Raw genomic sequence first — 49,566 nt, forward strand, 5'->3', positions numbered from 1 at the left:
CATTAGAGGAGGGGAGCCTTAAGAGCTTAGCGGAATTCAAGGATAGCAGTGATAGGAGATTGTGCCCCAGCGCATTGTCAGGAGACCTTGGCAGTTCATTCATCGGTACCGTTGAGACACTTTTGCGGGAAAAACTTCATCCTCTCCATGATAAGATCCCCCATGGACAGGAAGACGAGATTGGCAGAGTGAAGTTTATGAATTTCGAGAAATTCGCAAAGGTCTATCCTGAATATCGGTACGTTTTTGTCGGCGATTCCGGACAGGCAGATGCACTGACAGCACAAATGATGGTTACAAAGGAGCCAACAGGCGATGCATCGAGGATTGTCACCACCTTTATTCATGATCTCAGACTGTCTGATGTCGATGCAAAGTCAGCGAGTCCTTCATTTAGAAGCCTCAGACCTGACATTGTGATCACGAAGGCATCTTCTCATGGTCGGGGAGTGATCGTATTCAGAAACTACATCGGTGCGGCTGTGTCTGCATATATTCATTCGGCTACTCTTGAGGATTTGATTACAGCGGAGGAACTTGCAAGAATTACCAAATCTGCCCTCAGTCAGTTTCTGGTGATTGATTTCCAGGGTAAAGAAGCTTCCGGAAAGAAACTTCGGGAACAGTACCGGCAAGACGCCGAAGAGTCCTATAAACTTTTGACAACAAGGTCTTCTCTGCATCCAGAAACTCTAAAGGGAATCCGCAGCATACTGGATGAAAAGTTCCCTCACTGAAGTATTTTACTGATAGGGGTTTTCTCTTTTTTAATTTCTTCACTTCTTGTCTGAAAACTGCTGCCATGTGCGCATGTAATTGGTCTTCAACACGAATATAAGCCCTGTGGGCTTTTATTTAAAAATGAATATGTCTTTTGAGAAATTAAAACCGAAGGTATCCGTATTCTTCGATAATTTGGTACATATGCCATTTACCATTCGTGTAATTTTTATGATAGGACGGTAGGGCAGGGCATTGCCCGGCATGATCAATCCTGATTACTTGGTTAGCTCTCTATTAATACGGTTGATTTCTTTGGATGGCGCTAGTACAAATATGATATCCTGCTTTTTGAGGACTGTATTGCCTTTGGGAGGAATAATATGATCTTCCCGAATTATTGAGATGATCGATGTATCGGGTGATAAGGTTAATTCTTTTATTTTCATCCCATCAGTACGTGACGTATCCGGGATTTGGATTTCAAAGACATCGAAATCACTTTTTCGCATTGTAATTAACTCGATAGAAAGTGGCGCTCTTGGACGAGCAGGCATGGATAATCTCAATTTCTTTGCCACCCACCTCATGGTAGTCCCTTGTAATAAGCAGGATAAAAATACTGCAAAAAAGACGATGTTAAAGATATGATGATTCTTATCAATGCCGTAGGCGGCTGGATATGTGGCCAATACGATGGGAACAGCCCCTTTTATTCCTCCCCACACAATAAACAGTTTTTCCTTGAATCTAAATTTAAAAGGCAATGTACAGACGAATACTACGATTGGGCGTGCGACAAGGATCATGAGTAGCGTAATCAGAAATCCTTCTTTCCAAACAGAAATAAGGCTTTTGGGGAACACCAATACTCCTAATAACAAAAATAGCGCCATATTACTAAAGGTAGAAATACCTTCAATAAAAGAGCCAACGCCACGCCGATAGACAAAATCTGAGTTCCCAAGCCAGTATCCTGCGAAAAATACGGCGATAATTCCACTTGCGTGGATACTATCTGCAAAGCCGAACGCAAGCAGGCCCACGGCTATACTCATTACATGGTAGTAACCTCTGTTCTCTACCTTTAATTTATCAAATAATTGACTTCCGATCTTCCCAATAATCCATCCAATTCCGATTCCGCCCCCAAGCTGCCATGTGAGGTGCATCAGGAACAATGGCACATCTTTGGTTTGACCGGAAATTATTTGGACCATGACTACAGTCAGAAGGATTGCCATGGGATCATTGGCTGCCGATTCGACCTCCAAAGTGGTGGAGACATGTCTTTTGACTGATTGTTGTTTGAACATCGTGAAAACTGCAGCGGCATCGGTTGAGGAAATGATGGAACCGATTAGGAAGGAATAAAGTAAGTTGAACTGGGTAACATAATAAATTAATAATCCAAGAGTCGCTGCAGTGAGCACTATGCCGAATGTCGCAAGAGTTAATGCCGGGCCAAAAACAAATCGAAGAATCTCCCTTCGGGTACGAAATCCTCCTTCAAATATAATAAATATCAAGGCAATATTGGTAATTTTTTGAGCCAGGATGGCATCATCAAAATAAATGAGATTGAGTGCGTCACTCCCGATAATCATCCCACATCCTAAAAAAAGCAGTAGGACAGGAATGCCCAATTTTGATGTGAGTTTGGTGGCGTATATTGCGGCGATTAGTAATAAAGCAGCGAGAAAAAGCACGAACGCCTCCCCAAAAGGTAGTATAATGCCACAATCAGGAATTTACCCATTCCCTTGTGAACGGCAATCAAATCGAAAATACAATATGGGCGTATAATCGTACAGCCATGAATCATGAATTAGCCGTACTGATAGCCGTCCTATTTTACGGCTATTACATATAATACCCTTACTGGTAGCGTATTATATGCCTATTTGAACTATAATAAAGTTAATAAAAAACTTGTCAAGTATATAACATATTTATTTATTCAAAAAGAAAATTAATATATGCCCAAACCTAAATTACTGGATCGGTCATGTAGGGTAGGCACCGCCTACCAAAAACTGGGCAATGGGGGGTTCTGCACGAAGGACATGTCCTCGTGAAACGGGGATTGGATCGGAATGGTCTTGCTGAAGCAGGGGAGAATGGACGGATTCAAAGAATGGGAAGCAGGAGAACTCAACAAAAGTCTCGGAGTCTGGTATGAATACTTTAAACAGAGCCACAAAATGCAGAATAGACAGTTGGATACGAATAAGACTGAGAAGCATCTTGAGAAAGCGTCACGGAGTAAAGGAAGAGGCCGCGGCGCAGACCAACAGTGATGGCCAAATGCGTACTTTGCTAATCTTGAGTTGTTCACATTAACCGCAGCCCATGCATTATTCTGTCAATCCCGAAAGGGTAACCACTGACTGGAGACCCGCCTGTACGGTTCGGAGAGAGGGGAGGCGAAAACCTTCCCTACCCCTATCTTGGCTGAAACGTTTTGATCCCTAATCTGCACGCTCGTACCAGAGAAGAGGTATTTTTTAGAACAGAAACATTATTTATTTTTAACCTTTATGGCCACTGTTGTCTTCAAACCAGCAGACTTGAATTCAACCTTTGCCTTACCAGTCTTCTGCGTAGCTGTAATAGTAAATATGGCTTTACCGTTTGTGTCTGTATCTTGACTTGGAGGTGTCACAGATACACGTTTCTTACCCGACTTAACCTTTGCCGTTACCGTTTCACCAACAACCGGGGTACTATCAGAGCAAGTTACTGTTACAGTTACGTCATCGCTTTTTTCTTTCTTAAGCCGTAGTACATGTGGAGATGCAGTTATCTCTTCGGCTTTGCATCCAGGAGTTGGTGTCACTGTTGGTGTTAATGGTATCAAACCAAAATATTTTTCATCTCCATATGATGTTCCTGCGCTATCCTGTGCAGCAATCCTGTAATAATAAATAGTTTCTTCCAACAACTTTCCTATGTTGATGCTTACCTTGGTATCAGTCGTTCCAGTTACAATTTGTGTGCTTGATTTATTATTATAAGAACCACTGCTCGTACCATAATCAAACCATGCAGTTGTCAACAACCCATGGGCATTGACAATACCTTCCAGAATTACTGAATTGCCTTCTGATAATGATGATTCCCCAGTTGTTACCTTCGGTGGTTGTGGTGTCGGTGCCAATGTTGGAGTTGCTGGTACCATAAATACAGATGTCTCATGTGCAAATGTACCCCTTACAATACCTACAAGTAACAAAATCAAACTTATACAAAAAAATCTTCTTCCCATTTACTGTTACCTCTTTTGAGTATTTTTACAAAAAGAACCATTCTTTCAAACAGATTTCCTAAGAATCCTTTCAAGTTGTCATTTAATTCTATCAATATCTTATTCTATTAAATGTACAAGATGTTGTTATTCATTCTTTCGTATCAGTGAACGCGCTGTAACAAGAAAAAGGTTTATTAAGAGCCTTGGGTGTACACTCTTGAAAAAAATATCTTTATAGGGGGCATTTCCAGTTACCGAATTCCATAATACCTCATTCATCCGTTTGGTTTCCCAGGTATCCGGGTGTTCGGACATGTATTTTATATGGTTTGATACGAGGTGTTTTTCTCCGGCTATGATATCATTTGCAGTGAGAATTGCACTTCCATAGACATTGTCTCTGCCCAGGAGTATTTTTGCAGGATTGAAGTATCCTTTTTCAAAATCCTTCTCTGACACACCCTTTTCAAATGCGGTCTTTGCAGCTAGTTGTGCTGTGGTAAATGCTGAATCTATACCGTTTTTATAGGTACGGGATATTCCGGCATCCCCGATAATAACGAACCTGTTTGTATATGGATGCCAGGCATGATTAATGGGGATTTTAGGAAAACAGATACATCGTTTCTTTACATCGTCCCAGCCTTTCGGGAGCATTTCCTGTATTTTCGGCTGATGTAAAAACTCATTGAGCAGTGTTTTATTCATCTCTTTGGTTCCCACAAGGCAAATAGTCAAAAAATCACCTTTGGGGATAAACGAGGCAAATCGTATGTATTTTAGGCCCAGAGAGAACACATAGATGTTATTTCCATACAGTGCATCATTTACCGGTCTTGTCGGGTAAATATCCATAATACAGGTTTGAACGGTTTTTGGGGGGATATAGCCAAAGCCTAATTTTTGTAATTCATAAAGGGTGTCTGCGTTGACCCCAAAGGCACCTACGGCGAGGTCGGCTGTATATTCAGTTTTTGAAAATTCTTTTCCGCAGGTAAGTTTTATCGGGTCTTGTGGATTTTCGGGTATTTGAATATTTGTCACAGGATCAAGAATAATCTGGGCTCCCATTTCTTTAGCGTGTTCTAAGAGAAAGTAATCAAAACTTTCACTCACGTCGCGATCGGCAAACTTGGGCCCGCTGCCGCGAAAAACCGTAACAATCCTGGTTTTATGGGGAGTCTGTGGATAGTGTAAAGGTATGCCGTATTCCGGTACCTGGAGGAAATACCCTTCTATTTCCTGCTGGATACATGAGGAAGGAAGGTGGATGTTATGCTCTGGAAGTTTACTCAGGAGTGCCTCGGAAAGCACACCCGCACTCATGTTACAGCCTGGGGCGCCTTTCCTGGCAAAATCTTTTTTCTCGAAGATTGTTACTGAAACAGTAATGCCTAACTGTTTAGCATATGTTAAGGCGAAATGTGCAAAGAAACTCCCGGCAGGCCCACCACCGATGATTGCTATTTTTGCCCCATTTTTTAGCTGCATGTGCCTGTGAAATCCTCATCCCAAATATCCAGGTAAAGAGCGTAGCTGCATCTAAAAAGGGTTACTTGGGAGTGATCAACAAATACTGCCGGTTGTATTTTGGCAAATTCGAGAAAAGAAGTGTTTACACTGTAATACTTTAGTGAGGCATTTTGCCCACGGTCATGTATGCCCTTCCAGATATTTTCTAATGGCTAGTTGTGCAATGGCAAACTCCTCAATCTTTCTCACCCGTTGTAAAACATGATGCCATTCTTCCGGAGTACCATAGGGACCTTCTTCTTTGAATTTCTTTTCCAATTTTTTTAAATCCAATTCCAGTAATTCGAGTCTGTTTTTAAGATCTTTCACGGTGTTCTCCAAACGGTTACTCCAAATTTAAATACTGTAGACATTTTTGGACACAGATAAACGCGGATTGTCAGAATTTAAAAAAACTGAAAGATAAGAATTTTGTCTGTATATATTTGTGGAAATCTGTGTCCTGATTTATTTGGTTACGGGATTTTCTTTGTTGATTTATCATCCGTATGATAGAGCGAAAACTCATCTTTGGCTTTATCTGTCCAACCCTTTGCTGTATAGGCAATACCGAGCTTTTGGTGGATTTCCCTGTCTTTGGGCTTGTAGGCCAGTGCCTTGTTGAATTCGCTGATCGCATCATCAACCAACCCATTCGAGAAATATGAAAATCCCAGGTTGTAATGAACAGAGGCCTTTTGCTTGGTTTTATTTTCAGAGAGAAGCCCCAGAGACTTTCGATATTCAGGAATGGCCTCACTATGTAATCCCTTGCATCGATAGGCATAGCCAAGATTATAGTGGGCCTCTGCTGATTTTGGACTCTGAGTAATAGCTGTCTGAAATGCACAGATAGCTTCATCCAGCAAACCCATGTCCCGGTATAATAAACCTTGGTAATAATAGAGATCGGGATAATTTTTATCTTTTCCTAATAGTGTATCAAAGGCTGCAAGGGCCTCAGAATAATTTCCTTGATTTTCGCACGTCAGCGCGAATTGGAACAGGTCATCGTTGCTCATGGACTCTAATTTGTCGTTGAACTGCTGGAGGGAGAGGGTGGCGGAAACGTTTTGTCCGGGCATCTCCCCTTTGGGTATTTCACTACCGGTACCCGAGGAATTATAGAGAATTCCCACCTTGGGATACGTCGTATCATCTTTGCTGCAACTCAGCATAAAAATTACAGGGAAAAAAATCAGGAAAATTACTACACGGCTTTTCATGATCAACCTTTCTAAAAGGACAAATATGCTTTAACTTCTCATTTATCAGGTTAAAGGAATACAGCAGAATTTGCAAGAAAAATAAGAGATGTGTAGATGGAAACTGATAAAATGTTGCATTTTTCGGGATTCACTACTTGAGAAACACAATTGTATGTTTTTTGTTTAACCAGTTAAAAGTGCCTACTACGATAAAATTACGCTTTCCGGGAACAAAAATTTCTGAGATGGCATTATGCACGGCTTCCAGGGTAATATCGTGAATTTTTTGGGCCTGTTTTTCTGGGGTGTCTGGTGTTGCCGGGGTGATTAAAAGTTCTTCGATACCAAACCAATTAGCCATGGCGAGTGGACTATCCATGATGAGTTGTGTTTGACTGAATACCCGTTCTTCTGTTCTGTTCAGTTCTTGTTTTGTGATTCCTTCCTGAAACAGTTTATGTACCTCATCCATAACGGCCTTTGTTGTTTTTTCAAAATTTTCCCTTTTCGTCGATGTATAGATATCGATAGAACCCACATCTGAAAACATTGTAGGGTAGCACGTAATATCATAGACCAATCCCAATTTCTCACGTACATTCAATGATAATCTGGAACTGATTCCTCCTCCCAGGACATCTGCGAGGAGGAGCATAATAATGGCTTTTTCGTGTTTATACGGATATGCCTTATGGCAGAGTTTAAAACTGGTGGTTTGAGATGGGGATTTTTTAAATAAATATCTCGGCCCTGTCTGTGTGGTTTTAAGAGGGGGTTTCTGTCCGGAAAACTTTCCTTGTAAAGTTCCGAATATTTCGTTTACGTAACGAGTGACCATATCTTCCCTGAAATTTCCGCTGATGCACAGAACGATATTCTCCGGGACGAAGAATTTCTTATAATGGATATTCAGGTCTTCAGCACATAAGGCTGCGATGGTTTTTTCATCTCCGAATAAAGGCACCTCTGCTGAGCCGTCCTTCCACATCAAGGAAAAGGACATATCGTCAATGCCCACATAATCCCCTTTTACATCAACGAATTGTTTCATCTCTTCCTGGATGATACGTCTTTCTATTTTAAAGTCGCTTGATCTGAAATTCCCTCCCAAGAGGATGTCTCCGAGGATACGCATACCCTTTTCGATGTGTTTGTTGTGTACCTGGATAGTGACGGCGGAATATTCTGGCGATGTATAGGCGTCAAGATCTCCACCGATATTATCTATGGCCCGGAATAATTCGAAGGAATTTTTAAAACGCTTCGTTCCGCGAAAAAGCATATGCTCAAGGAAGTGCGATATGCCAAGTTTCTTCTCTTCTTCATATCTGGAACCCACGCCGATATAAGCAGACATAACCACAGAGTGGATATGAGGCATTTCGATATAAATTACGCGCAATCCGTTTGGCAATATTTCCTTACTGTAAGTGTACATGGATTGGTTTTAAAAAAGATTACAAAAAATAGTCTTACTGGAGAGTTTATAATTTGTGAATTTTATGAGACGGGTTTTTAGATAGCAATAAGTTTCCATTTTAGGGCATTCTTACAGGTAAAATCAATAATTGAATATAAATTTAAGTGCTGACAATAGAGCAAAATGTAAAGCAAATTTCAAATATGAAATTTTAGACAAGCAATATTAATACCCAAACAAACGGTAATTGATTCATATTCTGGCTAAATATCTGGAATCAAACTAATAAGGCTATATTGTAAGATAACAAGTATTCTTTGGAATGGAATTTGTTGGCTATCACGGATAAAGGAGAATTCAATCCTTATATGCCCTTATTCCATATAGACGCAGATACTAATAATAAGTAATTGCAGGAAAATTTAAAGTACGTATTTTAAATTAAAGGAAAAAAATGGACCTAGACCTTATTATAAATAATTTAGTACATCCTCCCGTTCTCTTTTTTTTTCTTGGAATGATTGCTGCATTCTGCAAATCAGACCTGAAAATCCCTGACCCTTTACCCAAGCTCTTTTCGCTTTACTTATTACTTGCCATAGGATTCCATGGTGGGGTTGAATTACGGAAAACCGGACTTACTCAGGAAGTTGTATTTGCGCTATCTGCTGCCATATTCATGGCTGTCATTGTACCAATGTATGCCTTTTTTATCTTAAGGTTCAAATTGGATGTTTATAACGCTGCTGCAATTGCCGCAACTTATGGTTCCATAAGTGCGGTGACATATATCACGGCTGTAACTTTTCTTCAAACTTTAGGCCTCGAACCTGGAGGATATATGGTAGCGTCGTTGGCGCTTATGGAGTCGCCGGCAATTGTTATTGGTATTATCCTTGCAAGGATATTCGCTCCAAAGAAAAAGAACGGCGAAAATGAATTTTCCTGGCGTGCAGTCTTTAAAGAAGCATTTTTGAATGGTTCTGTATTACTTATAACTGGCAGTCTTTTGATAGGATTAGCTTCCGGAGAAGAAGGATGGGATACCTTAAAGCCCTTTACCAAAGATATATTTAAAGGCATGCTCAGCTTTTTTCTCCTTGATATGGGACTTCTGGCTGCGAAGAGAATTGGTGATTTGAAAAGTGCTGGATTTTTTTTGCCACCTTTTGCTATATTAATGCCAGTTCTAAATGGATGTGTTGGTGTTGTCTTAGCAAAACTTATTGGTTTGCAGCCGGAAAATGCCCTTATGCTTTCAGTGCTTTGTGCAAGTGCCTCATACATCGCGGTCCCTGCGGCCATGAGATTGTCGCTACCCGAAGCAAATCCGAGCTTGTTCGTTCCCATGGCGTTAGCGATTACGTTTCCGTTTAATATTATTGCAGGAATACCGTTATATTACTATTTAATTACGAGGGTCAATGAGTTAATTCCCGCACTTTGGGGATAAAAATTATGAAACCTGTATCAAAAGTAGAAATAATAATCGATTCTTTTGAAGTTGAACATGTCGTTAAGTTTCTCAATGAGATAGGAGTTTCTGGTTATAGCATTATTAATAACGTGATCGGAAAAGGCCATAGGGGTGTGCGGTCTGGTGATGAATTTACTGACCTATTTAAAAACAGTTATATAATGGTCGTATGCGAAGAAAAGGAAATGCACAAGATCGTAGAAGCAATAAGGCCGATTATTAAGAAGTTTGGCGGCGTTTGCATTGTGTCCGACGTTATCATGAGAATACATTGAGAATAGGTTTTAACAGTTCCACAAAAACTGCTGAAGAGTTAGCACATTTTTCATTCCTTAGCTCCTGCAGGCTGTTTTTCAAATTTTTTCGATAATTAGCACCAACACCGCGTGAGTGATTTAAGAACTGGGCGTCTCCAATGATTTGAGTATTTTTACCTTCCTGCCCTCGATTTTTAGTCTGCCTTCTGCAAAGAGGCGTACTGCCTCCGGATATGCCTCGCATTCCTCTTTAAAAACTCGTGCAGCAAGGGTATCTGGCGTGTCGTCATCAAGGACGGGGACCGTTCTCTGTATGATAATGGGCCCGTTGTCATAAATATTATCAGCAAAATGTACGGTGCATCCGGAAACCTTTACACCGTAGTTGATGACAGCCTCATGTACCTTTTTACCGTAATAATTGTGACCGCAAAAGGCAGGGATCAGTCCCGGATGAATATTCATGACCTTGCCTTTGTACTGTTCAGGAATTTTGTAAAAATGTACGAAACCTGCAAGGACGACAAGGTCGATAGGATGCTTATCCAATTCGTTCGTAATGGCATGACTAAAAGCTTCGATATCATTATAATCTGAATAGGGGATGGTTGCCGTGCAAAGGTTGTGTTTTCTTGCTCGATCAAGGCCAATGACGTTCGGTTTGCTGCTTATTACGATTTGAATTGTAGCAGGGAATTTCCCCGCCTCTATTTGGTCGATAAAATTTTGAAGGGTATTACCACTGCCAGAGATCAACACCCCTAAATTTATTTTTTTTATCATAAAAAATAAGCAAAAATATTGACAACGAATTTCTGATTTGCTATCATGTTCGTCTTCTTGGTTTCTGAAGAAGACTTTCTGTAGCAGAGTGCATAAAATATAATAATAAATGATAGATTTTATATGTCAAAGATAATTATCGAGAAATCAAAAAAAGCGTTTGCTGAGGCACAGAATTTCATACCGGGTGGGGTTAATAGTCCTGTCAGGGCTTTTGGTGCCGTAGGTGGTACCCCAATTTTTATAAAGTCAGGGTCGGGTTGCTATCTGACCGATGTTGATGGCAACAAGTATGTAGATTATGTGGGTTCGTGGGGGCCGCTTATTTTAGGGCATGCAGATCCAAGGATAGTAAAAAAGATTAACGAAGCGGTTGCCAATGGTACGAGTTACGGTGCGCCAACCGAGTTAGAGATAAAACTAGCCCAACTTGTTAAAGAGGCCATGCCATCTATGGAAAAGGTGAGAATGGTCAACTCCGGTACAGAGGCAACGATGAGTGCTATCCGTTTGGCCAGGGGATTTACCAAACGAGACGCAGTAATTAAATTTGATGGCTGTTACCATGGGCATGTGGATAGTCTATTGATTCAGGCAGGCTCTGGTGCTACAACGTTGGGGACACCCACCAGTCCTGGTATTCCACAAGATTTTGTTAAGCATACAATTTCCCTTCCCTATAATGATATAGATGCGGTAGATGAAGTTTGTTCAGACAGGGGAAAGGACATCGCTTGTATTATTGTTGAGGCAGTTGCAGGGAATATGGGAGTTGTGCCTCCGAAAAAAGGTTATTTGGAAGGGTTGAGAGAAATAACCCAAAAACATGGTATTGTACTGATATTGGATGAGGTTATGACTGGTTTCCGGGTCGCGCATGGTGGTGTGCAGTCGCTTTATCATATCGCACCTGACTTAACCACGCTGGGAAAGATTATTGGTGGAGGTCTTCCGGTTGGGGCATATGGCGGTAAGAAGGAAATTATGGACAGTATCTCTCCGGTGGGTTCGATATACCAGGCGGGTACTTTGTCGGGAAATCCTGTGGCTATGACAGCTGGTATTGCCACGCTGGAAATACTTAAAGATAATCAAATTTATAAAACTTTGGAAGAAAAATCACAACGGTTGGCTGCCGGTATGGAAAAGGCATGCAAGGATGCGGGGGTGTCTGCCTATCATACCCGTGTAGGCTCGATGTTATGTACATTTTTTACCGATCAACCGGTTACGGATTATGCTACTGCCAAAAAAAGTGATACAAAACGATATGCAAAGTTTTTTCACGGCATGCTGGAAAGAGGGTTCTACTTTGCGCCGTCACAGTTTGAGGCTGTTTTTGTGTCAGCGGTTCATGGTGAAAAAGAGATTGATGCGACCATAGATGCCTTCAGGGAAGTAATAAAAAGTTTTTAAAAATTAATTGTTCTTTGAATTAATATACATAGATACTCATTGGCCATTGTCTAAAATAAAAGGGCAGAAAAAACCATTCTAATTCTCCTTGGTACAAGGAACGGGAAAAGGGGGGGAAGGTTGTGTATACGATAAATTTAAATAGCGACATAAAAGGTTTATTGGAGCGTATGGGTGGTATGTGCTCCAAGGTAGAGTCAATGATGAGCCTTTGCATGGATGGTTTTATGAAGCATAAAGTCGCATTAATCGATGATGCGAAGAAGGTGAGCCAGGCCATTCATGAGGAAGAGAACGAATTGATAAGTCTGCTCAGCAATAAGGCCGCAAAGTCTGACATGGATAAGGATTCGATAAAATATATGATGGCGGTCATAGGCCATATTGAAATGGCAACGAATGGGTTGGATAGTATTCTTCAAAATGTAAAGATAAAGGTGGATGAAGGGGTATTATTCAGCGATAAGGGTGTGAATGAGATATCTCATCTTTTTAAGGAAACCCTCGATATAGTAAAGACGGCGGGAGACGCCATTTTGACCAAAAACGAGGTCCTCAGAAAATATATTGCTGATAAATATGTAAGTCTCAGTCAAACTGTTGATGCTTATTCGGAAGAGCATGAGGATCGATTAATTAAAGGGGTATGTCAGCCCAAAAGTTCCTCATTATATTTGAATATCGTTGACTCTCTGATGAAGGTGGTTTGGCATCTGAAACAAGCTGTAGATAGGCTTTTTGGGAGCAGGTGATAGTTTGCCTCTGATCAGGAAAGACAAAAGTAAAGATAATGAAACGTATCGCATCGTAGGGATGATTGGAAGTTTTGGTTTCACGATGGCAGGTGCCATAGCGGGGGGATATTTTCTAGGTAGTTATCTTGATAAAAAACTCAATACATACCCTTGGTTCATGTTGGTCTTCATTATGCTGGGAATTATTGGGAGTTTTATAGAATTTTTTAAGTTAATAAAGAAGTTACTGGGTGAAAATAATAAAGTAAGCAATGATAACGGGCGATAAAGCAAAAAATTTTTTGTTGCTTGATGACGGTTTTCCCGATAGGGTGCTGAAGACATCATTTTATTTGACGATCTTGGTAATAGTCTGCTTCCTGTCATGCATGTCTCTCATGTGGACGGTGAGCATTGCCGTAGGTTGTTGTATTAGCCTCATTTTATGCAAGACGTTATGGTGGACGATTCAATATGCAGTCCGGCACAAGAGGTCTGAAATTAAGGGGTTTTTTCTCAAGGTCAGTCTGGTAAAATACGGTGTCGTGGGGGTAATGCTGCTTTCCGTCTGCTTGTTCCTGGAGGTTAATGTAGTTGCCTTGTCGCTAGGCTTGAGCATTGTGTTATTCGTAATTGTCATGAAAATTGGAAGTAAATTGTTGGTAAATTATTTGAATAAATCTATTAAGGTGTCTTCTCAAAAAATTGGCGGTATTTCTATCAATACCAGTAAGAAAGGGGTGTGAGTTACGTGTCTGGTGGTGGAGGCGAACTAACAACTGAATTACCATCGTTTGTTGACTTTGCGCCTATAGAGGCCCATAGTCAGTTTTTTGGTCTTACAAAGCACGAGTGGGTACCAATAATTATGTCTGCCGCAATAATCATATTTTTGGGCCTATTCTCAATGCTTGCTACAAGAAGGTTGAAAAAAGTACCCGGAAGGCTTCAATCCCTATTGGAGATTATTGTGGAAGGGCTTGAAAACTTTACTAAATCACAGATGGGACGTGCTGCCGGACCATTTATCCCGTTTGTTGGTACTTTATTCATATACATTTTTACTATGAATATGCTGGGGCAGATACCACTTTTCCATTCACCCACGAGTAATTTCAATACGACTATTGCCTTAACACTCATCGTTTTTTTCGTTACCCATTATCAGGGAGTCAAAAATAATGGTGTTATGGGTTATCTGAAGCATATGGCCGGTAAACCAATTTGGCTTGCTCCGCTGGTTTTTCCCTTGCACCTGATGCAGGAACTCCTCTCCCGTCCTCTCTCGCTTTCCATGCGTCTCTTTGGAAATATCATGGGTGAGGATACGATTATTGCGATATTCATTGGTCTTTCGCCGTTTCTCCTGGGTCTTATACCGATTCCGATGCATTTACCGATGGTTTTCCTTGCTTTGTTAGGAAGTACCATACAGGCGATGATATTTTCTCTTTTAGCGAGTTTTTATATTGCGGGTGCAATTGGCATCCATGAGGAAGAAAATCATTAAATCTTATTAAACTTTTTTTGAGAAGGAGGTTATGTCGTGATTTATTTTGCGTTATTGGCGATAGCAGTAGCTTTGATTGCAATTGCGGCATTTGGTTGTGGTATTGGGCAGGGTATTGCAGTTTATGGTGCAGCGAATAGCATGGCCAGACAACCAGAAATTGCTGGAAAGGTACAGCTTGTTATGTTTGTGGGTCTGGCGTTCATCGAGTCTTTAACAATTTATTCCTTGATGATGTCATTTATTCTTATGGGTAAATTACCAAAAACAGAAGCAGTCCTTGAGTTAATTCAGCACGCTGTTAAATAGGCATAGGAGGAAATCGGATTGGATATTTTAAATACCCTTGGTATTAATTTTAAATCCATAATCATCCAGGGTGTAGGCTTCTTAATACTGCTTTTTATCCTCAAGAAGTTTCTTTTCGGTAAGATTTCGGCTATGATAAAGGCCAGAGCTGACGAAGTGAAAAACACGTATGATAAAACCGAAAAGGACAGGGCAGAGGCCGAGCGGCTGATGCTGGAATATCAAAAAAAACTTACTGAGACTGAAGCGGAGGTTGCAAGAAGGGTTCAGGAGGCCATAAACGAAGGAAATCGGATTAGTGAAGAGATTGTTAAACGTGCCAAGGAAGAGGTTGAACTGATCAGGGCAAAGGCACAGGAAGGTATAGAGCAGGAACGGAAGAAGGCCCTGACTGAAATCAGGAATCAGGTGGTAACTCTTTCTGTTTTAGCATCTTCAAGGATCATCAAGCAATCCATAAGTCAAAAGACTGCAGAAAAACTTGTCGATGACTTTATTGAAGAAATAGGGGAATTGAGTGTTAGATAAAAGCGTTGCAATTACATTTATTAATGCCCTTTTAGAGATTGCTTCAAAGAAGGGGCTGTTTGATCAGATTGAAAAAGATTTGGATCTGGTTTGTGACGTAATTTTAAAACATGCCAACTTTAAGAAAGTATTATTCCAACCGTCCGTTTCACGAAACAACAAGAAGGAATTAATAAGAAACATATTTGGTAATTCGGTTTCAGACCTTATGATAAACTTCTTGTGTCTATTGATTGACCGTAGAAAAGAAAGGATTTTGGATTTTGTTCCGAATGTGTATAAAGAGGTTACTTTAGAGAAGAAGGGGATCGTAAAAGCTACTGTTCAGGTAGTTGCGCCCCTGACAGAAGATCGGTTGGAAGATTTTAAGAAAAAGCTGAAAAAAATTACGGGTAAAACAGTAGAGCTAGAGGTTGTCCAAAATCCGGACATTCTCGGTGGAATGGTAATCCAAATCGGCAACAAGATGATAGATGGAAGTGTTGCAAATCGATTAAAAAATCTAAAAACAAAACTGTTGTCTTTGCGAACAGCTTAGGTTTTGTGTCTTCTTAATGAGAGAATTACTCATGAGACTTGATTGCGCATCTCTTGTTCTGAATTAATTTTCAAGTTTGATGAAATGGATGAAATAGTGGCAGGAGGTTTTCTCCTGCCATACATTTAGGTGATTAGGGACTTTAAATACATAAAGTTCTTTTCGATAGAGTATTATTTCAGAATGGTAATGGAATAGCATGATGTCATTCTGAGCAAAATGAAGGATTTTATTTACAATAGGAGTAGAGGATATGGCATTAGCATCCACTGATATTACTTCAATTATCAAAAAAGAGATTGAAGGATATGAAGAAAAATTAAAGTTAGAAAATGTGGGACACGTCATGCAAGTTGGTGACGGGGTTGCTCGTATTTATGGACTGGATGATTGCTTATCCAGCGAACTGTTAGAATTTCCTGATAGTGTATATGGCATTGCCATGAACCTCGAAGAGGACAATGTCGGTGCTATTCTTCTAGGCTCTGATGAAAAAATTAAAGAGGGTGATATCGTAAAGACTACCGGGAAAATTGTCCAGGTACCTGTAGGCAAGGCTTTGTTAGGCCGTGTAGTAAATGCTCTGGGGCAGCCTATTGATGGAAAAGGACCTATTGCCGTTGATGAATATAGGCCAATCGAAGGTACTTCTCCCAATGTAGTAGAGAGACAGCCTGTAAAAGAGCCATTACAAACCGGCATCAAGGCGATTGATGCCATGATTCCAATCGGCAGGGGCCAGCGCGAGCTTATTATTGGTGACAGACAAACGGGTAAAACAGCGATTCTTATTGATACAATAATTAACCAGCGTGAATCCGGAGTCTATTGTATCTATGTGGCGATTGGCCAAAAGATGTCTACTGTTGCAGATGTTGTTAAGACGCTGGAAGATAATAAGGTGATGGATATAAGCATTGTTGTAGTGGCTTCTGCTTCTGATCCTGCCCCGCTCCAATATATTGCACCGTATGCGGGTTGTGCAATGGGTGAATACTTCAGGGATAATGGTATGCATGCAGTGGTTATGTATGATGATCTGTATAAACACGCTATTGCATATCGACAGATTTCTCTTTTGTTAAGACGTCCACCGGGTCGTGAGGCATTTCCCGGCGATATTTTCAACCTTCATTCAAGATTGCTGGAAAGAGCAGCGAAGCTGAATAATGAACTTGGCGGTGGTTCTTTAACGGCGCTTCCTGTAGTAGAAACACAGGGTGGTGATTATTCGGCATATATTCCTACAAACGTTATTTCTATTACCGATGGTCAGATTTATCTGGAAGGCGATTTGTTTAATGCCGGTATACGTCCCGCTATTTCAGTAGGTCTTTCGGTGTCCAGGGTCGGTGGAAATGCCCAGATCCCTGCAATGAAAAAGGTTGCCGGCACATTGCGGCTGACTTTAGCCCAGTATAGAGAGTTAGCTTCGTTTGCTCAGTTTGGTTCTGAATTGGATAAGTTTACTCAGGCACAGTTGGCCAAAGGTAGCAGACTTGTAGAGTTGCTGAAACAGCCACAGTATGCACCAGTCCCAGTAGAAGAGCAGATTATGGCAATCTTTGCCGGAATTAATGGATATCTGGATGATGTTGCCGTAGATAAGGTCAGGGTTTTTGAAAAGGAATTCCTGAAGTTCATGAAGGAGAAATACGCTTCTATAGGGATGGAGATTCAAGAAAAGAAGAAACTTGATCAGGAGATAGCAAATAAATTAGAGAATGCTATCAAGGAATTCAAACAAATCTTTGCAAAAAAGGGCTAGGGAATGCTGAGCACGAGAGAAATTAAACAACGAATCAGAAGTATTACGAGCATCAAGCAGATTACCCGTGCCATGGAAATGGTGGCGGCGAGTAGGCTCAAAAAGGTTGAGTCTAAGGTTATCGCCTCGCGTACCTATACGGAAAAGATGCATTCCGTTTTAAGCCATTTGGTTTCTTCACTTGAAGGTATACATCCCTGGTTCGCAGAGAAAGAACAGGCGGTTCCTGTTATAAAAGTCATCTTGATCACAGCGGACAAAGGGCTTTGTGGTGCCTATAACAATAATATAATTCAGAAAGTTGTAAAATTTATCAGGGAAAAAGAAGGCAGGGAGATCAAGCTTACCCTTATTGGAAAGAAGGGATACCTGCATTTTACCAAGGGAAGGTATGCTTCTCTCATAGAAAAGTACATTCCAGAGGGTGTAGAGAAACTCGGATACGATCATGTGCAGGCATTAGCGGCGCAGTTAATAAAAGGGTACGAGGCAAATGAGTTTGGAGAATTGCACATATTCTTCACGAAGTTTCATACGGTGATGCAATCTTTTTCTACAAGTATGCGATTGTTACCCATAGAAAAGGGAACCTTCGAATCAAAGGGAAAACAAACCAGTGGTGAATATATTTTTGAGCCGTCTGCAGAGCAGATCATTCGTCACCTTTTCCCGAAATTCGTTGAAACCCGGCTGTATCAGTGTATCCTGGAATCGCTGACATCTGAGTATGCTGCCAGACGTGTTGCCATGATTGCGGCAACAGACAATGCTGGTGAAATGATTGATGAATTGACGAGTTCATATAATAAAGCCCGACAGGCCGCAATCACTAAGGAATTGCTGGAAGTTGTATCTGGTGCCGAGGCCCTTGTGCGGTAAAAAAATACTACACATCGCAGAGAACACGGGAAGAGAGGGTTTGCTGCGGAAAATAATTGTCTGCAATGAAGACAAAAATATTTAAAATATTTCTTCCTGAACCCTGTGATTAAGTTTTGACTAAATAATAAAGAAGGAAGGAGCAAGAAACTTGGCTAAAAAAGTTAAAGAAAGTAAAGAGAATAAAGGAACTATTGTGCAGGTGATAGGGCCTGTTGTGGATGTGCGGTTTTCTCCCGGTGCGCTTCCTGCTATTAAGAATGCGGTTAATATAAAAGATTCCCAAAAGAACATTTCAGTAGTTGCTGAAGTTGCTCAACACTTAGGAAATGATACAGCCCGTTGTATTGCAATGTCATCGACTGATGGACTTATGAGGGGAATGGATGCTATCGATGCTGGTGCACCTATTAGCGTGCCAGTAGGAAAAGAGGTATTAGGAAGGGTTTTCAATCTGCTGGGTGATCCTATTGATAAGATGGGAGAAGTAAAGGCCACGAATCGCCTTTCCATTCACCGTCCGTCACCTTCTTTTGAGGAGAGGGAAACGGTTACAACGGTATTGGAGACGGGCTTAAAGGTTATTGATCTCCTTGCGCCTTTTGCACGGGGTGGAAAGATCGGAATGTTTGGAGGTGCCGGAGTAGGAAAGACTGTCTTGATCATGGAACTCATCAGAAGTATTGCTACAGAGCACGGTGGCTATTCAGCATTTGCTGGAGTTGGTGAAAGGACCCGTGAGGGAAATGATCTCTGGCTTGAAATGAAGGAATCTGGGGTTATTGATAAAACTGTGCTGGTTTTTGGTCAGATGAACGAACCGCCGGGGGCAAGACTAAGAGTTGCCTTAACTGGTTTAACGATGGCAGAGTATTTCAGGGATACGGAAGGGCAAGACGTTCTTCTGTTCATTGATAATATCTTCAGATTTGTGCAGGCAGGTTCTGAAGTATCAGCGCTTTTGGGTCGTATGCCTTCTGCTGTGGGTTATCAACCTACATTAGCTACAGAAATGGGTGACTTGCAGGAAAGAATTACTACGACCAAGAAGGGTTCGATTACATCATTACAGGCTGTTTATGTTCCTGCTGATGACTTTACTGACCCAGCACCGGTAACAACCTTCCCACACCTGGATGCAACCATATCTCTGTCACGTCAAATAGCAGAGTTAGGTATCTATCCTGCAGTAGACCCGCTGCGATCAACATCCAGAATCCTTGATCCAAGAATTGTAGGACAGGAACATTATGCGGTTGCCCGAGAGGTGCAGAGGATATTGCAGCGTTATAAGGAACTTCAGGACTTTATTGCAATTCTTGGTATGGAAGAACTTTCAGAAGAGGATAAGATATTGGTAGGGAGGGCTAGAAGGCTGCAGCGATTCCTGTCACAGCCATTCTTTGTTGCAGAACAGTTTACCGGCACAAAGGGAAAGTATGTACCTTTAAAGGAGACGATTCGAGCATTTAAAGAGGTAGTTGAAGGGAAACATGATAGCTTGCCCGAACAGGCCTTTTACATGGTTGGCGGGATTGAAGAGGTAGTAGAAAAAGCAAAGCAGATGGGTGGATAACATGGCAAAAACATTTAAATTTGAAGTTATCACACCTGAAAAGGTGGTTTATAGCGATTCTGCGATCAGTGTTTCTGCCGATGGGACAGAGGGTGGTTTGGGTGTACTTGCAGACCATGCACCACTGATTACAGAACTTAAGACGAGTATCCTAACGGTGAATGATGCACATAATAAGACTGTACGGCTTGCCCTCGATGGTGGTTTTATGGAGGTTATGACAAACAATGTCGTTGTGCTGGCTGATAAGTGCGTTATGGAAGGCGAAGTTGACATAGAAAAAATGAGATTAGAAAAGGATACAGCAGAAAAAGCCTTACAAAAGGCAGGGAGCGTTGGTGAGAAAGAAAAGGCTCAGGTTACGCTCAAACGAGCGAATACATGGTTAAAACTGGCCAATAAATAATAATTGTTCCATGGGATACCAAATCCCCTTGTTTCCCGCCGTCTGGCATGGGAATGCAAGGGGATTTTTATTTTGTCTCAAAAAAAGATAGTATGAAGGTCTTTCATTTTGGTATAATGTTCACACGGTGGGGCATTACTGCAGCCAAAAGAGTTACATGGGAGTGAATAATAAACGCTCTCGTCTGTTTTTTTGAAAATTCGACCTGAATCATGTACAGGTTAAATATTGAAATCCGATTTTTAAAGGTAAACAGAAGGGATGGGCTATTACGCATAGATAAATTACTCCAGTTAAGTTTATAAGCCGCAAGGTGGCTATATGCAAACAAGTATAAGATACAATTATCAGGACTATGTGCAACTTCCAGAGGACAAGCGATATGAGATTATCGATGGAGACTTGTTTATGGTACCTTCACCAAACGAAAGCCATCAGCGTATTTCTGCGAATATTTTATATATATTTTTAAATCATGTTAAAAGAAATAAAGTGGGGGCTGTTTATTGCGCACCCTCTGATGTACTCTTTTCTGAGGAAGATATAGTTCAGCCTGATATCTTGTTTGTTGCCAATGAAAATAAGAAAATTATTACAAAGGATAATATTAGAGGTGTACCCGATTTGGTTGTTGAGATATTTTTGCCTTCCACATTTAAGCGAGATATAGGAATTAAAAAGAAATTATACGCAAGGCATGGCGTGCAAGAATACTGGGTTGTTGACCCTGAGCATGAAACTGTCGAGGTGTTTCTAATACGAGGTAAGGAATTTGAAGGTAAAAGATATGGTGTAAAAGATTACCTAAGTTCGACTGTGATTAAGGGTCTGAATATTGATGTAAAGGAAATTTTTGTATAAAATAAGTACGCTACGGACCGGCTCGCGAAAAAACGCAAAAACACAAAAAGAAGATTAAAAGAGGAGTATTTTAGTGAGCTTTCGCGTATTTTCGTGGGCTATAATATTTAACTGATTGAGTAGATGGTTTATGTCTATACTTATTACAGGTGGTGCAGGATTTATCGGAAGTCACTTTGTCCGTAGAATGATTAATCAGGGCAAGCGGGCGGTGGTACTTGATAAGCTGACCTACGCAGGAAATCTCGAAAATCTTAAGGATATTAGTGAAAACTCAAAAACGTCTAAGCAGTTTAAGTTTTATAAGGGCGACATCTGCAATCAGGAATTAGTGGAACATATCCTGTCAGAGGAAGGTATTGACACGGTCGTCAACTTTGCTGCCGAATCACATGTTGACCGAAGTATTAGCAGCGCAAGTAACTTCATTGATACCGACATGAAGGGCGTTTTTGTCTTGCTTGAAGCATCAAGACGTTTCAGTATAAAAAAGTTTATTCAGATATCTACTGACGAGGTTTACGGGACAGCCCATCAAGGTTCGTTTAAGGAAACGGATGCCCTAAATCCCAGTAATCCCTATTCTGCAAGTAAAGCTGGAGGAGATAGGATGGCTTACGCTTATTGGGTGACGTATAAACTACCCATCATCATTACCCGGGCATCCAACAACTACGGTCCGAATCAACATCCTGAGAAATTTATCCCACTCTTCATTACAAATGCCTTAGAGGATAAAAAACTTCCCCTTTATGGTGATGGAAGGCAGGTACGGGATTGGATTCATGTTGAAGACCATTGTGCTGGTATTGATTTCATATTGAATCATGGGAAGGACGGCGAGGTGTATAATATCGGAGGTGGGAATGAACGGTATAATGTTGATACGGCACATCTTATCCTGGAAGAGCTCAAGAAACCTAAGTCATTGATAGAGCACGTCAAAGATAGGGAAGGACACGACAGACGTTATGCCCTGGATTGTACCAAATTAATGTTTCTGGGATGGAAACCTCAGATAAAATTTGAAAATGGCCTGAGGGATACAATCCATTGGTATAAGAATAATCAGGCATGGTGGAAACGAATAAAGAACGGCGAGTTCATGGATTATTACAATAAGCAATATGGTCACCGGTTTGCTGACAGAGATGTGCAGCAAACTCATTAGATGCATATTTGGTAAGAAAGGGATGTGTTATGTCATATACAATAATTCTTAAAAGTTCAAAAAGGGTTACTCGTTTACCGGAAAAATTGATGCAACTTTTTGCATCTCTTCATACTTTTAAGGAAACACATAAATCTTTTTTCATGAAGTGTGCCGTTCTATTTATGTCAGTGAAGGTAGCGCTCATTCTCCTCGCCACATTTACAACAATGGCCGTTTTACTCAGTTCTGCAACACAATACCTTGCTATAGAGTTGTCAAAAACGAAGGCGATACTTTTTGCATCATCTCTGACGATGATAATCATGGCAAAGTTGTACTTTATAGTCAAGATATTGATGACTTATGACAGGTCCAAATCGATGATTAAAGCAATGGTCAGTGTTATATTACTAAAAGGTAGGCAAGGCATACGTCGGATAGAGGAAACGATTCCGGCGTATTTATCGCCGTTTTCTCTGGAAAAGGTTAGAAATCGATAAAGCGAGCAGTATTTTATCGTTGATTCAATCTTATTTTGTAACTCGCGCACGTTGCCAGGTCAATTAGAAAGTGTCATCCTTTGAATGGCGGCAGGGGTAAATCCGATAATATCTTTCTTGAGTACCGTCTTGTAATACCCTCAAAAGCTTTGTCTGCAAGGAAGGTGAGATCGTGCCGATCCCATCAAAAAAACGGCACCTCCGTTTGCATAGTAATAGTATAATACGGATATTTTTACTTTCCGCTAAAAAGTGTATTGCATCCACACTCTTTTGTCTAATATCCTGAATATTCGAACTCTGTTTTCAATTGGTCCCTCTTTCAGTTTACCAAACATCTGATTAAAGGCGGTCCCCAGAGTACCGATTTCATCACTTGATCTAACATCAATCCGATAATCCAAATCTCCCTGTGCAATACGGTCTGTGGCATCTTTCAGAGTCTTTATAGGAGCACATATGCTGCGGGTAAAAAAATACGCACAAATCGCTCCAAAGAGAATGGCAAAAAGAATTATGACAAGGGATATTTTGGCTGATTTGTATCCAATGCTTTGAAAAAGTTCAATTTTTTTGTGCAGTTCCTTTATCCGGTTTACTAATATCCCCTTTCCTGGGATTTAATAACGTGGCTTGAATATTATGGAGGATTAAAATATGGTATAAAAATATTACCTCATCTATGGATTCATGACAAGTAAAAAACACGAGGTAAAATTTACATATTGCGATAATATTAAGGCTTATGCTATAGTAATTTTCACATAAATGGCACCTGTTTACTACCATTTAAGATATAATGATTCTTGTCCTTTAAGGAGATACAATGGATGTATCGGCGAGATTCCTCCAAACAGCCCTAGATGGCATTGACGATTGTATTAATATCGTTGATAAGAATTTTCAAATCATATTTATAAATAAAGCTACAAGTAGGAGAGCCGGGAAAAATTGGCGAACATTGTTAGGAAACAAATGTTACGCACAATTGTGGGGAAAAAGTGCGCCGTGCGAAAATTGTGTGACAGGAAAAGCCTTTGAGACTGGAAAAACACAGCAAACAATCAAATGGGAAATAGGACCTGATGGTGAAAAGCACTTCATGGAACATTTTGCATTTCCCATTACAGATAAAGATGGTACTGTAGAATATACGGTAGAAATTTTCAGAGATATTACCGAAAGAAAATTGCTTGAAGAGGAGAGGGAGCAACAACGACTGGAATTAGGCAAGCGGATACGTGAATTACGGCATGCCTATGAGGAACTCAAATCGTTACAGAATCAACTCCTGCAGGCTGAAAAAATGGCTTCTATCGGGCTTCTTGCATCCAGCCTTGCTCATGAATTGGATACCCCACTTGCTACGATTTCTGGCTATTGTGAATTATTGGCAGAAGCTATCCAGGACGAAAATTTTCTGGGACGTATTAAAACCATTTCTGAACAGGTAATAAAGTGTCAAAAGACGATTAGAAACCTATTGGATTTTTCAAGGAAATCCAATTATGAAAGAAAATTATGCAATATCCATCATTTAATCAATAGTATCCTTTCACTTGTTGAGCATCGGTTAATAATTCATAAAATAAGACTACATAGGATGTTTGATGACCAGATACCACCTTTATTGGTCGATGGGAATCAAATTCAGCAGGTAATTCTCAATCTCGTCAATAATGCTGTGGATGCTTTACCTCAAGGTGGAGATGTCTTTGTTGAAACCAGGGTAAATAAAGAGGAGAAGTCCGTTGAGATTATTTTTGAAGACAACGGAATCGGAATCTCTGACGAGGACAGGAAATATATTTTTTCACCTTTCTTTACAACTAAGGAGCCTGGCAAAGGAACGGGATTAGGATTATCAATTTGCAAAAATATTATTTTAGCCCATAATGGCAAAATAGCATTAGAAAGCCGCGTGGGTAATGGGACGAAATTCATTATATCGTTACCCCTATGAGAAACATTTCGGTTGAAGGATAAAGGTCTTGAAGAAGATATTGGTTGTTGATGATGATATGGCAATGGGAGAGATGTGTAAAGAACTTCTGAAAAGTAAAGGCTATGCATCAGATGTTGTCGCAAGTGGTAAAGAAGCCATAGAAAAAGTATCCAGGGATGGTATATATGCCATTATTCTTACGGATTTGGTTATGCCAGAAATTGACGGTATCGAGGTTTTAAAAAGGGTTAAACAGCAAAATCCAAATATAGATGTTGTCGTAATGACAAGTTACGGTACTGTAACAAATGCCGTAGAAGCTATGAAATTAGGTGCCTCAGACTATATTACAAAACCTTTTAAACGTGATGAGCTTATCATAGTTATTGAAAAAATATTGCAACTGCAACGCCTCGAAGGTGAGGTTGACCGGCTGCGTTCGGAACTCGGTGAAAAATACAAATTTGGTAATATCATTGGTGAAAGCCCGAAGATTAAAAAGATATATGAGATTATATCCAATGTGTCAAACACAGAGGCAAATATCTTGATTCAGGGAGAAACAGGTACCGGCAAGGAATTGGTAGCCAAGGCTATTCATTATAACAGTGCCCGTAAAGATTATCCGTTTGTAAAGGTAGATTGTGCGGCGCTGGCTGAAACGTTATTGGAAAGTGAACTTTTTGGTCATGAAAAAGGGGCATTTACGGGTGCCACAAAAGATAGAATCGGTCGTTTCAGAACGGCTGATCATGGCACGATATTTTTGGATGAGATTGGCAATATTCCTCTGGCGGTACAAGCTAAATTACTTCGTGTCCTGCAAGACAATGAATTTGAGGCTGTGGGAAGTGACGAACTGATAAAAGTGGACGTACGAATCATTGCAGCAACAAATGCAAATCTGGAAGAGCACGTTGAAAAAGGCTTATTCCGCAGAGACCTTTTCTACAGACTTAATGTTATTCGCATTTTCCTGCCACCCTTAAGAGAACGTGCAGACGACGTTCCGCTACTTGCTTCACATTTTCTTTCCATTCACAGCAAAAAGAACCGGAAAACTGTTGAAGGAATTTCCCGTGAGGCGTTAAACAAACTCGTGTCGTATACCTGGCCCGGAAACATACGAGAGCTGGAAAATGTCATTGAACGTGCAGTTATCCTTTGCAAGGGAACGATGATTGAACCCGTTGATATTCCGCTCTATCATGAAAAAATGGTCTTGTCACAGGACCTTTCCGGGAAGCCTCTCGAGGTATTAATGGATCAAGTTGAACGTCAAATAATTATGAATACCCTAGAATCGGCAGGGGCAGACAAGGAAAAAGCTGCGAAAATACTTCAGATTTCCCGTGCCAGTTTTTATAACAAATTAAAAAAACACAATATTACTGAAATAACATAATTTTATGAAAGAATTACAAATTCTGCACATCGAGCATTGGCATAATTTTCTGCTCGCCTTTATTCCGCTCTTTATAGCAATCGACGTGGCAGGAATATTGCCTATTTTTATGTCATTGGTGGAAGGGGTCGAAAAGCCGCAGAAAATAAAAACGATAAACCAGTCTGTGATCACTGCCCTTTCAGTCAGCGTGGGCTTTCTTGCCCTCGGAAAGTTTATTTTTTCTGTTATGGGAATTGAAATATACGATTTCAAAATGGCCGGTGGTCTTTTATTGTTGGTATTTGCTATCAATGATTTGCTGTTTGCGGAGAAAGGAAAAAGGGCAATAACTTCAACCATGGGGGTCGTTCCCTTAGGCATCCCACTGGTTGTGGGGCCGGCTGTTTTAACCACGATCATTGTTACGGTGGATATCTACGGTTATCTTCCAACGGTAACTTCCCTGGTAATAAATCTTGTCATTGTATGGGTCGTATTTCTGAAGTCAAATTTCATTTACCGGATTATGGGTGACGGAGGGTCCAGGGCCTTTGCCAAGGTTGCATCTCTGCTGCTTGCAGCCATAGCCGTAATGATGATCAGGCGGGGTTGTATGGATATGATAATATTTCTGAAAAAATCCTCCTGACAATAATACGCCCCATTTCCCGGAGATTTTTAGCAAACCAAACGACGCATGGACGGTCACGGTGGTTTATAATTACAAAGGTCATAGGGATGAAACATCTGACGGAGATAGCAGGCATCAGGAAAAATACTCAACATTGAAGAAAAAAAGAAGTAGTTTGACATTATGAGTCAGGATATATTACAATAATTTTTTATTATTTTCATTCTTTCTTTAATAGGAGAAGTCAATGTTAAGAGGATTTATTAAGCCGATAGGAATACTATTGGGTGGAATAGTGTGCATTCATTTGAGTGTATCTGCTGCAGAAACGGATACAAAAAAACCTCCTGCACCACCAAAAAAGGCAAAAGCTGCACCGAAGGCAAAGGCCAGTGAACCAAAAGAAAAAGAGGCAGCAGCACCACAGAAACAAAAGGGCGATTCAAGTAAAGTTTTGGCGACAGTGAATGGTGAAAATATCACACAAGGGGACGTTGACCATATACTCGGCAGATTTGGGAGTCAGATAAGCGAAGATCAGATTCCATCAGTTACGCAACAAATAATTGACGGACTGATTACCCAAAAGCTCATTCTGCAATTTATTCGTGATAATAAGATCGAACCGAGCAAAGCGGATATAGAAACAGAAGTGAACAAGGTGCGCGAAGATATCAAAGCCAACCCCGGTCTGGCAGGTCAAACACTGGAGCAGGTGTTGGAGTCTCACGGGAGCAGCATTGACGACCTGAAAAAGGATATTACTATATCCTTATCCTTGGAAAAGTATCTTGGTAAAGACCTTGACGACCAGAAAATAAAGACATATTTTGAACAAAATAAGTCTGCCTACGATGAGACGGAAGTAAAGGCCAGCCATGTTCTGGTAGATACACGACAAATGAAGACGGATGCTGAATTGTCGCAAGCTAAAGAAAAAATCAATAAAGTAAAAGCAGAGGTAGATGCAGGAAAAGATTTTGCAGAAGTTGCAAAGCAGTATTCTGATTGTCCCTCCAAAGAAAAAGGCGGAGACTTAGGTTTCTTTAAGAGAAAAGGACAAATGGTTGAGCCATTCGCCGCCGCGGCATTTGCGTTAAAGGTAGGCCAGATAAGTGATCCAGTGCAGACACAATTCGGGTATCATATCATAAAAGTTACAGATATAAAAAAGGGGAAAGATGTTAACTTTGATACTATAAAGCCCAATGTTAAACAAGATATCATGAGTGAAAAAGCCAAAGTACTTATAGCACAGCTCAGACAGAATGCCAAGATAGATATGAAAACACCTCTTTAAACGATTCTTGGATTCTCCATCTTATTGACAGGCATGTATCTGGAGTAATGCAATAAGCTTCCCACCTGCTTTCATTGGGTGGGAAGCTTTATTTTTTTATATCGTTAATCTATATGGATATTTAAGTTGATTTTTTACTTCCAATATATTATCTTAATCACACACAGGCTATTTTTAAGGTCTTCCCTTGCAAGTAGATGGAACAAAATTTATGAAAATAATAATTTTGACTATCGAAATCGTATGTGATATATTTCCTCTCGTTGATTCAGATAATGTAAATAATCTATTCAATTGAACATATTTTGTTATAAGGTTGAAAAAGGAGGTATATGAAATCAATGGCACTGAAGAAGAATATCACAAACAAACTTGTATTAAGTTCCTTTTTCAAGATAATTACTATTGATGGGAAGGCAGAACAGGTAACAGTAAAGGTAAGAAGGACGCTTTTTTTTGACGATGAGGATAGTTTCCCATTTTCTAAAATAAAAAGTGTGGAAGTTGTAAAGGATGTCAGGGAATCGGTACCGAATAATTACATAACATATGCGGTATTATTGAGGTTAGCAAATGGGAAAAGGATCTTAGTAGATGAAGTGGGTGAATCATCCAATCGTGGAGGGCTTAAGGAAATGAAAAACCTTGGGAAGAAAATCAGTATGATAACAGGTAAAGAAATAAAATTATTTGAAGATTAAAGAGGGACGCGCTATCATGAATTCGAAGGACAGAATACAGAAAAATTACTATCCGGAGGTGTTCTATGAGACTTGTCAAATGGTGTCTGGGTCTGGTTTGTATAATGATAATGGGAGTACCGGCACTGTCCGGTGCATTCGACATTCAACTAACGCAAGAACAGATGAAAGAGGCAAATGAATATGGTGGAAAATACAAAGGAAAAGATATTTTTGACAGCCCTGTTGTAAAACTGGCCTGCTTTGGTGAATATTCCAAAGGAGGAGGCGGGCTGATCATGAGTAAATATATTAGAATTGCGGTAAGTTCCGCCATGAAGGCTATGAAAGATCAATCTCTTACTTCTGAGGATTTAAAAGAAATGGCAGAATCTGTTACTTTCAATGTTGTTGTTAGCGTTCCCGAAGAAGACATTCAATCCCCGGAAGATGTTCAAATTATCCTGAAACAAGGAATAAATGTTATATTACCAGAAAAAAATGCGTTTGGTATGAAATATAAGGATAAAAGACAGGGTATCATTGGCATTTTCCGATATGACAAAGTTAACCCCGGGGCAAGTACCACCGTCATCGTTAAAACGAAAAAAAGTGAGGAAAAGTATAAAATTGATTTTTCTGATGTAAAATGATTAATACTTTAGAAAATAAGCAAATAGGTCCAAAACGGACATTAAGAGATAAGTTTTTCGATTATTCCTGTCAGAGAATTGGTAAAGAAAGGGCCAAATTTTTTTTTAAATTATATGACTTGGCCAGATTTGACCTCTTTGGCAAACCAAAAGGCGCAATCGGATCAATTGATATTACCAACCGTTGTAATCTGCGTTGTAAACACTGCTACTTTTATGCACATGACTACGAAGAGAGGCCTGAACTCAGCGATGACGAATGGATTGATAAACTCGAGAGTTTAAAAGAGACAGATTTTCCATTTTATCAATGTTCCTGGATTGGTGGTGAACCCCTCCTGCGAAAAGAATTAATAGAACGCGGGATGAAATATTTCAAATCAAATCTGGTCGCTACCAATGGAACGATTGAGTTGCCCAACTGGCCGGATGTAAACTTCTATATATCGGTTGACGGCAGAAAGGATATGCATGATACCATTCGTGGGAAAGGTTGTCATGAAAGGATAAAAAAGCATGCTAACAGGCCAGAATTAAAAATTCATGTATCAATGGTAATTAATAAGATGAATTATCAGGATATTGAGTATTTTATCGAAGAATGGAAAGATATCGGTGTTAAAGGATGTTTGTTTCAAATACATACTCCGATAAAAGGCTTGAAAAACGATGACCTGTGGCCAGGCTGGCAATTACGTGATGAGATATTAGATAAACTGCTTCGGTTAAAAGAAGAAAAATACGGAGATTTTATCGGCGTGCCAGGTCTTGTTCTGAAGCTCATGAAATCAGATAAATGTAAAGAAGTCACGAGAAATTGCGTATTCAAAGAGGTATCCTTTTGTCTTGACCCGCAGGGTCAGATTAAAAAACCGTGTATGATGGGCCCACAGGCGGACTGTCTGCGGTGTGGATGCGTGCTCCCTTTTCATATGTGGGCGCTTGAAGACAAGTGGCTCATGGCGAGAGAAGTTTTCATGTCGTTAAGGCGCAAATTGGGAAAGAAAGTCTTTCGGTAAATTATACAAAACTCAAAAATATCTTTTCCATTTTCGTTCATTCGGGCAAACTTGTTGCTGACTGATCAGAAATTTGTTTGGGTTCCTCCTCTTTCCTTTCAATAAACCATTTTATAAACCAATCGGTCTCTTTCATAATAATACTTCCGAGAATGGCGCTGAGCAGTACATAAACCCCTGTAAGGGATTTGAGGGGAAAGGGTAAATGGGGATTCATTGCAACCATTCCGGCTAAAATGATGGAAAATTCTCCTCTTGGAATGAGGCTGAAACCGAGCCTTAAACCCGCCCTTTTGCTCAAACGATATCTTTTGCCAATAAAATAACCTCCAAAGACCTTGCTGAAAGAAGAAATAACAAAAATAAATATCCCGATCGGAATAAGGTTTGTTATATGCTTATAATCGATTGACATGCCAAATGCGACAAAGAAAATTGCTGTGGAGAATTGTTGGAAGGGTTTGATCGCCTCGGAAATTCGATGTCTTTGCTTTGTCTCCGACAATAAAAGTCCGGCAAGGAATGCCCCTATTGCTTCGGAAAGTCCTATTCTGGACGCAGCACCTGCAGAAAGCACGATAATCGAAAGAATCAGGATTACAAATAACTCCGTATGCTCAATATCAACAATCTTGTCGATAAATTTCTTTGAAGTCCGGGCGAGAACAATATAGAACAGAAAAAAGGCGGAGGTCTTCAGCAGAACAACGATTGTACCTTTTGTGTCAATGTGACCATAATTTAGAATTCCAACAATAAATGCAAGAAACAGGGCTATAAACATATCCTCAAAAATCAGAACGTTAAGGATATATTCTGTCTCGGGGTTTGCAGAACGCTTTAAATCGATAATAGACTTAGCCACAATCACAGAGCTGGTGACATAAAGAATACCACCGAGTAAAAGGGATTGCATCAAATCGTAACCTAATATCCAGCCAAGGAGCAGGCCAACGGGAAAGTTGAAGAAAAGGTCGTAAATCCCGGTAGAGAATATTTTCCGCTGGTTATGAAATAAATTGCCTACAGAAAATTCCAGACCAAACATAAAGAGCATAAAAATAATACCGAGGGTGGCGATAAATTCTGTAATAATTGTAACGGGGAAGAAATTCTGCAGAATCATTCCTACCACGATGAATATCGCCGTGAGGGATTGATTGATTTTTGTGGCCAACAAACCAGCAAAAAACAAGGCGATGAGGGAAATCCCTAATGATAACACGCTTTCATTTACGATCATTTTCCTAAATGTTGTTTAATCTCAAAGGTGGATATAAAATTTTTAATCTGTTCATTATTCCCTATAATGATAAGGGTATCCTGGGGTTGAATAATTTCACTGGAAGGAGGATTGGGAATTACCGTTTCACCCCTGATAATTGTGGTAATGGATACCCCTGTTGTTTTCCTGATATCCAATTCTTCAATCTTTTTATTGGCAAGTATTGAATCTGGGGTGATCTTGATCCATTCCATAGTCACATTTTTCATCATTAACTTTGGCTCGTCTTCAATGACAGGCTGGAAGTACGTTCCCGATAGTATGGCGCCAATTTGGCGTGCCTCTTCGTCGCTAAGCGTGGTTACGGATGTAGGCTCGTCGTTGTCTTTGGTAAATTTAAATACCTCCCTTTCTCCTGAAGAATGAATCACTACGACCAACTTATCACCTGAATCCAATTCCAGGGTAAATTTTTTACCTATACCAGGCAGGTCGCATTCCTTAATTTCCGACATATACAACCCCTTTCTCTCATACACATTTCACTTTTACAAACACAAAAACGTTTCTGTTCGTTCCATAGAAAATAGAAATAAGATGATATTACGAATTGCATCATCAATTGTCAATTCATTTTAGAAAGTAACTTTCTTCAATATCCTTGACTTTAATTTGTGATTAATATAATCTTTTACCTATGGAATAATGAATGAATTCAATGAATAAGGAGGGCGCTATGGAAAACGGACTCCTCATGGTAAACACGGGCGATGGGAAAGGCAAGACGACGGCAGCTTTAGGTCTTGGCCTCCGGGCAGCCGGGCATGGTATGAAAGTACTTATGCTCCAATTTTTCAAAGGGCCGTGGCTTACAGGAGAACTCTGTGCGGTAAAACGACTCGAACCCGATTTCAAAATTACCCAGTTGGGACAAGGATTTGTCAAAACACGGAAAGAGGCACATTCTGCAGCGACGCTTGAAAATGCCCGTGTATCCTGGGATTATGCTAAACAGGAAATCTTTTCGGATTTATATGATATCATCATCCTGGACGAGATCAACAATATGATTGATCACGGCCTCTTACATGTTGAGGAGGTGATTTCTGTATTAAAAGAACGGCCCAAAAGGCTTACCATAATTCTGACAGGACGCAACGCCCATGATAAGATCATTGAACTGGCAGATATGGTGACCGAAATGCGGGAGATCAAGCATCATTATAAAAGTGGAGTCAGTGCTCAAAAAGGCATTGAATTTTAATTTACCCATTATCTCTTTATTGATAAAAACGGACCTTTAACTCTTTGTTTGCCATGATATCGAATCCTTAGGGGTATGCGCACCGGACCCTTGCGTTGAAATTCTCGAAACGGAAAGTTATGTCAGAATCCCAATTGCATGTACTATTGTTACGATACACACCAGATCCCGAAGAAATAGTGGCAAAGGCAGCAAGGTTATGCTATAGCCCAGCTTCTATTGATGAGCTGAAGCAACAGATTGAAAGTCAGAACCAGGCAGGTTTTATTGAAAAGCTGACCGACATGCGACATCTCTCGCCCATTGAACACGTTACCTTTACCTTCGGTGTAGAAGGTATCTCCCGCGCCTGTTCTCATCAGATGGTAAGACATCGTTTGGCATCTTATTCTCAGCAGAGCCAGCGATATGTGGGACAACAGAGTAAGAAGACCGGTGGATTTCATTTTATTATTCCACCCAGCATAGAAAAAATAGGCAAAAAACAATGGTTTATAGAAAAGATGAGTATCCTGCAGAAATGGTATGACGAACTTGTAGAGGCGTTTGGCAATAGTGGAGAAAGCACATTTGAGGATGCACGTTTTTTATTACCGAATGCCACGGAGACAAAGATTATTATCACCATGAATGCCCGTGAATTGCTGCACTTCTTTCGGGTGCGTTGCTGTAACCGAGCACAATGGGAAATAAGGAACGTTGCAATAGAGATGCTCCGGCAGGCCAAACAGGTTTCTCCTCATATTTTTAAAGATGCTGGTCCGGGCTGTGTGAATGGCAAATGTCCCGAAGGAAAAATGACCTGTGGGAAAATGGATGAGGTAAGAAAACGATTTAAAAATCTCTCGTAAAAAGTTCTTTTAAGAAAGTTTTTAATCCTTTTATGATCATTTACCTGTTTATTTGAGATAATTCTTGCTGAAAGTGCTATTTCTTGACTTCCCGTTTTTCAATAGCCTCAGCCTGTCGTAAATATAGCGGTAATAATTTGTCTATCTCGCATTGATGTCCCGATTCGAACATCCTTTCTCCTAATAAAGCCACATGCTCAACCTTTGGTATCGCCCACTCCTCTTTGTCTATAAAGATGTCCTTTTGATGAAATATGTCTCTGTAAGGTGCAACACCGTTTCCGAAAATAATTACCGGTCGCGGAAGGAGAGACAAAAGTTTTTCTGGCTGAATTACCAGAAACTCGGACATTTTTTCCCTCCGTACACCGCCCAATCCCTGTTCAGGACTTGCAGGGGCAAACTTATAGATGCATGCGTAAACGTGGTTTCGTCTTGCGTCAAGGATAGGGCATATATAGTATTCCCCTGTATGAACATTTTTTTCTAGCAAGTTTTTCACCCTTCCTTCATTCTCGTATTGCAAAGGAGGGAAAATAGGGAGGGTAATTTGATTATAGTTTTCAGCGATGATGTCGAATAAAGGTACGTCAATAACGGGTTTATTTAATGCGTAGGCCAGTGTCTTTGCACAGGCCACACCTACGCGCAATCCTGTATATGAACCAGGTCCCACGTCCACGGTGATGAGATCGATGTCCTTCGGTGCCCAGCCGATCTCATTAAGGGTACTCTTAATGGTAGGAACCAGTTCTTTGCCATGTTGCATGCCACCAAAATCCTTTGCAATGATAATGCGTTTATTCTGGCAAACAGCAACTCCGCCAACATCCCCTGAGGTTTCAATCCCGAGTACTTTCATGGATAAATGGTTATTAAAATATTATAGTATTTTTGAAAATTGATAACTCTTTAGCCAACTGAAGTGATTACCAGGAGATTCTGAAACGATACTGAAAACGAGTTCAGCACAAGGTTCAGAATGACGAAGGGAAAGACGCTGTCATACTGAATTTATTTCAGCATCTCGTCTTAAGTCTGATGAAACTTCAGTAGTCTGAATAGTTACGAAATATTAATCACAACAGAATAGCAAAAATAATTAGGAAATAAAATAGTGAATTAGTGCAAAATAACATTTTTTAGTTCCTTGACAATGGTAAATCATCGTTGTAGATTATGGCGTAGAAACCCTAAACAGTGGTAATCTCGGCTGTTCATTAGTCGAGATCAGAGATGGGAAAAAATAATTCAGAGGAAGCTAAGGGTCAGACCTTCGTTATTCAATAATTAATCGTTTTTTTAACACTTCGATTTCTTTCTCTTTTTATCCTAGTTTCTACTCGCTTTAGCGTTTCACTCACGGGTGACCCCTTTATACAAAAGTACCTCACAATTTCTCTATTCTTTGTATTACTCATTATTTTTGATACATAGATTGCTGTTTGTCGTTCCTCTTTCCCTTTCCCTTTGCCTTTTTTCAGTAATTCCTCTTCCTTTTTACCGTTATACTTATACAAACTTTTACCACTTTACATTATTATTTTGTTAAAAAACGCATGTTGAAAAGAATTTTAGGTCATAAGTCCTGTTCGGCCTAACTTACGACAAATCAATGCTATGTGATATGTCTTCTTTGTGTTTTCAGCAAAAAATAACTGGCAGTATTCACCCTTGCCGTCTACGCACTCTTGAAAGACTACAAAAGAAACTCGCTTGGCGCCATGGCTAAAGCAACCCATACGGATTATCAGAAGTTTCAGTATTTCTTCTCCGATTCCAAATGAAACATGCAAGCCCTGAAACGCAAGAGATTAGAAATCATTCAAAAACAAAGAACCACTGCAGCCACCAAAGGCGGGCTTTTTGCCATCGATGATACAGGCTGCCCATGGCCTTTTGCAATGAAAACCGAAGGTGCAAAGTGGCAGTACTGTGGCCCACTCAAACGGGAAGAAGTTTGCAACGTGGGTGTGGATATTGCCTTTGTTTCTCAGGCAAAACTGAAAGATTGTGATATCCCTCTGAAGTTTGTGGAAGTTCTTGGCAAGTGGAACAAGGATGATCAGAATACGTATCACATCCTCATTATCAATCAATTCATTGCTTGAATTTGCCTTTCCTTTGTGTCCCCTGATCACTCCGGATTTGCCTTTATCATGATACGTGATATAGGTATTGTTATTTAAATCTGTATGAGCAATAGAGGTTCCAGAAATAAGGACAAAGGAAGAAATTTAAGAAAATTCGGCTAATCTTATTGAAGTTGCTGTATAATGAGCAACCATCTAAAACTCTGCTCAGGTGCTGAGGCAGTCCGGAAGTTTCAAAGAGCAGGATGGTCCGCCGTTCAGCAAAAAGATTCTCATGTAATATGTAATGATGACAAAACCTGGCTATCAATGGGCATTATCCATACCTCAACACAATGAACTCGGACCTGGCATCCTTAAAGGAATTTAACGAATTATAATTTAAACAAAACGAGAAGAATTCTTTCCATTAGCTCTGCAAATATTTTTAAAACAAAAACTGGAATACACACTTACGCCTTGTCCAAGCCAACGACACCCTTGCGAACTGCTGCGTTATGCCTTATATACCTTGACACGATACGCTCTCTTTTGCTAGTATCTTACCATTAAAATTGTTCAATGTATTTAAGCCTTCTTAGTGACTTTTAATCTCCTCTTATTGGTAGGACAAGTGCCCCCGCTTGTCATTTATATTGTCAGGCGAGGGCGCCTGACTTACCATAGGGAGGCGGCGCTGAGGGAGGAATTACCAAAGAGTGAAATTTCCAGACATGAACTTATGTCCTCAACTGCTTTTAGCGCAACCGGGACGGTTGCGCTACCAGATAAATTTCCTGTATATAAGATAGGAATCTATGTCTATCAGCCTCCTCAGTCAGAATTCGCCTCCGACGTGTCCAACCGACGTTGCACCGGGAAATCAGACCACGCCAGTAAATCAACCCTCTCAAAAATTATACGCCGAAGTGGTTGTCAATATCCCTTTAAATAAGGTGTTTCATTATAGCGTCCCACCTCACTTAAGAGAAACCCTTACCGTCGGGATGCGGGTAAGAATACCCTTTGGCAACAAAATAATGACTGGGTTTTGTGTCGGATTTACTAATACCCCATTCACCGATAAAACAAAGGATATCATAAGTATAATCGATAAGACCCCATTGATTGATGACATCATGCTAAAGATCACCCGCTGGTTATCGTTCCATTATTGCTGTGGGTGGGGGGAAGCTATCTCTGCCGTCGTTCCGCCTGTTGTGCGCAGTCGAATAAAAGAAAAATGGAATACATTCGTTAGATATAGTAACCATGCCCCAGCGCTCAACCAAGATGCTCTTTTGCAAATGAAAGCCCGTGCACCAAAACAGGCCAAGGTACTGGAAATCCTTTTAGAACATCCCGATGAAATAAGCGCCAAAGAATTGATCCGTATCAGTGGTTGCAAGATGTCCGGCCTTCGCCAATTGGAGAAAAAAGGTTTTATCATTCTTGAAAACAAACTTCAAGATGCCATAACTACGACCCGCAATGTCGACCAATTGCAGCAACACTTAATCCTTACCCAGGAACAACAAAACGCCTTCGATATTATTTGTAGAAAACTAGCAGAGATTTACCATCTTAACCAAATTCCACTATCTTCGACTACCCCTCTTTCCCCTCCTTCGCAAGGAGGGGACTTCATCGTGAGCGCTCAGTCGGACGATGAAGGGGATGTAAAATTAAAAGCCTTCAATGCTCCTCCTTCACAAGGAAGGGATGAAGGGGAGATAAAATCGAAGGCATACAGTTCCCCTCCTTCAGAAGGAGGGGATCAAGAGGAGGTAAAGACATTAAATCGGGAAAGGGAATCTTTACCATATAATCTTACACAGCTCAAGCCGGGCGTTATATTGCTTCACGGTATTACAGGCAGTGGAAAAACGGAACTCTACCTTCAAACCGTTACTAATGCCCTTGAATACGGTCGCAAGGCCATATACCTTGTCCCTGAAATATCTCTTACACCACAAACGATTCAAAGGATAAAGGCACGGTTCAACAAGGTAGCCGTATTACACAGCAACCTCCTGGGTACCGTTCACCAGTCACAGTGGAATGATATTAAAGAAGGTAAGGTGGATATCGTTATCGGTGCGCGATCCGCCATATTTGCCCCCCTGAAGAACGTTGGGCTGATTATTATCGATGAGGAACATGAAAACACCTATAAACAGGAAAATAATCCACGGTACAATGCCAGGGATATCGCCATTCTCAGGGCAACCTTTGAAAATGCCCTGGTGATTATGGGTACGGCTACACCCTCCCTGGAAAGTTACTATCAGGCATTGAACGGAAATTACGAAAAGATCGTCCTTTCAAAGAGAATTGGCGAGCGGCAACTCCCGCCCGTCGATATTGTAGATATGGGAGAAGAAGTCCGCAAACGCCGGGGATACAACATTATTTCTCAACGGCTTGAATATTATATGAACCAATCCCTTGCCCGAAATGAACAGGTGATCTTGTTTTTGAACCGAAGAGGGTATGCGCCGTATATTCATTGTAAACGGTGTGGGTTTGTATTAAAATGTAATCGATGTGATATCCCCATGACCTTTCATAAAAAATTCAATACTACGTTATGCCATTATTGTTACACGGAAGCCCATCCCCCGGAATCATGTCCGGATTGTCTGGCCAATAGTATTAATTATCGTGGTTTTGGGACAGAAAAAATTGAAGACGAAATTAAGAATAAGTTCCCCAATTATAAAATTATACGGATGGACAGCGATTCCATGCGCGTACGTGATGCCCACGGAAAGGCCTTAACAGCATTTGAACGCGGGGAGTTCCAGATATTGCTTGGCACCCAGATGATCGCAAAAGGGCTGGATTTCCCGAATGTTACCCTGGTCGGGGTAATCTCAGCAGACACGATACTGAACCTGCCAGATTTTCGTGCGAGCGAACGGACATTTCAGCTCATCTCACAAGTTGCAGGCCGTACGGGCAGAGGATCAAAGGGAGGACGGGTAGTAGTACAATCCTTTAACCCCAGACACTACAGCATCACATATGCAGCAGCCCATGATTATGAAGGTTTTGCAAGGAAAGAACTGGAATATAGAAAACAATTGAATTACCCCCCTTGGGGGAAACTGACACGGATTGTCTTTCGCGGCCCAAAGGAAGACAAAACCAAAGAAAAATCCGCGCTTGTTGCGGATAAGCTAAAAGAGATTGCCATAACACAGGGGAACCGTCTGGAAATACTCGGACCGTCACCCGCCCCCATGACGAAAATCAACAACCTGTTCCGATGGCATATTCTATTAAAGGCACAAAGCCATACAAGTATTCACAATGCCCTTCAAGACGTTGCAGACATGCTAAAACCGTCAAAAAACGTGCAAACGATGGTTGATGTTGACCCTTATATGATGTTGTGAAAACGGGTTTTTTGACCATTTTTGTAAGTGGCCGGAAGTGTGTCCTTTACGGCTGTAATGTTTTGTAGTAAAATAACTTGCGATGCATATTTATTTCCTGACTATTCCTGTGGCTTTCTGTTCATTCCAATGGATTTGACTACGTTTTGACTACAGTAAATTTTTTCTTTATTAATATAACCTTATGTGTTATATTGTTCATGTGTTTAAGTAAGTCTTTGCTATCATAAAAGACCGTGATTAAATCCTTCAAAGATAAAGATACCGAGAAATTGTATGTAACGGGTAAAAGCAGAAAGTTTGCTCCTTCTGTATGTAAAATGGGGTTACGGAAATTAGATTATCTGAACGCAGCGCATACCTTGAATGATTTAAAAGTGCCACCAGAAAACAAGCTGGAAGCATTAAAAGGCAATTATGAAGGGAAACACAGTATAAGGATTAATGACCAATACCGTATCGTATTTAGGTTTGAAGGATCGCACGCTTATGATGTGGAAATTACAGACTATCATTAGAAGAAAGGTGGGAATGTGCTTACGCTAAAAAGAAAGCCAACGCATCCTGGTGAAATCTTAAAAAAGGATTTTTTGGAACCTTTAGGAATGACTCAATCACAACTGGCAAAAGAAATCCATACTACATTTAGAACAATAAATGAAATCGTGAACGAGAAAAGGAATATCAGTCCTGAAATGGCCGTCAGATTATCAAGGTATTTTGAAACATCGGCTGAACTCTGGTTAAATCTTCAAAGCCAGTACGATCTTTATGTTGTAACAGAAAAAAGGGGCGACAATCTGAAAGATATAAAACCCTTTAGAAAAAAGCCTGTTAAGTCAGGAGAGGTGGAGAAGGTTTAAGAAAATTTGTATTCTCAGAAGCTATAAAATGGCCTTAAAAACGCATCCGAAGGGTTTATAAAAAGGGTCAACATCTTTCACTGGCTTAATTTTTCTTGACAATTTATCTTGCCATACTACAATGCTGTTTACTTTTAAAATTGCCACCTTTTAGGAAAATACAAGAGTACGAATATGAAAAATCCATGCAGGGCAGATGTTTGTTATTCTTTAAAATCGGTTTGCAATGGTTTAACTTTTTCTCTGTGTATTTTTTTAATTACCTGTTACGGATGCGGTAAGGAAGAGGATGTGGTTGAAAAACATTTGGAATTTAAAGAAATTATTTCAACGCCCGTTGAAGATCAGCAGTTGCCACCGGTAGTCAGGGAAGAAACTCCCATCGGTGAGGTTGTTCGGTCTCCGTTGGTTGTACAAACTCCTCAAATTGTTAAAACTCCACCTGCTCCGTTGCCAGTTGAAGAGTCGTTTACGGCTCAGGACCTTTATAACGAAGGTTTAAATCTCTTCAATCAGGGTCGTTTAGAAGAGGCTATTGAGGCCTTTAACAAGGCAACAGGGATAGATGCCACGATGGTCGATGCATATAAAAAGAAGGCTTTGGCTTATAACAAACTTGGCATGACGAATGAGGCAATCATTTCTTTTAAAAAAGTGGTTGAGTTAGATCCCAAAGATTCAGAAGCATACCTCCATCTGGGAAATTTTTATGTTAAGAGGGGGATGGCTGATAATGCTATCATTTCGCTTGAAAGATATGTAACATTGAGTCCCAATAATGCCAGGGTTTATTATAATCTGGGTTGTCTTTATGGTGAAAAGAAACTTTTTGATAAGGCAGCAGCGGCATATCAACAAGCATTAAAAATCAATCCGAACTATGAAGATGCTTATTATAATCTCGGGGTTATTTACAATGATAAAGAGATGTTTGGTGAGGCCATTGAGGTTTTTAAGAAGATCTTAATCGTAAATCCAAATAATCATGAATCACGGTATAATCTAGCGTTCGCTTACAATAAAAAGGGATTATATAACGATGCAGTAGCCACGTGCGAAAAAATGCTGGAGCTGGATCCCGGGAATGCCAATGCACACCTTCTGCTGGGTGATACTTACAATAAGCTGGGCAAATTGAAAGAGGCTCAGGAAGAATATGATATTTACAAGAAGTTAATATTTATTAAATGAAGCCAATCTTGAATTCAATCGTGAAAACTGTATTTACAGCCCTCTACCTGTTGCTGCTATCAAATATCGTATATCCTGTTTTTACCGTTCAGTCCCAGGATATCCATCCAAACGGGACAAGTACTATCGCACAGGCGCAATCCACTCAGGTCCCTCCTCCCGAGCTTCCACCAACACCGCGGTCAAAACTTGAAATCATCCAATACATTCTTTTACCCTTTGCCATTGGCGCATCCATCTGGTTAATACTGCGCTTAGAAAAGATGGAGAGGGAGCAAACGAAGGGAAACGAAGGGCAATAAGTCTTTCTGTTGTCCCTTGTCCCTATTGATGTTAAAGAAATTCAAAGCCGATCAGTCCTTGGTATGTTTATTCGCAGCGTGCCGCATCATGCGCAAGCCGTGATGACCCTGACCATAATAATCGGCCAGATATCCCTGATCCGTGAAGCCAAATTTACGATAAAGGTTTATAGCTTCCTGGTTATTGACACGGACTTCGAGGAAAATCCGCTGGGCACCACGCATGGCGAGCGAATGGAGAATACAATCAATTAGTCTCTGCCCGATGCGCTTGCCCTGCGCAGCAGGATGCACGGCTATCGCATATAATCGACCGGAATAGCACTGCCGGTGGCGGTGTACTAACCCCGCAGACCACCCCAGTACCCGGTCTTTGCTCTCTGCAACCACCACAATTGCACGAGGATTTGCGATCAATCCCCGCAATTGCCTGCGGTTGAACATCTCTTCTATACGGGAAAAGCAGGCAATTTCCAATTCGAGTATTGCTGCAACATCCCGTGCTACTGCGGTGCGAAGATGTATGGCAGAACGGCAATGGGAAGTGAGTGTGGACATAATCCTGATCACAGATTCTGCAAACGTTTAACTTGTCGACTGCGCTTAAGGATGTGTTTTTGCCTAATCGTTTTTATACCTCTTTTGCATTAATCCATTTCATCATCTTTCTCAGCTCCCTGCCAACTTTTTCAATGAGGTGTCCTCTGTCCTTTTTCTCTAAAGCGTTGAAGACAGGTCTCCCGGCCTGGTTTTCTAATATCCACTCTTTGGCAAACTTTCCGCTCTGTATCTCTGACAATATCCGCTTCATCTCCTTTTTTGTTTCTTCCGTAATAATACGCGGACCACGGGTCAGGTCTCCGTATTCGGCGGTATTGCTAATTGAATACCGCATATAACTGAGACCACCCTGATAGAAAAGATCTACAATCAGCTTGAGTTCGTGCATACATTCAAAATAGGCAAGCTCAGGTTGGTATCCAGCCTCTACCAGCGTCTCAAACCCTGCCTTGACGAGTGCCGCTGCCCCACCGCAGAGTACTGCCTGCTCCCCAAAGAGGTCTGTTTCCGTTTCTTCGGCAAAGGAGGTTTCCATTACACCAGCCCGTGTACCACCAATTCCGTATGCATAGGCCATGGCCTTTTCCCTGGCCTTTCCTGTAGCATCCTGGTGAATAGCCATAAGACAAGGGACACCGCCTCCCTTTTCGTATTCACTGCGGACAAGATGTCCTGGTCCTTTGGGTGCAACCATAATGACATCGATATTATTCGGAGGTACGATTTGTCCGAAATGTATATTGAACCCATGGGAAAAACACAGCGTTTTTCCTTCTTTTAAATAGGGTTTAATTTGTGATTCGTATACCGCCTTCTGTGTTTCGTCAGGCATGAGTATTTGAATAAAATCTCCCTGCTGTGCCGCCTCATCCACGGAAACTGGCTTGAATCCGTGTTTGGTGGCCAACTGATAATTTGGTGTGCCTGTTCTTGTAGATACAATCACATCCATACCCGATTCTTTGAGGTTTTGTGCCTGCGCATGTCCCTGGCTGCCGTATCCAATCACGGCAATTTTTTTTCCTTTCAGGACATTGATATCTGCATCTTTTTCATAATAAATTTTTAACATGTCCCTTCCCTTTTTTCCCCTTTCATAAATTTTATTTTGCACCACGACCTATAGCGATACTGCCTGTCCTTACCAATTCTTTGATTCCATAAGGCCTTAATAAATTCACCATTGCTTCAAGTTTGTCTTCGAAACCGGAAATCTCAATAACGAGATCTTTCGGGCTTACATCAACGATCTTCCCCCTGAAAATTTCTACAATTTCAATAATTTCTCCGCGTTTTCCGGCCGGTACGTTGATCTTGAGCAGCATTAAGTCCCGTTCGACAAATTCTTCACTGGTGAAGTCGATTACTTTGATTACATCAATAATCTTTCCTAGTTGTTTTCTGACCTGTTCCACGATGGCATCATCGCCCCTGACGACAATGGTCATCCGTGAGAAGGCTGGATTTTCCGTTTCACCAACGGCGAGACTGTCGATATTGAATCCTCTTCCGCTGATTAAACCGGTAATATGGGCTAAAACGCCAACCTTATTTTCTACAAGAAGAGAAATGACGTGTCGCATAATTTATTGTACCATCCCTGAAAACCCGAAAAAGGCAAGGGCCATGAGTCCAGTACAAATAAAGGCAATCGGAATGCCACGTAAGGATTGGGGAATGTTGACCAGAGCCAAACGCTCCCGGATTCCTGACATCAGGAGCATGGCTACAGTAAAACCGATCCCTGCGCCAAATCCCTGAACGGTAGCCTGTATAAATCCCAGGTGTTTTGGAGAATCAGTTGTGTTTAAAAGCGCCACACCCAATACGGCACAATTGGTTGTGATCAGGGGCAGATAAATACCAAGACTTTCATACAAGGTAGGCACCATCTTTCTAAGCATCATTTCGACCAGTTGTACCAACGTCGCAATAACAAGGATATAGCTAATCGTTTTTAGTACTTCAATAAGCCCCAATTCTCGTACGGAGGGAAAGACCATTGCGATAATATTTGCATCGCCTGGCAGTAAGATGTAATTATACACGATCCATGTAATTGCTGAGGAAAGGGTCATAACAAATGTTACCGCTACACCCATACCCATTGCGGACGATGTCTTTTGGGAAACGCCCAGGAATGGGCAAAGTCCTAAGAATTTTGCGAGGACAAAGTTGTTGACAAAGACAACACTTACGATAATTACTGCAATTTCCTTAATCATGTTTCATATATGCTTTCGTAATTTTCTCACTCTTTCTGAGTTTTCTCCAGTTAAAAAAACCCAGTAAGAGTCCCAGTACAATAAACGCCCCCGGTGCCATGATCATTACCGGGGCAGGCTGATACGATTCAGATACTTTCAGACCAAAAATGGTCCCCGCCCCGAGTGCTTCACGTATAACAGAAACAAGACAGAGCGAGAGCGTCCACCCCAACCCCAATCCTGCCCCATCCAGAATGGAAACCAAAGGTTTATTTTTGTAAGCAAATGATTCCGCACGGTACATAATGATACAGTTAACCACAATGAGCGGAATGAATATGCCCAGTGATGCATTCAATTCTGGCGGCAGATATGCCTTCATGAGCAACTCAACCATGGTTACAAATGCGGCGATGATAACGATAAAACACGGTATGCGAATCTCTCGGGGAATGAATGATCTCACGAGGGAAATGATAAGGTTGGAGCAGACAAGCACAAATGTAGCTGCTCCACCCATTGCCAACCCGTTTTTTATAGAGGTTGTGACTGCAAGACTGGGACATAACCCCAACACAAGCACAAATAAGGGATTATATTGAACAATTCCCTTTGTAAATTCTTTCAGATTGCCGTGTTCTGCCATACTATTAGAGTATTACTGTGTAAAAAATTTTTAAAAGGCTAAACGTTTTACGGATAAAAGTCAAGTGGAAATTTTAGCGGAGATATTTGTCAATCTCTTTTTTATCAAAACCGTACAAAACCTTATCGCCAGCAACTACGATGGGCAATTTGTCGAGTGATTCAATATCATCGGTTCCAACAATTTTAATTGCCTCCTTTCTTGCATTTTCATCTTTATCAATATCAAAGGAGACGAAATCCGCCTTCCGTTTGTTTAAATATTCTAACAGTTGATTACACTTTGGGCAAAACGGTGTACAAAACACCTTTAATTTATGAGTAGTCATAATTTTCCCTCACGGATAAGTTGAAGAATCATGTTATGGAAAAAAGATTCAAGCACAAAAGACAAAAACAGTCAATGGAAAAAACCCAGGTGATATTCAATGCGTGTTATTCTTTTGACTTGATTTTTGCCTTCTGCTAAAATCGCCGAATCATTATGGAATAAATATGATTTCAATGACAAGGAGAAAAAGATGGCAAAATTGGAAAGGGCACTCATTAGTGTCTCTGATAAAACGGGGATCGTGGAGTTTGCCCGGGAGTTACAGCATTTAGGGGTAGAAATTATTTCCACAGGCGGTACTTCCAAATTACTCAAAGAAAATGGTATTCGTGTGATTGAAATATCAGAGCATACAGGGTTTCCGGAGATTATGGATGGACGCGTGAAAACCTTGCATCCCAAGGTACACGGGGGATTATTGGCTTTAAGGGATAACGAAATCCACAAAAAACAGATGAAGGAATTGGGAATTAAACCCATTGATATGGTTGTTGTTAATCTGTACCCTTTTGAAAAGACGATCTCTAAAAAAGACGTGAGTATGGAAGAAGCGATTGAAAATATCGATATCGGCGGTCCTTCAATGATCCGCTCTGCTTCGAAAAATTACAAGCATGTGATTGTTGTGGTGAATCCCAAGCGCTACGGGTTTATTATTGAGGAGATTAAGGCCAATCGCAATGATATTTCCGAAAAAATGCGTCTTGAGCTTGCCATTGAGGCATTCAGGACGACTGGTCGTTATGACAGGATTATTGCCAACTATTTCGATAGTCTGGGTACGGAAAAGGAGGGCTATCCAACCCTCCTTTCACTGGACTATATGAAGCGACAGTCCTTACGTTACGGTGAAAACCCCCATCAAACAGCTGCATTTTATGTGGAGGAAAATATTCAGGAACCTTGTGTGTCCAATGCCCAGCAATTGTACGGGAAAGAGCTTTCATATAACAATATTATAGACCTCAATGCTGCTCTTGAATTGGTAAAAGAATTTGAACGGCCTTCTGCCATCGTAATAAAGCATACAAATCCCTGCGGCGCCGCATCGGCGAATACCCTGGCTGAGGCATTTACAAAGGCATACAGTGGTGACCCTGTATCCGCATTTGGCTGTATCCTGGGATTAAATAAGACCGTAGATGTGGCAACGGCAGATGCCATTACCGAACCGGGGCATTTTGTAGAGGCAATCATTGCGCCAGAGTTTGAAGAAAAAGCAGTAGAAATACTTACCACAAAACGCAAGTGGGGGAGCAGTTTGAGACTTTTGAGGACAGGTGCGTTATCAACACAAATGATTGACTCCTGTGCCTATGATATGAAGAGGGTGGTCGGTGGAATACTTTTACAGGGCAGGGATCTATCAGTGTATGATCCTGCAAACCTTAAGGTTGTTACGAAGAAAAAGCCCTCCGAGAAAGAGATGGCCGATCTGCGGTTTGCCTTTATCGTTTGCAAGCATGTAAAATCGAACAGCATTGTGCTCGCCAGGGACGAGGCCGTGGTGGGTGTTGGAGCCGGACAAATGAGCCGTATCGATTCGACAGAAATTTCCATAAAGAAGGCAGGCGATCGGGTGAAAGGTGCCGTAATGGCTTCCGATGCCTTTTTCCCCTTCCGGGACAGTGTGGATGTAGCGGCCAAGGCTGGCGTGATTGCCATTATTCAACCTGGCGGCTCTAACAAGGATGACGAATCAATAGCCGCGGCTGACGAACACGGAATAGTCATGGTATTTACCGGCCAGCGGCATTTTAGGCACTAAATTGGAGGAGGTACGTTGAAAACGTGCTCCTGTGCGCACATATGACAGATTCAAAAGAGAGTATCAATTGAGGAAATCAGAAAAGGGCTTTCTTCTCTGTTTCATGATGAAGGGTTGCGGCTTGTTTTGCTGCAAAAGAATTACCGTCATAAATATTATCGAAGTGGGTGGAAATAATACTGAATTGTTATTTTCTCTCTTTCTATAACTCTCAGATGGAGGATAATAATTATGCTAAGGTGGAGTATAGTAATTGTCGTGCAAACAGTTTTTCTGCAGCTGGTATTTTTTCCCAAAACCCTTCCAGCTTCAAAATTTGATATGCCGGCCAATTTAAAAAATGTCGGGACTCATATACCCATCAACCCAAAGGTTCTGTCTGCAACCGTGCCATACGCCTCTAACCGTCAATACGCAACCATACCAGAGGTTATCCAAAATACCAAAAAACTCCTGGTACCCTTTATCGCCAATAAAGGGCAGACGGATGAAAGGGTGGCATTTTATGCCAATATCTTTTGGGGGAGTGTCTTTGTCACAAAAGACGGGGAGATTGTCTATTCTCTGACAGGAAGTGAAAGTGGAGAGTCGAAAGCTGAAAGGTTAAAGTCCGAAGTTAATGGGCGGCATAGGGAACAAGAATCCAGAAGTCAGAAGACAGAACACAGAAGAGGAACTATTAAATCTTTGCCGGTTCACTCTGCAAAATTGGACCAAAACGTTTTAGCCCAAACCGCAAGTCTGAAACAGTCTGAGAAGGCATCAAGGATATTGGTACCTACAGAGGATATCTCAATAAATCCGCAATACGAAATCTGCAATCGTTCGGCTGAGCGCTCACGACGAAGTCCAAAATCCGGAGCAAGGGGGATTGTCCTTAAAGAGGAGTTTGTGGGCGGAAAGGTGAACGAAATGAAAGGTGAAGCACCGTCCGCGACAAAGGTGAGCTATTTTACGGGAAATGACTCAAAGAAGTGGCAGTACAATATCCCCACGTATGATGTTGTAATGTTTGGAGAAGTATATAAGGGCATGGAACTGAAGCTGAAGTCGTATGGAAATAATGTGGAAAGGCTCTTTACGGTAAGACTAGGTGCAGATCCAGACCAGATAAAGATCATGCTGAGTGGTGCAAATCTCCAGGAATTCCCCCTTAATAAAGGTGGGGACCGGGGGGTGTTAGTAAATGAACATGGAGAGCTTGAAGTAGAAACAGAGCTTGGGATAGTCAAATTTACAAAACCTGTTGCCTATCAGGAGATTGATGGGAAGAGGGTGGAAGTGGAATGTAAATATATGATTGCGGATTGTGGAATGCAGAATAACACACCCCTTACCCCTATCGAGAGGGGAATGTGTGAAAGTCCACTCCTGAGAGGGGATTCAAGGTTGGGTAAAGCCAAATTCCGAAATCAAAAATTCACAAATCCGAAATCTGCAATCGTTCGGCTGAGCGCTCACGACGAAGTCCGAAATCCGAATTCTGAATGCCCGCTGTCCGAAGTACTTAACTTGCAATCCGAAACCCGCAACCCATTTACAGTTTTAAAGTCGCCTCCTACGACAAAACCAGGGAACTCATCATTGACCCCCTGCTTGTATCTACATTTTTAGGAGGGTCGTTTATCGAATTTGCCTATGATGTAGCCATTGACAAAGGGGGAAATGTCTATGTCTCTGGTGCGACTACATCATCGAACTTTCCTACAAGAAAGGGCGCTTATAAGAAGTCTTTGAAAGGGGGTGTCGATGCCTTTGTATCGAGCTTCAATAAGGATTTAACAAGACTTCGTGCTTCGACATATTTGGGGGGGACGTCTGATGATTTTGGTTATTCTATGGCCATTGGTCCAGGGAAAAATATATATCTGGCTGGTTATACGTCGTCATCAGACTTTTCAACAACCAGGCGCGCTTATGATACTTCATACAACGGTGATGTGGAAGTCTTTGTATCGAGGCTAAAAGGTAACTTAAAAAAACTGGTTTCATCCACATATCTCGGCGGGTTTGGTAAGGATTATTGTTACTCAACCGCCATAGATTCAGGAGGAAATATTTATGTGGCCGGTTATACAGAGTCATCGAACTTCCCGGAAACTAACGGTACTTCTTATAGGGGTGGTAATGATACCTTCGTATCCAGATTCGCCGAGAACCTTTCTGCTTCAATCGCATCGGGTAAGAAGGGTTAGATACCCGGCTATGTTGTGGATGACGAAGGTGTCCCCATAGGGTCTGCAAAGATAAGGGTCAAAGGTGTAAAAACGGGGACTGAAACGAATACGTCATCCGATGGGGACGGGTTCTTTATGTTTGAAGATTTAGACGCAGATACTTATACCTAAATTCTGCAAATGATTTTCGCGTAGCAAAAATCGGCCTTCCATAATACCCTTACTACGCAAAAATCAATAATAAACTTCAATATTTGGCGGTTTGCGGAGTTACCCGGTGGCGTTATA

General features: G+C 41.0%; 54 protein-coding genes and 1 pseudogene (1 of these 55 cut by a window edge). 38 read left to right on the forward strand and 17 right to left on the reverse strand.

Annotated features, from left to right (window positions below):
* On the forward strand, positions 1-737 hold the 3' portion of the coding sequence (locus tag E3K36_11370; GenBank protein MCF6155825.1) for a hypothetical protein. Its footprint begins 574 nt before the window's first position; only the last 737 of its 1,311 coding nucleotides appear in the window; its start codon lies off the left edge, out of view; it ends in the stop codon at positions 735-737.
* Positions 738-998: 261 nt separating this feature from the next.
* Here E3K36_11370 and E3K36_11375 read toward each other — a convergent pair whose 3' ends face one another.
* Positions 999-2,429: a potassium/proton antiporter gene (locus E3K36_11375; protein ID MCF6155826.1), complete on the reverse strand. Its 1,431-nt coding sequence runs from the start codon at positions 2,427-2,429 to the stop codon at positions 999-1,001.
* Positions 2,430-2,840: 411 nt separating this feature from the next.
* On the opposite strand from E3K36_11375, the gene E3K36_11380 reads away from it, so the two are divergent.
* Positions 2,841-3,020: a hypothetical protein gene (locus tag E3K36_11380; GenBank protein ID MCF6155827.1), complete on the forward strand. Its 180-nt coding sequence runs from the start codon at positions 2,841-2,843 to the stop codon at positions 3,018-3,020.
* Between the two features lie 221 nt (positions 3,021-3,241).
* Here the strand turns inward: E3K36_11380 and E3K36_11385 are convergent, their stop codons facing one another.
* The 5 genes from E3K36_11385 to E3K36_11405 all read right to left on the reverse strand — a co-directional run bounded on the left by E3K36_11385 (position 3,242) and on the right by E3K36_11405 (position 8,128).
* Positions 3,242-3,988 carry a hypothetical protein gene (locus tag E3K36_11385; GenBank protein ID MCF6155828.1) on the reverse strand — a complete coding sequence of 249 codons (747 nt, stop codon included), beginning with the start codon at positions 3,986-3,988 and terminating at the stop codon, positions 3,242-3,244.
* 126 nt (positions 3,989-4,114) lie between these two features.
* Entirely contained in the window at positions 4,115-5,461 is a 1,347-nt protein-coding gene (locus tag E3K36_11390) for an NAD(P)/FAD-dependent oxidoreductase (protein MCF6155829.1), read from the reverse strand.
* A gap of 162 nt (positions 5,462-5,623) precedes the next feature.
* Positions 5,624-5,812, reverse strand: coding sequence for a hypothetical protein (locus E3K36_11395; protein MCF6155830.1), 189 nt, complete (start codon positions 5,810-5,812; stop codon positions 5,624-5,626).
* A 146-nt stretch (positions 5,813-5,958) separates the two neighbouring features.
* Positions 5,959-6,708, reverse strand: coding sequence for a tetratricopeptide repeat protein (locus E3K36_11400; GenBank protein MCF6155831.1), 750 nt, complete (start codon positions 6,706-6,708; stop codon positions 5,959-5,961).
* A 133-nt stretch (positions 6,709-6,841) separates the two neighbouring features.
* Entirely contained in the window at positions 6,842-8,128 is a 1,287-nt protein-coding gene (locus E3K36_11405; protein ID MCF6155832.1) for an insulinase family protein, read from the reverse strand.
* A 436-nt stretch (positions 8,129-8,564) separates the two neighbouring features.
* On the opposite strand from E3K36_11405, the gene E3K36_11410 reads away from it, so the two are divergent.
* Positions 8,565-9,563, forward strand: a complete 999-nt coding sequence (locus E3K36_11410; GenBank protein ID MCF6155833.1) for a sodium-dependent bicarbonate transport family permease — start codon at positions 8,565-8,567, stop codon at positions 9,561-9,563.
* A gap of 5 nt (positions 9,564-9,568) precedes the next feature.
* Positions 9,569-9,862, forward strand: a complete 294-nt coding sequence (locus E3K36_11415) for a transcriptional regulator (GenBank protein MCF6155834.1) — start codon at positions 9,569-9,571, stop codon at positions 9,860-9,862.
* A gap of 120 nt (positions 9,863-9,982) precedes the next feature.
* On the opposite strand, the gene E3K36_11420 is transcribed toward E3K36_11415, so the two are convergent.
* Entirely contained in the window at positions 9,983-10,627 is a 645-nt protein-coding gene (locus E3K36_11420; protein ID MCF6155835.1) for a phosphoribosylglycinamide formyltransferase, read from the reverse strand.
* Positions 10,628-10,750: 123 nt separating this feature from the next.
* Here E3K36_11420 and hemL point away from each other — a divergent pair, with 123 nt between their 5' ends.
* From hemL to E3K36_11495, 15 genes are all read left to right on the forward strand, one after another.
* Positions 10,751-12,043 carry a glutamate-1-semialdehyde-2,1-aminomutase gene (gene hemL, locus E3K36_11425; protein ID MCF6155836.1) on the forward strand — a complete coding sequence of 431 codons (1,293 nt, stop codon included), beginning with the start codon at positions 10,751-10,753 and terminating at the stop codon, positions 12,041-12,043.
* 122 nt (positions 12,044-12,165) lie between these two features.
* Positions 12,166-12,795, forward strand: a complete 630-nt coding sequence (locus E3K36_11430) for a hypothetical protein (protein ID MCF6155837.1) — start codon at positions 12,166-12,168, stop codon at positions 12,793-12,795.
* 4 nt (positions 12,796-12,799) lie between these two features.
* The gene (locus E3K36_11435; protein ID MCF6155838.1) at positions 12,800-13,066 is read left to right on the forward strand and encodes an AtpZ/AtpI family protein; all 267 of its coding nucleotides are present in this window, start codon (positions 12,800-12,802) and stop codon (positions 13,064-13,066) included.
* A complete protein-coding gene (locus E3K36_11440; protein ID MCF6155839.1) occupies positions 13,050-13,523 on the forward strand; it encodes a hypothetical protein in 474 nt (157 codons plus the stop codon). Before E3K36_11435 ends, E3K36_11440 begins: the two co-directional genes overlap by 17 nt.
* Positions 13,520-14,287, forward strand: a complete 768-nt coding sequence (atpB, locus tag E3K36_11445; GenBank protein MCF6155840.1) for a F0F1 ATP synthase subunit A — start codon at positions 13,520-13,522, stop codon at positions 14,285-14,287. The genes E3K36_11440 and atpB overlap by 4 nt, the downstream gene beginning before the upstream one ends.
* Before the next feature lie 36 nt (positions 14,288-14,323).
* On the forward strand, positions 14,324-14,596 hold the full coding sequence (gene atpE / locus E3K36_11450; GenBank protein MCF6155841.1) for an ATP synthase F0 subunit C: 273 nt from the start codon (positions 14,324-14,326) through the stop codon (positions 14,594-14,596).
* Between the two features lie 12 nt (positions 14,597-14,608).
* Positions 14,609-15,124 (forward strand): F0F1 ATP synthase subunit B, encoded by a 516-nt coding sequence (atpF, locus tag E3K36_11455; GenBank protein MCF6155842.1) that lies wholly within the window; start codon positions 14,609-14,611, stop codon positions 15,122-15,124.
* Positions 15,114-15,662 (forward strand): ATP synthase F1 subunit delta, encoded by a 549-nt coding sequence (atpH, locus tag E3K36_11460; GenBank protein ID MCF6155843.1) that lies wholly within the window; start codon positions 15,114-15,116, stop codon positions 15,660-15,662. Before atpF ends, atpH begins: the two co-directional genes overlap by 11 nt.
* Before the next feature lie 253 nt (positions 15,663-15,915).
* Positions 15,916-17,430, forward strand: a complete 1,515-nt coding sequence (locus tag E3K36_11465) for a F0F1 ATP synthase subunit alpha (protein ID MCF6155844.1) — start codon at positions 15,916-15,918, stop codon at positions 17,428-17,430.
* A gap of 3 nt (positions 17,431-17,433) precedes the next feature.
* Entirely contained in the window at positions 17,434-18,309 is an 876-nt protein-coding gene (gene atpG / locus E3K36_11470) for an ATP synthase F1 subunit gamma (GenBank protein ID MCF6155845.1), read from the forward strand.
* Between the two features lie 151 nt (positions 18,310-18,460).
* Entirely contained in the window at positions 18,461-19,885 is a 1,425-nt protein-coding gene (gene atpD, locus E3K36_11475; GenBank protein MCF6155846.1) for a F0F1 ATP synthase subunit beta, read from the forward strand.
* A gap of 1 nt (position 19,886) precedes the next feature.
* Entirely contained in the window at positions 19,887-20,291 is a 405-nt protein-coding gene (gene atpC / locus E3K36_11480; GenBank protein MCF6155847.1) for an ATP synthase F1 subunit epsilon, read from the forward strand.
* A 321-nt stretch (positions 20,292-20,612) separates the two neighbouring features.
* Positions 20,613-21,152, forward strand: a complete 540-nt coding sequence (locus E3K36_11485; protein ID MCF6155848.1) for a Uma2 family endonuclease — start codon at positions 20,613-20,615, stop codon at positions 21,150-21,152.
* Positions 21,153-21,282: 130 nt separating this feature from the next.
* Positions 21,283-22,323, forward strand: a complete 1,041-nt coding sequence (gene rfbB / locus E3K36_11490) for a dTDP-glucose 4,6-dehydratase (GenBank protein MCF6155849.1) — start codon at positions 21,283-21,285, stop codon at positions 22,321-22,323.
* Between the two features lie 29 nt (positions 22,324-22,352).
* Positions 22,353-22,805, forward strand: coding sequence for a hypothetical protein (locus E3K36_11495; GenBank protein ID MCF6155850.1), 453 nt, complete (start codon positions 22,353-22,355; stop codon positions 22,803-22,805).
* A 245-nt stretch (positions 22,806-23,050) separates the two neighbouring features.
* Here E3K36_11495 and E3K36_11500 read toward each other — a convergent pair whose 3' ends face one another.
* A complete protein-coding gene (locus E3K36_11500) occupies positions 23,051-23,425 on the reverse strand; it encodes a HAMP domain-containing protein (protein MCF6155851.1) in 375 nt (124 codons plus the stop codon).
* Between the two features lie 206 nt (positions 23,426-23,631).
* Between E3K36_11500 and E3K36_11505 the strand changes: the two genes are divergently transcribed.
* From E3K36_11505 to E3K36_11535, 7 genes are all read left to right on the forward strand, one after another.
* Positions 23,632-24,768 (forward strand): PAS domain-containing protein, encoded by a 1,137-nt coding sequence (locus E3K36_11505; protein ID MCF6155852.1) that lies wholly within the window; start codon positions 23,632-23,634, stop codon positions 24,766-24,768.
* 28 nt (positions 24,769-24,796) lie between these two features.
* Positions 24,797-26,155, forward strand: coding sequence for a sigma-54-dependent Fis family transcriptional regulator (locus E3K36_11510; protein ID MCF6155853.1), 1,359 nt, complete (start codon positions 24,797-24,799; stop codon positions 26,153-26,155).
* A 28-nt stretch (positions 26,156-26,183) separates the two neighbouring features.
* The gene (locus E3K36_11515; GenBank protein MCF6155854.1) at positions 26,184-26,786 is read left to right on the forward strand and encodes a MarC family protein; all 603 of its coding nucleotides are present in this window, start codon (positions 26,184-26,186) and stop codon (positions 26,784-26,786) included.
* A 229-nt stretch (positions 26,787-27,015) separates the two neighbouring features.
* The gene (locus E3K36_11520; GenBank protein MCF6155855.1) at positions 27,016-28,068 is read left to right on the forward strand and encodes a hypothetical protein; all 1,053 of its coding nucleotides are present in this window, start codon (positions 27,016-27,018) and stop codon (positions 28,066-28,068) included.
* 332 nt (positions 28,069-28,400) lie between these two features.
* Positions 28,401-28,769: a hypothetical protein gene (locus tag E3K36_11525; GenBank protein ID MCF6155856.1), complete on the forward strand. Its 369-nt coding sequence runs from the start codon at positions 28,401-28,403 to the stop codon at positions 28,767-28,769.
* Between the two features lie 65 nt (positions 28,770-28,834).
* A complete protein-coding gene (locus E3K36_11530; protein ID MCF6155857.1) occupies positions 28,835-29,401 on the forward strand; it encodes a hypothetical protein in 567 nt (188 codons plus the stop codon).
* Positions 29,398-30,420, forward strand: coding sequence for a radical SAM protein (locus tag E3K36_11535; protein ID MCF6155858.1), 1,023 nt, complete (start codon positions 29,398-29,400; stop codon positions 30,418-30,420). The genes E3K36_11530 and E3K36_11535 overlap by 4 nt, the downstream gene beginning before the upstream one ends.
* A 37-nt stretch (positions 30,421-30,457) precedes the next feature.
* Here the strand turns inward: E3K36_11535 and E3K36_11540 are convergent, their stop codons facing one another.
* Both E3K36_11540 and E3K36_11545 read right to left on the reverse strand, forming a co-directional pair.
* On the reverse strand, positions 30,458-31,663 hold the full coding sequence (locus E3K36_11540) for a cation:proton antiporter (protein MCF6155859.1): 1,206 nt from the start codon (positions 31,661-31,663) through the stop codon (positions 30,458-30,460).
* The gene (locus E3K36_11545; protein ID MCF6155860.1) at positions 31,660-32,160 is read right to left on the reverse strand and encodes a potassium transporter TrkA; all 501 of its coding nucleotides are present in this window, start codon (positions 32,158-32,160) and stop codon (positions 31,660-31,662) included. The genes E3K36_11540 and E3K36_11545 overlap by 4 nt, the downstream gene beginning before the upstream one ends.
* Before the next feature lie 221 nt (positions 32,161-32,381).
* Between E3K36_11545 and cobO the strand changes: the two genes are divergently transcribed.
* Positions 32,382-32,909: a cob(I)yrinic acid a,c-diamide adenosyltransferase gene (gene cobO / locus E3K36_11550; GenBank protein MCF6155861.1), complete on the forward strand. Its 528-nt coding sequence runs from the start codon at positions 32,382-32,384 to the stop codon at positions 32,907-32,909.
* Between the two features lie 119 nt (positions 32,910-33,028).
* Positions 33,029-33,760 carry an FAD-dependent thymidylate synthase gene (locus E3K36_11555; GenBank protein MCF6155862.1) on the forward strand — a complete coding sequence of 244 codons (732 nt, stop codon included), beginning with the start codon at positions 33,029-33,031 and terminating at the stop codon, positions 33,758-33,760.
* A gap of 76 nt (positions 33,761-33,836) precedes the next feature.
* Here E3K36_11555 and tsaB read toward each other — a convergent pair whose 3' ends face one another.
* The gene (gene tsaB, locus E3K36_11560; GenBank protein MCF6155863.1) at positions 33,837-34,622 is read right to left on the reverse strand and encodes a tRNA (adenosine(37)-N6)-threonylcarbamoyltransferase complex dimerization subunit type 1 TsaB; all 786 of its coding nucleotides are present in this window, start codon (positions 34,620-34,622) and stop codon (positions 33,837-33,839) included.
* Between the two features lie 928 nt (positions 34,623-35,550).
* Between tsaB and E3K36_11565 the strand changes: the two genes are divergently transcribed.
* From E3K36_11565 to E3K36_11590, 6 genes are all read left to right on the forward strand, one after another.
* Positions 35,551-35,871 carry a hypothetical protein gene (locus E3K36_11565; protein MCF6155864.1) on the forward strand — a complete coding sequence of 107 codons (321 nt, stop codon included), beginning with the start codon at positions 35,551-35,553 and terminating at the stop codon, positions 35,869-35,871.
* A gap of 779 nt (positions 35,872-36,650) precedes the next feature.
* Complete coding sequence (priA, locus tag E3K36_11570; protein MCF6155865.1) at positions 36,651-39,233, forward strand: primosomal protein N'; 2,583 nt, start codon at positions 36,651-36,653, stop codon at positions 39,231-39,233.
* 236 nt (positions 39,234-39,469) lie between these two features.
* Entirely contained in the window at positions 39,470-39,751 is a 282-nt protein-coding gene (locus tag E3K36_11575) for a type II toxin-antitoxin system RelE/ParE family toxin (GenBank protein MCF6155866.1), read from the forward strand.
* Between the two features lie 15 nt (positions 39,752-39,766).
* A complete protein-coding gene (higA, locus tag E3K36_11580; protein ID MCF6155867.1) occupies positions 39,767-40,096 on the forward strand; it encodes an addiction module antidote protein, HigA family in 330 nt (109 codons plus the stop codon).
* Between the two features lie 174 nt (positions 40,097-40,270).
* Positions 40,271-41,287: a tetratricopeptide repeat protein gene (locus E3K36_11585; protein ID MCF6155868.1), complete on the forward strand. Its 1,017-nt coding sequence runs from the start codon at positions 40,271-40,273 to the stop codon at positions 41,285-41,287.
* Positions 41,284-41,589, forward strand: a complete 306-nt coding sequence (locus tag E3K36_11590; GenBank protein ID MCF6155869.1) for a hypothetical protein — start codon at positions 41,284-41,286, stop codon at positions 41,587-41,589. The genes E3K36_11585 and E3K36_11590 overlap by 4 nt, the downstream gene beginning before the upstream one ends.
* 51 nt (positions 41,590-41,640) lie before the next feature.
* Here the strand turns inward: E3K36_11590 and E3K36_11595 are convergent, their stop codons facing one another.
* The 6 genes from E3K36_11595 to E3K36_11620 form a co-directional block, all read right to left on the reverse strand.
* Complete coding sequence (locus E3K36_11595; GenBank protein MCF6155870.1) at positions 41,641-42,159, reverse strand: N-acetyltransferase; 519 nt, start codon at positions 42,157-42,159, stop codon at positions 41,641-41,643.
* 61 nt (positions 42,160-42,220) lie between these two features.
* Positions 42,221-43,222, reverse strand: a complete 1,002-nt coding sequence (ilvC, locus tag E3K36_11600; GenBank protein ID MCF6155871.1) for a ketol-acid reductoisomerase — start codon at positions 43,220-43,222, stop codon at positions 42,221-42,223.
* Between the two features lie 31 nt (positions 43,223-43,253).
* On the reverse strand, positions 43,254-43,733 hold the full coding sequence (ilvN, locus tag E3K36_11605) for an acetolactate synthase small subunit (protein MCF6155872.1): 480 nt from the start codon (positions 43,731-43,733) through the stop codon (positions 43,254-43,256).
* Positions 43,734-43,736: 3 nt separating this feature from the next.
* Entirely contained in the window at positions 43,737-44,375 is a 639-nt protein-coding gene (locus E3K36_11610; protein MCF6155873.1) for an RnfABCDGE type electron transport complex subunit A, read from the reverse strand.
* Positions 44,368-45,003, reverse strand: a complete 636-nt coding sequence (locus E3K36_11615; GenBank protein MCF6155874.1) for an electron transport complex subunit E — start codon at positions 45,001-45,003, stop codon at positions 44,368-44,370. Before E3K36_11615 ends, E3K36_11610 begins: the two co-directional genes overlap by 8 nt.
* Positions 45,004-45,076: 73 nt before the next feature.
* Positions 45,077-45,331, reverse strand: a complete 255-nt coding sequence (locus tag E3K36_11620) for a glutaredoxin family protein (GenBank protein MCF6155875.1) — start codon at positions 45,329-45,331, stop codon at positions 45,077-45,079.
* 192 nt (positions 45,332-45,523) lie between these two features.
* On the opposite strand from E3K36_11620, the gene purH reads away from it, so the two are divergent.
* The 4 genes and pseudogenes from purH to E3K36_11640 all read left to right on the forward strand — a co-directional run bounded on the left by purH (position 45,524) and on the right by E3K36_11640 (position 49,449).
* The gene (purH, locus tag E3K36_11625; GenBank protein MCF6155876.1) at positions 45,524-47,101 is read left to right on the forward strand and encodes a bifunctional phosphoribosylaminoimidazolecarboxamide formyltransferase/IMP cyclohydrolase; all 1,578 of its coding nucleotides are present in this window, start codon (positions 45,524-45,526) and stop codon (positions 47,099-47,101) included.
* 1,517 nt (positions 47,102-48,618) lie between these two features.
* Positions 48,619-48,807, forward strand: a pseudogene (locus tag E3K36_11630) (hypothetical protein).
* A gap of 27 nt (positions 48,808-48,834) precedes the next feature.
* A complete protein-coding gene (locus E3K36_11635) occupies positions 48,835-49,296 on the forward strand; it encodes a hypothetical protein (GenBank protein MCF6155877.1) in 462 nt (153 codons plus the stop codon).
* Entirely contained in the window at positions 49,297-49,449 is a 153-nt protein-coding gene (locus tag E3K36_11640) for a carboxypeptidase regulatory-like domain-containing protein (GenBank protein MCF6155878.1), read from the forward strand.
* The last annotated feature ends 117 nt before the right edge of the window (positions 49,450-49,566 follow it).

Source organism: Candidatus Brocadia sp. (assembly GCA_021646415.1).
Classification (GTDB): domain Bacteria; phylum Planctomycetota; class Brocadiia; order Brocadiales; family Brocadiaceae; genus Brocadia.

Coding starts and splice junctions, on each gene's coding strand:
- E3K36_11610 (MCF6155873.1), bottom strand. CDS start 44,375: ATGATTAAGGAAATTGCAGTAATTATCGTAAGTGTTGTCTTTGTCAAC.
- E3K36_11485 (MCF6155848.1), top strand. CDS start 20,613: ATGCAAACAAGTATAAGATACAATTATCAGGACTATGTGCAACTTCCA.
- E3K36_11555 (MCF6155862.1), top strand. CDS start 33,029: ATGTCAGAATCCCAATTGCATGTACTATTGTTACGATACACACCAGAT.
- E3K36_11520 (MCF6155855.1), top strand. CDS start 27,016: ATGTTAAGAGGATTTATTAAGCCGATAGGAATACTATTGGGTGGAATA.
- cobO (MCF6155861.1), top strand. CDS start 32,382: ATGGAAAACGGACTCCTCATGGTAAACACGGGCGATGGGAAAGGCAAG.
- E3K36_11420 (MCF6155835.1), bottom strand. CDS start 10,627: ATGATAAAAAAAATAAATTTAGGGGTGTTGATCTCTGGCAGTGGTAAT.
- rfbB (MCF6155849.1), top strand. CDS start 21,283: ATGTCTATACTTATTACAGGTGGTGCAGGATTTATCGGAAGTCACTTT.
- hemL (MCF6155836.1), top strand. CDS start 10,751: ATGTCAAAGATAATTATCGAGAAATCAAAAAAAGCGTTTGCTGAGGCA.
- E3K36_11400 (MCF6155831.1), bottom strand. CDS start 6,708: ATGAAAAGCCGTGTAGTAATTTTCCTGATTTTTTTCCCTGTAATTTTT.
- E3K36_11540 (MCF6155859.1), bottom strand. CDS start 31,663: ATGATCGTAAATGAAAGCGTGTTATCATTAGGGATTTCCCTCATCGCC.
- E3K36_11535 (MCF6155858.1), top strand. CDS start 29,398: ATGATTAATACTTTAGAAAATAAGCAAATAGGTCCAAAACGGACATTA.
- E3K36_11380 (MCF6155827.1), top strand. CDS start 2,841: ATGGACGGATTCAAAGAATGGGAAGCAGGAGAACTCAACAAAAGTCTC.
- E3K36_11615 (MCF6155874.1), bottom strand. CDS start 45,003: ATGGCAGAACACGGCAATCTGAAAGAATTTACAAAGGGAATTGTTCAA.
- E3K36_11385 (MCF6155828.1), bottom strand. CDS start 3,988: ATGGGAAGAAGATTTTTTTGTATAAGTTTGATTTTGTTACTTGTAGGT.
- priA (MCF6155865.1), top strand. CDS start 36,651: ATGTCTATCAGCCTCCTCAGTCAGAATTCGCCTCCGACGTGTCCAACC.
- E3K36_11585 (MCF6155868.1), top strand. CDS start 40,271: ATGAAAAATCCATGCAGGGCAGATGTTTGTTATTCTTTAAAATCGGTT.
- E3K36_11410 (MCF6155833.1), top strand. CDS start 8,565: ATGGACCTAGACCTTATTATAAATAATTTAGTACATCCTCCCGTTCTC.
- E3K36_11495 (MCF6155850.1), top strand. CDS start 22,353: ATGTCATATACAATAATTCTTAAAAGTTCAAAAAGGGTTACTCGTTTA.
- E3K36_11545 (MCF6155860.1), bottom strand. CDS start 32,160: ATGTCGGAAATTAAGGAATGCGACCTGCCTGGTATAGGTAAAAAATTT.
- atpC (MCF6155847.1), top strand. CDS start 19,887: ATGGCAAAAACATTTAAATTTGAAGTTATCACACCTGAAAAGGTGGTT.
- E3K36_11405 (MCF6155832.1), bottom strand. CDS start 8,128: ATGTACACTTACAGTAAGGAAATATTGCCAAACGGATTGCGCGTAATT.
- E3K36_11590 (MCF6155869.1), top strand. CDS start 41,284: ATGAAGCCAATCTTGAATTCAATCGTGAAAACTGTATTTACAGCCCTC.
- atpG (MCF6155845.1), top strand. CDS start 17,434: ATGCTGAGCACGAGAGAAATTAAACAACGAATCAGAAGTATTACGAGC.
- E3K36_11415 (MCF6155834.1), top strand. CDS start 9,569: ATGAAACCTGTATCAAAAGTAGAAATAATAATCGATTCTTTTGAAGTT.
- E3K36_11525 (MCF6155856.1), top strand. CDS start 28,401: ATGAAATCAATGGCACTGAAGAAGAATATCACAAACAAACTTGTATTA.
- E3K36_11390 (MCF6155829.1), bottom strand. CDS start 5,461: ATGCAGCTAAAAAATGGGGCAAAAATAGCAATCATCGGTGGTGGGCCT.
- tsaB (MCF6155863.1), bottom strand. CDS start 34,622: ATGAAAGTACTCGGGATTGAAACCTCAGGGGATGTTGGCGGAGTTGCT.
- E3K36_11505 (MCF6155852.1), top strand. CDS start 23,632: ATGGATGTATCGGCGAGATTCCTCCAAACAGCCCTAGATGGCATTGAC.
- E3K36_11565 (MCF6155864.1), top strand. CDS start 35,551: ATGCAAGCCCTGAAACGCAAGAGATTAGAAATCATTCAAAAACAAAGA.
- E3K36_11530 (MCF6155857.1), top strand. CDS start 28,835: ATGAGACTTGTCAAATGGTGTCTGGGTCTGGTTTGTATAATGATAATG.
- purH (MCF6155876.1), top strand. CDS start 45,524: ATGGCAAAATTGGAAAGGGCACTCATTAGTGTCTCTGATAAAACGGGG.
- ilvN (MCF6155872.1), bottom strand. CDS start 43,733: ATGCGACACGTCATTTCTCTTCTTGTAGAAAATAAGGTTGGCGTTTTA.
- E3K36_11465 (MCF6155844.1), top strand. CDS start 15,916: ATGGCATTAGCATCCACTGATATTACTTCAATTATCAAAAAAGAGATT.
- E3K36_11440 (MCF6155839.1), top strand. CDS start 13,050: ATGATAACGGGCGATAAAGCAAAAAATTTTTTGTTGCTTGATGACGGT.
- ilvC (MCF6155871.1), bottom strand. CDS start 43,222: ATGTTAAAAATTTATTATGAAAAAGATGCAGATATCAATGTCCTGAAA.
- E3K36_11620 (MCF6155875.1), bottom strand. CDS start 45,331: ATGACTACTCATAAATTAAAGGTGTTTTGTACACCGTTTTGCCCAAAG.